This window comes from Flavobacterium saliperosum (assembly GCF_900100625.1).
GTDB classification, from domain to species: Bacteria; Bacteroidota; Bacteroidia; order Flavobacteriales; family Flavobacteriaceae; genus Flavobacterium; species Flavobacterium saliperosum.
On the sequence record NZ_FMTY01000001.1, the window covers coordinates 576,716 to 633,165 of the forward strand.

Annotated in this window: 62 protein-coding genes (2 of these 62 running past the window's edge); 29 read left to right on the plus strand and 33 right to left on the minus strand. The window is 40.4% G+C overall.

All coding sequences use genetic code 11. From position 1 onward, the window contains the following. The 3 genes from BLQ05_RS02720 to BLQ05_RS02730 form a co-directional block, all read left to right on the plus strand. Positions 1-114, plus strand: the final stretch of a protein-coding gene (locus BLQ05_RS02720) for a YoaK family protein (protein WP_023575594.1). Its footprint begins 627 nt before the window's first position; 114 of the gene's 741 nt are visible here — the last part of the coding sequence; its start codon lies beyond the left edge, outside the window; it ends in the stop codon at positions 112-114. 28 nt (positions 115-142) lie between these two features. Then, on the plus strand, positions 143-361 hold the full coding sequence (locus BLQ05_RS02725; protein WP_023575595.1) for a VF530 family protein: 219 nt from the start codon (positions 143-145) through the stop codon (positions 359-361). Between the two features lie 107 nt (positions 362-468). Then, positions 469-855, plus strand: a complete 387-nt coding sequence (locus BLQ05_RS02730) for a hypothetical protein (RefSeq protein WP_143000894.1) — start codon at positions 469-471, stop codon at positions 853-855. On the opposite strand, the gene aat is transcribed toward BLQ05_RS02730, so the two are convergent. The 3 genes from aat to BLQ05_RS02745 all read right to left on the minus strand — a co-directional run bounded on the left by aat (position 852) and on the right by BLQ05_RS02745 (position 3,014). Continuing rightward, positions 852-1,487 (minus strand): leucyl/phenylalanyl-tRNA--protein transferase, encoded by a 636-nt coding sequence (gene aat, locus BLQ05_RS02735; RefSeq protein WP_035654077.1) that lies wholly within the window; start codon positions 1,485-1,487, stop codon positions 852-854. The two genes, BLQ05_RS02730 and aat, sit on opposite strands and share 4 nt — an antisense overlap. 259 nt (positions 1,488-1,746) lie before the next feature. Further along, positions 1,747-2,127 carry a DUF3127 domain-containing protein gene (locus BLQ05_RS02740; protein WP_023575598.1) on the minus strand — a complete coding sequence of 127 codons (381 nt, stop codon included), beginning with the start codon at positions 2,125-2,127 and terminating at the stop codon, positions 1,747-1,749. A gap of 11 nt (positions 2,128-2,138) precedes the next feature. Further along, on the minus strand, positions 2,139-3,014 hold the full coding sequence (locus BLQ05_RS02745; RefSeq protein WP_023575599.1) for a flavin reductase family protein: 876 nt from the start codon (positions 3,012-3,014) through the stop codon (positions 2,139-2,141). Between the two features lie 161 nt (positions 3,015-3,175). On the opposite strand from BLQ05_RS02745, the gene BLQ05_RS02750 reads away from it, so the two are divergent. Beyond that, a complete protein-coding gene (locus BLQ05_RS02750; protein WP_023575600.1) occupies positions 3,176-4,330 on the plus strand; it encodes a sensor histidine kinase in 1,155 nt (384 codons plus the stop codon). A 146-nt stretch (positions 4,331-4,476) separates the two neighbouring features. Here BLQ05_RS02750 and BLQ05_RS02755 read toward each other — a convergent pair whose 3' ends face one another. Both BLQ05_RS02755 and greA read right to left on the minus strand, forming a co-directional pair. Then, on the minus strand, positions 4,477-4,866 hold the full coding sequence (locus tag BLQ05_RS02755; protein ID WP_023575601.1) for an HIT family protein: 390 nt from the start codon (positions 4,864-4,866) through the stop codon (positions 4,477-4,479). Positions 4,867-4,958: 92 nt separating this feature from the next. Continuing rightward, entirely contained in the window at positions 4,959-5,435 is a 477-nt protein-coding gene (gene greA / locus BLQ05_RS02760) for a transcription elongation factor GreA (protein WP_035653968.1), read from the minus strand. 163 nt (positions 5,436-5,598) lie between these two features. Between greA and BLQ05_RS02765 the strand changes: the two genes are divergently transcribed. Next, the gene (locus BLQ05_RS02765) at positions 5,599-6,027 is read left to right on the plus strand and encodes a hypothetical protein (RefSeq protein WP_023575603.1); all 429 of its coding nucleotides are present in this window, start codon (positions 5,599-5,601) and stop codon (positions 6,025-6,027) included. 62 nt (positions 6,028-6,089) lie between these two features. Here the strand turns inward: BLQ05_RS02765 and BLQ05_RS02770 are convergent, their stop codons facing one another. From BLQ05_RS02770 to BLQ05_RS02790, 5 genes are all read right to left on the minus strand, one after another. Then, entirely contained in the window at positions 6,090-8,252 is a 2,163-nt protein-coding gene (locus BLQ05_RS02770) for a TonB-dependent receptor (RefSeq protein ID WP_023575604.1), read from the minus strand. Positions 8,253-8,463: 211 nt separating this feature from the next. Next, positions 8,464-8,865, minus strand: coding sequence for an alternative ribosome rescue aminoacyl-tRNA hydrolase ArfB (arfB, locus tag BLQ05_RS02775; protein ID WP_023575605.1), 402 nt, complete (start codon positions 8,863-8,865; stop codon positions 8,464-8,466). 2 nt (positions 8,866-8,867) lie between these two features. Then, positions 8,868-10,430, minus strand: coding sequence for a DUF4301 family protein (locus BLQ05_RS02780; RefSeq protein ID WP_051365719.1), 1,563 nt, complete (start codon positions 10,428-10,430; stop codon positions 8,868-8,870). After that, positions 10,397-11,014, minus strand: coding sequence for a nicotinamide riboside transporter PnuC (gene pnuC, locus BLQ05_RS02785; RefSeq protein WP_023575606.1), 618 nt, complete (start codon positions 11,012-11,014; stop codon positions 10,397-10,399). The genes BLQ05_RS02780 and pnuC overlap by 34 nt, the downstream gene beginning before the upstream one ends. Positions 11,015-11,019: 5 nt before the next feature. Then, positions 11,020-11,730 (minus strand): phosphoglycerol geranylgeranyltransferase, encoded by a 711-nt coding sequence (locus BLQ05_RS02790; RefSeq protein WP_023575607.1) that lies wholly within the window; start codon positions 11,728-11,730, stop codon positions 11,020-11,022. Positions 11,731-11,829: 99 nt separating this feature from the next. On the opposite strand from BLQ05_RS02790, the gene BLQ05_RS02795 reads away from it, so the two are divergent. From BLQ05_RS02795 to BLQ05_RS02805, 3 genes are all read left to right on the plus strand, one after another. Continuing rightward, on the plus strand, positions 11,830-12,426 hold the full coding sequence (locus BLQ05_RS02795; protein ID WP_023575608.1) for a Crp/Fnr family transcriptional regulator: 597 nt from the start codon (positions 11,830-11,832) through the stop codon (positions 12,424-12,426). A 74-nt stretch (positions 12,427-12,500) separates the two neighbouring features. Beyond that, positions 12,501-12,788, plus strand: coding sequence for a hypothetical protein (locus BLQ05_RS02800; RefSeq protein ID WP_023575609.1), 288 nt, complete (start codon positions 12,501-12,503; stop codon positions 12,786-12,788). A 1-nt stretch (position 12,789) separates the two neighbouring features. Continuing rightward, complete coding sequence (locus BLQ05_RS02805) at positions 12,790-13,209, plus strand: group III truncated hemoglobin (protein ID WP_023575610.1); 420 nt, start codon at positions 12,790-12,792, stop codon at positions 13,207-13,209. On the opposite strand, the gene BLQ05_RS02810 is transcribed toward BLQ05_RS02805, so the two are convergent. Then, the gene (locus BLQ05_RS02810) at positions 13,179-13,832 is read right to left on the minus strand and encodes a 4'-phosphopantetheinyl transferase family protein (protein ID WP_023575612.1); all 654 of its coding nucleotides are present in this window, start codon (positions 13,830-13,832) and stop codon (positions 13,179-13,181) included. The genes BLQ05_RS02805 and BLQ05_RS02810 overlap by 31 nt on opposite strands. Before the next feature lie 137 nt (positions 13,833-13,969). Here BLQ05_RS02810 and ahcY point away from each other — a divergent pair, with 137 nt between their 5' ends. After that, positions 13,970-15,286 carry an adenosylhomocysteinase gene (gene ahcY, locus BLQ05_RS02815; protein ID WP_023575613.1) on the plus strand — a complete coding sequence of 439 codons (1,317 nt, stop codon included), beginning with the start codon at positions 13,970-13,972 and terminating at the stop codon, positions 15,284-15,286. 210 nt (positions 15,287-15,496) lie between these two features. Here the strand turns inward: ahcY and BLQ05_RS02820 are convergent, their stop codons facing one another. Further along, positions 15,497-16,033 (minus strand): hypothetical protein, encoded by a 537-nt coding sequence (locus BLQ05_RS02820; RefSeq protein WP_035653969.1) that lies wholly within the window; start codon positions 16,031-16,033, stop codon positions 15,497-15,499. Positions 16,034-16,197: 164 nt separating this feature from the next. Here BLQ05_RS02820 and BLQ05_RS02825 point away from each other — a divergent pair, with 164 nt between their 5' ends. From BLQ05_RS02825 to BLQ05_RS02835, 3 genes are read left to right on the plus strand one after another with little or no spacing between them, the layout of a single operon-like run. Next, on the plus strand, positions 16,198-17,019 hold the full coding sequence (locus BLQ05_RS02825) for a hypothetical protein (RefSeq protein WP_023575615.1): 822 nt from the start codon (positions 16,198-16,200) through the stop codon (positions 17,017-17,019). A 10-nt stretch (positions 17,020-17,029) separates the two neighbouring features. Continuing rightward, a complete protein-coding gene (locus BLQ05_RS02830) occupies positions 17,030-18,070 on the plus strand; it encodes a hypothetical protein (RefSeq protein ID WP_023575616.1) in 1,041 nt (346 codons plus the stop codon). Between the two features lie 3 nt (positions 18,071-18,073). Continuing rightward, positions 18,074-18,514, plus strand: coding sequence for a hypothetical protein (locus BLQ05_RS02835; RefSeq protein ID WP_023575617.1), 441 nt, complete (start codon positions 18,074-18,076; stop codon positions 18,512-18,514). A gap of 58 nt (positions 18,515-18,572) precedes the next feature. Here the strand turns inward: BLQ05_RS02835 and rpmA are convergent, their stop codons facing one another. Both rpmA and rplU read right to left on the minus strand, forming a co-directional pair. After that, positions 18,573-18,833 (minus strand): 50S ribosomal protein L27, encoded by a 261-nt coding sequence (gene rpmA / locus BLQ05_RS02840; RefSeq protein ID WP_023573269.1) that lies wholly within the window; start codon positions 18,831-18,833, stop codon positions 18,573-18,575. Between the two features lie 23 nt (positions 18,834-18,856). Next, complete coding sequence (rplU, locus tag BLQ05_RS02845; RefSeq protein WP_023575618.1) at positions 18,857-19,219, minus strand: 50S ribosomal protein L21; 363 nt, start codon at positions 19,217-19,219, stop codon at positions 18,857-18,859. 187 nt (positions 19,220-19,406) lie between these two features. On the opposite strand from rplU, the gene BLQ05_RS02850 reads away from it, so the two are divergent. Next, positions 19,407-20,732 carry a M16 family metallopeptidase gene (locus BLQ05_RS02850; protein WP_035653970.1) on the plus strand — a complete coding sequence of 442 codons (1,326 nt, stop codon included), beginning with the start codon at positions 19,407-19,409 and terminating at the stop codon, positions 20,730-20,732. Between the two features lie 108 nt (positions 20,733-20,840). After that, entirely contained in the window at positions 20,841-22,895 is a 2,055-nt protein-coding gene (locus BLQ05_RS02855) for a M16 family metallopeptidase (protein ID WP_023575620.1), read from the plus strand. A gap of 228 nt (positions 22,896-23,123) precedes the next feature. On the opposite strand, the gene BLQ05_RS02860 is transcribed toward BLQ05_RS02855, so the two are convergent. Continuing rightward, positions 23,124-23,990: a DMT family transporter gene (locus BLQ05_RS02860; protein WP_023575621.1), complete on the minus strand. Its 867-nt coding sequence runs from the start codon at positions 23,988-23,990 to the stop codon at positions 23,124-23,126. Between the two features lie 112 nt (positions 23,991-24,102). Here BLQ05_RS02860 and BLQ05_RS02865 point away from each other — a divergent pair, with 112 nt between their 5' ends. Continuing rightward, positions 24,103-24,480, plus strand: a complete 378-nt coding sequence (locus tag BLQ05_RS02865) for a cation transporter (RefSeq protein ID WP_023575622.1) — start codon at positions 24,103-24,105, stop codon at positions 24,478-24,480. A 46-nt stretch (positions 24,481-24,526) separates the two neighbouring features. On the opposite strand, the gene gldD is transcribed toward BLQ05_RS02865, so the two are convergent. The 3 genes from gldD to mutY all read right to left on the minus strand — a co-directional run bounded on the left by gldD (position 24,527) and on the right by mutY (position 26,693). Continuing rightward, the gene (gene gldD / locus BLQ05_RS02870; protein ID WP_023575623.1) at positions 24,527-25,102 is read right to left on the minus strand and encodes a gliding motility lipoprotein GldD; all 576 of its coding nucleotides are present in this window, start codon (positions 25,100-25,102) and stop codon (positions 24,527-24,529) included. 83 nt (positions 25,103-25,185) lie between these two features. Further along, entirely contained in the window at positions 25,186-25,611 is a 426-nt protein-coding gene (locus BLQ05_RS02875) for a single-stranded DNA-binding protein (protein ID WP_023575624.1), read from the minus strand. 38 nt (positions 25,612-25,649) lie between these two features. Beyond that, the gene (mutY, locus tag BLQ05_RS02880; RefSeq protein WP_035653972.1) at positions 25,650-26,693 is read right to left on the minus strand and encodes an A/G-specific adenine glycosylase; all 1,044 of its coding nucleotides are present in this window, start codon (positions 26,691-26,693) and stop codon (positions 25,650-25,652) included. A 110-nt stretch (positions 26,694-26,803) separates the two neighbouring features. Here mutY and BLQ05_RS02885 point away from each other — a divergent pair, with 110 nt between their 5' ends. Together BLQ05_RS02885 and BLQ05_RS02890 are read left to right on the plus strand one after the other, a co-directional pair. Next, on the plus strand, positions 26,804-27,118 hold the full coding sequence (locus tag BLQ05_RS02885; protein ID WP_473964696.1) for an HU family DNA-binding protein: 315 nt from the start codon (positions 26,804-26,806) through the stop codon (positions 27,116-27,118). Between the two features lie 436 nt (positions 27,119-27,554). Continuing rightward, positions 27,555-29,105, plus strand: coding sequence for an Rne/Rng family ribonuclease (locus BLQ05_RS02890; RefSeq protein ID WP_035654079.1), 1,551 nt, complete (start codon positions 27,555-27,557; stop codon positions 29,103-29,105). A 169-nt stretch (positions 29,106-29,274) separates the two neighbouring features. Here the strand turns inward: BLQ05_RS02890 and BLQ05_RS02895 are convergent, their stop codons facing one another. Then, positions 29,275-29,715: a nucleoside deaminase gene (locus tag BLQ05_RS02895; protein WP_023575627.1), complete on the minus strand. Its 441-nt coding sequence runs from the start codon at positions 29,713-29,715 to the stop codon at positions 29,275-29,277. A 38-nt stretch (positions 29,716-29,753) separates the two neighbouring features. Between BLQ05_RS02895 and BLQ05_RS02900 the strand changes: the two genes are divergently transcribed. The 3 genes from BLQ05_RS02900 (at position 29,754) to BLQ05_RS02910 (ending at position 33,431) form a co-directional block, all read left to right on the plus strand. Further along, on the plus strand, positions 29,754-31,523 hold the full coding sequence (locus BLQ05_RS02900; protein WP_023575628.1) for a 1-deoxy-D-xylulose-5-phosphate synthase: 1,770 nt from the start codon (positions 29,754-29,756) through the stop codon (positions 31,521-31,523). A gap of 41 nt (positions 31,524-31,564) precedes the next feature. Next, positions 31,565-32,518, plus strand: coding sequence for a DUF3078 domain-containing protein (locus BLQ05_RS02905; protein WP_023575629.1), 954 nt, complete (start codon positions 31,565-31,567; stop codon positions 32,516-32,518). 88 nt (positions 32,519-32,606) lie between these two features. Then, entirely contained in the window at positions 32,607-33,431 is an 825-nt protein-coding gene (locus BLQ05_RS02910; RefSeq protein WP_023575630.1) for a hypothetical protein, read from the plus strand. Between the two features lie 61 nt (positions 33,432-33,492). Here the strand turns inward: BLQ05_RS02910 and BLQ05_RS02915 are convergent, their stop codons facing one another. From BLQ05_RS02915 to BLQ05_RS02955, 9 genes are all read right to left on the minus strand, one after another. Then, positions 33,493-36,792 (minus strand): WD40/YVTN/BNR-like repeat-containing protein, encoded by a 3,300-nt coding sequence (locus BLQ05_RS02915; protein WP_023575631.1) that lies wholly within the window; start codon positions 36,790-36,792, stop codon positions 33,493-33,495. A gap of 85 nt (positions 36,793-36,877) precedes the next feature. After that, the gene (locus tag BLQ05_RS02920; RefSeq protein WP_035654082.1) at positions 36,878-38,221 is read right to left on the minus strand and encodes a deoxyguanosinetriphosphate triphosphohydrolase; all 1,344 of its coding nucleotides are present in this window, start codon (positions 38,219-38,221) and stop codon (positions 36,878-36,880) included. A gap of 146 nt (positions 38,222-38,367) precedes the next feature. Next, positions 38,368-38,811 carry a GNAT family N-acetyltransferase gene (locus BLQ05_RS02925; RefSeq protein ID WP_035653974.1) on the minus strand — a complete coding sequence of 148 codons (444 nt, stop codon included), beginning with the start codon at positions 38,809-38,811 and terminating at the stop codon, positions 38,368-38,370. Next, on the minus strand, positions 38,798-39,520 hold the full coding sequence (locus BLQ05_RS02930; protein ID WP_023575634.1) for an AAA family ATPase: 723 nt from the start codon (positions 39,518-39,520) through the stop codon (positions 38,798-38,800). Before BLQ05_RS02930 ends, BLQ05_RS02925 begins: the two co-directional genes overlap by 14 nt. A 15-nt stretch (positions 39,521-39,535) precedes the next feature. Further along, positions 39,536-39,763 (minus strand): hypothetical protein, encoded by a 228-nt coding sequence (locus tag BLQ05_RS02935; protein ID WP_023575635.1) that lies wholly within the window; start codon positions 39,761-39,763, stop codon positions 39,536-39,538. A gap of 89 nt (positions 39,764-39,852) precedes the next feature. Continuing rightward, positions 39,853-40,356 carry an RDD family protein gene (locus BLQ05_RS02940; protein ID WP_023575636.1) on the minus strand — a complete coding sequence of 168 codons (504 nt, stop codon included), beginning with the start codon at positions 40,354-40,356 and terminating at the stop codon, positions 39,853-39,855. An 80-nt stretch (positions 40,357-40,436) separates the two neighbouring features. Then, entirely contained in the window at positions 40,437-42,839 is a 2,403-nt protein-coding gene (locus BLQ05_RS02945; RefSeq protein WP_023575637.1) for a ribonucleoside-diphosphate reductase subunit alpha, read from the minus strand. Between the two features lie 86 nt (positions 42,840-42,925). Next, complete coding sequence (locus BLQ05_RS02950) at positions 42,926-43,903, minus strand: ribonucleotide-diphosphate reductase subunit beta (protein WP_023575638.1); 978 nt, start codon at positions 43,901-43,903, stop codon at positions 42,926-42,928. A gap of 268 nt (positions 43,904-44,171) precedes the next feature. Continuing rightward, positions 44,172-44,738: a DUF3109 family protein gene (locus tag BLQ05_RS02955; protein WP_023575640.1), complete on the minus strand. Its 567-nt coding sequence runs from the start codon at positions 44,736-44,738 to the stop codon at positions 44,172-44,174. 132 nt (positions 44,739-44,870) lie between these two features. Here BLQ05_RS02955 and BLQ05_RS02960 point away from each other — a divergent pair, with 132 nt between their 5' ends. From BLQ05_RS02960 to BLQ05_RS02970, 3 genes are all read left to right on the plus strand, one after another. Continuing rightward, a complete protein-coding gene (locus BLQ05_RS02960) occupies positions 44,871-45,446 on the plus strand; it encodes a MarC family protein (RefSeq protein ID WP_023575641.1) in 576 nt (191 codons plus the stop codon). A 135-nt stretch (positions 45,447-45,581) separates the two neighbouring features. Beyond that, positions 45,582-45,782: a hypothetical protein gene (locus BLQ05_RS02965; RefSeq protein ID WP_023575642.1), complete on the plus strand. Its 201-nt coding sequence runs from the start codon at positions 45,582-45,584 to the stop codon at positions 45,780-45,782. 94 nt (positions 45,783-45,876) lie between these two features. Further along, the gene (locus tag BLQ05_RS02970) at positions 45,877-46,485 is read left to right on the plus strand and encodes an FAD-dependent oxidoreductase (protein WP_023575643.1); all 609 of its coding nucleotides are present in this window, start codon (positions 45,877-45,879) and stop codon (positions 46,483-46,485) included. 44 nt (positions 46,486-46,529) lie between these two features. On the opposite strand, the gene BLQ05_RS02975 is transcribed toward BLQ05_RS02970, so the two are convergent. The 4 genes from BLQ05_RS02975 to BLQ05_RS02990 are packed head-to-tail and all read right to left on the minus strand — an operon-like array spanning position 46,530 to position 49,569. Next, positions 46,530-46,919: a ribosomal maturation YjgA family protein gene (locus tag BLQ05_RS02975; protein ID WP_023575644.1), complete on the minus strand. Its 390-nt coding sequence runs from the start codon at positions 46,917-46,919 to the stop codon at positions 46,530-46,532. A 41-nt stretch (positions 46,920-46,960) separates the two neighbouring features. After that, positions 46,961-48,535, minus strand: a complete 1,575-nt coding sequence (locus BLQ05_RS02980; protein WP_035653976.1) for a S41 family peptidase — start codon at positions 48,533-48,535, stop codon at positions 46,961-46,963. Positions 48,536-48,541: 6 nt separating this feature from the next. Next, entirely contained in the window at positions 48,542-48,970 is a 429-nt protein-coding gene (locus tag BLQ05_RS02985; RefSeq protein WP_023575646.1) for a deoxycytidylate deaminase, read from the minus strand. Positions 48,971-48,975: 5 nt separating this feature from the next. Further along, positions 48,976-49,569 (minus strand): HupE/UreJ family protein, encoded by a 594-nt coding sequence (locus tag BLQ05_RS02990; RefSeq protein ID WP_023575647.1) that lies wholly within the window; start codon positions 49,567-49,569, stop codon positions 48,976-48,978. Between the two features lie 138 nt (positions 49,570-49,707). On the opposite strand from BLQ05_RS02990, the gene BLQ05_RS02995 reads away from it, so the two are divergent. After that, the gene (locus BLQ05_RS02995; protein ID WP_023575648.1) at positions 49,708-50,139 is read left to right on the plus strand and encodes a tellurite resistance TerB family protein; all 432 of its coding nucleotides are present in this window, start codon (positions 49,708-49,710) and stop codon (positions 50,137-50,139) included. A 159-nt stretch (positions 50,140-50,298) separates the two neighbouring features. Here the strand turns inward: BLQ05_RS02995 and fbp are convergent, their stop codons facing one another. Next, entirely contained in the window at positions 50,299-51,306 is a 1,008-nt protein-coding gene (gene fbp, locus BLQ05_RS03000; protein WP_023575649.1) for a class 1 fructose-bisphosphatase, read from the minus strand. A gap of 131 nt (positions 51,307-51,437) precedes the next feature. Between fbp and BLQ05_RS03005 the strand changes: the two genes are divergently transcribed. The 5 genes from BLQ05_RS03005 to BLQ05_RS03025 all read left to right on the plus strand — a co-directional run. After that, complete coding sequence (locus BLQ05_RS03005) at positions 51,438-52,280, plus strand: M48 family metalloprotease (protein ID WP_023575650.1); 843 nt, start codon at positions 51,438-51,440, stop codon at positions 52,278-52,280. Positions 52,281-52,283: 3 nt separating this feature from the next. After that, entirely contained in the window at positions 52,284-52,757 is a 474-nt protein-coding gene (locus BLQ05_RS03010; protein ID WP_023575651.1) for a GNAT family N-acetyltransferase, read from the plus strand. Between the two features lie 77 nt (positions 52,758-52,834). Next, the gene (locus BLQ05_RS03015) at positions 52,835-54,088 is read left to right on the plus strand and encodes an aspartate kinase (protein WP_023575652.1); all 1,254 of its coding nucleotides are present in this window, start codon (positions 52,835-52,837) and stop codon (positions 54,086-54,088) included. 2 nt (positions 54,089-54,090) lie between these two features. Further along, positions 54,091-55,191, plus strand: coding sequence for a chromate efflux transporter (gene chrA, locus BLQ05_RS03020; RefSeq protein WP_023575653.1), 1,101 nt, complete (start codon positions 54,091-54,093; stop codon positions 55,189-55,191). Between the two features lie 59 nt (positions 55,192-55,250). Further along, positions 55,251-56,450 carry the 5' portion of a hypothetical protein gene (locus tag BLQ05_RS03025; RefSeq protein ID WP_023575654.1) on the plus strand. It continues 2,205 nt past the right edge of the window, so 1,200 of the gene's 3,405 nt are visible here — the first part of the coding sequence; its start codon is at positions 55,251-55,253; its stop codon lies beyond the right edge, outside the window.

Consider the following 56,450-nt stretch of genomic DNA (forward strand, 5'->3'; position numbering starts at 1 on the left):
ATCAAAGCACTGCTTGCTGCCGCGATTTTAATTACGATTGCTTTAACCATGGATAATCTGATATTTTATTATAATTTCACCCGACGAAAATTCAGAAGAAAAACAAACGCTTAAACATCCGAAACGGAATAAAAAAGAACGAATGAGCAAAGATCCCTTACACGGCATAACCTTGAAAACCATAGTGGAAGAGCTGGTAGATTTCTATGGCTTTGACACGTTGGCCGAACTGATTAACATCAAATGCTTTAAGGAAAATCCGTCGGTAAAATCGAGTCTGACATTTTTGAGAAAAACCGATTGGGCAAGAACCAAAGTGGAAGAATTGTATATTCGGACGTTGCCGAAAATGAAAAAATGATTCATATTATGAAACTGTTTTTAGCTGTTTTCTTTTTTCTATTATTTCCCCTTCTTTTGTTTAGCCAAAAAGAACCCGACAGAAGACTCTTGGTTTTAAAAAAAGGGATGGAAAACAAAACCGTTACTTTCGGAAAATGGGATGAAAAAGGAAATGACGAATTAGAATTAACCTACTTAGGAACCATAAAAAATAAGGACGCAACATACAAACTAATGACCTCTTTATGGATTTGGGGAGTATCCGGAAGAGCCACCAGCAGAATCTTAGTCTACGACAATAAGAACAGATTTCTGGGAGATTATTACCTTACCATGTCCTGTGAATTACCCAAAAAGATTAAAAACAACAAACTCTACTTCGAATTGAAATGCGAAGAATGTGCTAAGAAAAACACCACTGAAGTATCGTTTTATAAAGGCATTCCCAAACATATGGTTGTAAACTGTAACGGGGCAACATTACTGATAGGGAATTTTGAACCAGCTGATTAGCGCAATAATACAGACATAAAATCCTCCCGATCGATTTCGCCGCATCCCAAACTTTCCAGATGTTCGTTATACACCTGACAATCCAATAGCAAATACTTATTTTCCTTGAGATAATTCACCAAGGAAACAAACGCCACCTTACTGGCATTGGGCACTTTGGAAAACATGCTTTCCCCGCAAAACACATGCCCTAAATCAATGCCGTACAAACCGCCAACCAATACATCTTTTTGCCAAACCTCAACGGATTTAGCATGGCCGAGTTCGTGCAGTGTGCTGTAGGCTGCAATCATGTCGTCGGTAATCCAGGTGCCGTTTTGGCCTTCGCGTTTTATGGTTTGACAATTGGAAATCACTGCTCTGAAATCCTGATTAAAAGTCACTTTGAAAAGATTCCGGTTGAGGATGTTCCGCATGCTTTTGGAAGGTTTGAAATCCTCCGGAAACAGCACCATGCGCTCGTCGGGGGACCACCAGGTGATGGGTTCGCCGTCTTCGAACCAGGGAAAAATGCCGCTTCGGTAGGCCAATAAAAGCCGTTCCGTACTCAAATCGCCGCCCACGGCAATAATGCCCGACGGATGCGTTTCGGAAACGGGTGGAAACCAAAGTTCGTTGTCTAAAAAATGTATTTTCTGCGGCACAATTAAAATCTTTACAAATAATCGAAAAAAGTGACCCGAATAGCCCCGATAGGAGTGTAAATCCTGTTATTGGGAGATTGCCGCGCAAGCTCGCAATGACAGATTGTAACGGATAGCGGGAACAAGAATCGCTGAAAATGCCCAAGCCTTTCGCTTCAAATAAAAAAAGTCAGAAATTTAAAATTACTCAAATTTCTGACTTTTCATATTTTTTCTAAATTCCGATTTCTAAATTCTAAATTCCGACTTAGAACGGCAAATCGTCGTGCTCTTCTTCTTTGAAATTCGTTGCCGGTTCAAAAGCTTCGCTTGCTGGCATTGGTGGCATTTGTGGTGCACCTGCAGGAGCTTCTGCTTGCATTTTTTCAATTCTCCAACCTTGGATGGAATTGAAATATTTGGTTTCTCCTTGTGGATTCACCCATTCTCTTCCTCTTAAATTGATGGAAACTTTTACGGCATCACCTGGTCTGTAGCTGTCCAACAAATCGCATTTGTCCTGAGTGAACTCAATCATTATGTGTTGTGGGTACTGCTCTTCCGTAGTAACTACCAATTCTCTTTTCTTAAATGTAGCGCTTACTTGTTGCGCCGCATTAATCACTTTTACTTTTCCTGTAACTTCCATCTTCTGTTAAATTATTGTTTTGCTAAAAGCACTTTCCAGGCGGTCAGCACTTCGTTTTTATCTAAATATTCTTTTGCCATCTGGAATTTCTTCACCTCATCATCCGAACTCAAAACGGCTTTGACGGAGAAATTCTCTTTTACAAAGATAGCAATTTCTTCTTCGGTTGGTATGGCTTCGATGTTTCCTAATTTCCCTAAATCGTTACCGTCGAAAATCGGGCTTTCTTTTACGAAATCAGGAACCATATCTACACCGATTCCCAGCGTTGTTAAAGGCTTTTCCACTTCGAAAAGGCCCATGTTGGCACGGGAATACCAGTTACCGCCCATACGGGAAACCAAATCGATTTTGTGTTGGTCGATGGTTCCGTTGGCATCCAGAACTTCTTCATTGATGTGGATTTTCACCACTTCGCAGATGATTAAATTTCCGGCGCCGCCTTCGGTTCCCAAATGGATAATGTCGTTTACCTTGCATTCAAACTGTACCGGACTTTCGCCCACGCGATACGGTTTTACCACATCCGACGGTACCATGGTCAGACCCGATTTCACGAATTCGTTTACGCCATCGGCATATTCCGTACTCGACAACGAGGCTTGCTGCACAATGTCGTAATTCACCACGTTAATCACCACTTCGCGGGTATTCTCGGCATTGATTAGCGTGTGTTTAACCGTATTGTCCCTAACACGGCGTGCCGGGGAAAAAATCAGAATCGGCGGATTGGAACTGAAGACGTTAAAGAAACTGAACGGGGATAAATTCGGGTTCCCGTTTTCGTCCAACGTACTGGCAAAAGCAATCGGTCGCGGACCAACAGCGCCTTGCAGGTACGCCTGTAATTTCATTGGAGCCAACTCCTTCGGATCAACACTAATCATAGTCTGAAAAATTTTGACAAAGATACTTTTTTGAGTTGAAACTTTCTGTATTTTTTTCAATCACAAATGTAAGAAAATTATTCTTGTTAAAAATAAACTTGGGGTATCCCGATAAACTTAGTAACTTAGCTACATAGTAACTCAGCTACTCCGAAAAAAGTATGAATTTTTCTTCCGACAGACGCAATCTAATCCGATGGGTAATCATTCTGGCCTCCTTCAATCTTTTGGTTCTGATTCTGTGGAACACGTATACTTTTTTCCAAACCTTTAAAAGCGAAGAACGTTTGAAAATGGAGGTTTGGGCATCGGCCTTAAAAACGGTCAACAATGCCGATGAGAACACGGATCTCGAATTACCGTTGCAGATTTTAAGCAAAAACACAACGATTCCGATTGTACGGACTTCGGACAAGGACAGCATTATCGACATGATTAATGTGGAGGAAGCGATTACGCAGGACAAGGTCAAATCGATTTCGTTCCTGAACCGTCTCAAGTCGGAAAATACACCGATAACCATTGATTATGCCGGAAAAAAACATCTGTTGTATTATGGCAACTCGTCGCTCATCACGAAATTGAAGTACTACCCGATAGCGCTGGTGTTAATCGGATTGTTTTTCAGCGGGATGATTTTTAACTTTTACCGTGCCAGCAAAATGGCCACACAAAACCGCCTTTGGGCCGGTATGGCGAAAGAGACCGCCCATCAGATTGGCACACCGTTATCGTCTTTAATAGGTTGGCTGGAAATCATGAAAGCGGATAACGTCGATGAAACCACGGTGTCTGAAATTGAAAAAGACATCAATCGCCTGCAAACCATTACCGATCGTTTTTCAAAAATCGGTTCGGAACCCGTTTTGGAAAACCGGGATCTGATTCAGGAAACGGAACAGTCGTTCGATTATCTGAAATCGAGAACTTCCAAACAGGTGGATTTTTCCTTTATCGCCCCACAACATCCTATTTTCATTAAACTAAACCCCGTCTTACACAGCTGGACCATTGAAAATCTGGTTAAAAACGCCATTGATGCCATGAAAGGAAAAGGAAAACTGGCGGTGGTCATTGAAGAAACCGAACGTTTTGTGAAGATTAAAGTCAGCGATACCGGAAGCGGAATTCCGAAAGCCCAGTTTCAAAGCGTTTTTGAACCCGGATTCACCACCAAAAGACGCGGCTGGGGATTAGGCCTTTCGCTGACCAAAAGAATCGTGGAGGAATACCATAACGGCCGCATTAAAGTGGCCCATTCCGAAATCGGGAAAGGCACTACCATGCAGATAACTTTTAAGAAGGAATCCGCTTAACTTTTCCAAATTCCCTGCCAATAATCTTTATTCAGTAAGAATAAAAAAAAAACCGCAGATTCGCAGATTACTAGTTCATTAATCTGTGAATCTGCGGCAAAACAATGAAAAACTTGTTACAAGTTGCTAAAACAGTTTTTGTAATATCATAAATTTTGAGCTATCGCTTTGGCTAAGGCGTCAAATTCTTCTTGAGTCAAACTTGTTTTTCTTTCGAAACGCATGTCGTCCATATCCTGAAGCGGTATCAGATGCACATGCACGTGCGGCACTTCCAATCCAACCACCGCGACACCAATACGTTTACAGGCAACCGTTTTCTCCAAGGCTTTGGCTACTTTACGGGAGAATTTCATCAGATCCAAATAATGCGCTTCCTCCATATCGAAAATCTTGTTGATTTCCTGTTTGGGAACGCAAAGCGTGTGCCCTTTCGCATTCGGATTCACATCCAGAAACGCTATGAAATTATCGTCTTCCGCTACTTTGTAACACGGAATTTCGCCGTTGATGATTCTTGTGAAAATGGATGCCATGTTTTTAAAATTTAGAAGTCAGCATTTAGAATTTAGAAAACTGTCGATTGATCAAAATCAGAATTTAGAACCTAAATCCTTTCGATTTGAATTTAGTCACGAGAAATCTCTAAAACCTCGAATCTCAAGACACCGTTCGGCACATTGATTTCGGCGATTTCACCAACGGATTTTCCTAATAATCCTTTTCCGATGGGGGAAGTTACCGAGATTTTACCCGTTTTCAAATCGGCTTCACTTTCGGCTACCAAAGTGTATTTTAGCTCCATTCCGTTAGTCTGGTTTTTAATCTTAACCGTGGAAAGCACCAATACTTTGGAAACGTCCAATTGTGATTCGTCTATCAGTCTCGCGTTGGACACCACTTCTTCCATTTTGGAAATTTTCATTTCCAATAACCCTTGTGCTTCTTTTGCAGCGTCGTACTCTGCATTCTCAGACAAGTCGCCTTTATCTCTTGCCTCTGCAATGGCCTGAGAGGCTTTTGGTCTTTCTATGCTTTTCAGATGATCCAATTCATCTCTCAATTTTTTTAATCCTTCTGCGGTGTAATAAGATACTGTACTCATAACTTCATCGTTTATATAAATAGAAAAAATCCCATCAGGACGGGATTTCTTTCCACAAAGATATTGTTTTTATTTTATTTCAATTTTTATCGTTGCATTACTGCATTTGTCAAAGTTAATTAATTTAAATTTGTTTATCAATTCTTTTCTAATTTATTTAAAAATGAAACATTTCTTTTTTCTTACCATATCGACCTTGTTATTCTTAAGCTGCAATAAAGACGAACAAGTCAACAATAACAATCCTTACCTTCCCAATTATCCGGTTAACCTGCAGATTGACATGAATTTTCCGGCGTATAATGATTTGAACTTCGTTTCGAATCCGGTATACATCAATGTCGCAGGCGCCGGTGTACGAGGAATCATTGTGATGAAAGTGGGTGAAGGGCTTTACAATGCTTTTGATGCCGCGTGTCCCAATCAGGCATTAAGCAACTGCTCCACCATGACCATTAACGGCATTAATGCGGTATGCCCCTGTGATGAGAAACAATACAGCTTGTTTAACGGCTTAGCCTCCGGAGCACAATATCCGATGAAACAATACCGCACTTCACTAAACGGAAGCGTCATCTCCATTACGAATTAAAAAATCCTGACAAGAAAAATTCTCATCAGGATTCAATCAACCTATTTTAATAAACTAAACATTTAAAATTTGAGGGTCGCGCCCAGCATGGCATTTCTGCCAGCCTGAGGATAGTACCCGGCGCCTTCTATGGTAGTGATGTCTCCAGGGGCCGTCCAATCGTCATCATACGTATAGAAATAGCCGTTGGATACGTATTTATAGTCGAATATGTTATTCACCAAGCCACTTATAACAATGGATTTGAAAATGGATTTCGGTTTGATTTCCCAATTCACCGAAAAATCATTCACGCAATAGCCTTTGAGCTTCGACATGTTGGAATCGATATTTCCCATGTACTGCTCTCCTACAACTTTCGTTAACAATGCGAACTGAAGACTTTTAATCGGAGAAAAAATCACCATATTCCCAGCAATCAAATTTGGAGAATAGGCGATGTTGGTATCGCCCAGATTTTGCAATTCCCCATCTCTTTGGAACACAAAATCCTTGTTTTTATTCATACTCAGAGTAACATTCGGACGAAAAATCAATTTATCCAATACCGCAACCGCCGCGTCTATCTCTAATCCCAATCGGTAACTGTCGCCGCTGTTGGCTCGTATCGGAGCCCCCACATCATCCAATTGCCCCGTGAGAACCAACTGATCTTTATAGGCCATATAATAGGCGTTCACATTCAATTTGGTTTTCGCAGTACCATATCGCCATCCCAATTCAAAATCATTTAAGCTTTCGGGTTTCGGACTGCCGTTTTCATAATCGGTACGATTGGGTTCACGATTGGCTCTCGCATAAGAGAAATAGAAATTGTTTTTCTCGTTAATCGTAAAGGTGATTCCCGCTTTAGGGTTGAAGAAGTTGAAGGTGTCGTCCACCAGACCGGTTTCGGGTGCATCCGCTTTGTAGTTTACGCGTCGGAATTGCAAATCACCGTACAGGTTTATAAAATTCGTTATTTTATAATTCACTTTGGAGAATACATTCCAGTCGGTTTTAATTCCGCTGTCGTTATAATAGTTGTCACCCAATTCGCTTGTGGAGGCATAGCGCGCCCAAATCACTTTCCCAAAATGTGATCCTTCATATTTATTCCAGGCACCTCCAAGGATAACATCCAGAACCGTATTTCTGTAATTTCCGGAGAAAGTTGCCCCATAAAAATCATTATCCAACCACTTCTGACGAATCAAATCCGTGGAAGTCTGCCCTGCAACCGGCAGCAATCCGTATTCGGAAAAATCAGCGTCCTCTTTGTAATTTTCATAATACCCTTTTCCTTTGGTATAATGCACCGCCATATTGGTATTCCAATTGGAATTGATTTGCTCATTCCAGTGCAACTGCGCATGATCCTGCTGGTAATTATCAGTTTCATTATCATAAAAACGGGTATTTCCTGATTCATCGGTAAACATACCCGACGAATTGAATGTTCTGTCATTTACCAAGGTCAGCGAATCGATTCCGTTCCAGGACTGATAGGTTTTTTCCTTTCCGCCAAAGACCAACGCTTTGATTAAAGTGGTTTTCCCCACATACGTTCCCTGAAGGAAATACGATTTCAAATCGGATGATGCTCTGTCAACATAACCGTCGGAATTGATTTTAGACAAACGTCCTGCCAATTCGAATGTGTTATTCATCAAACCGGTACTGAATTTCACGGTGTGCTTGTGCGTATTGAAGCTTCCGATGGAATTGGAAACTTCCCCGTTGCTTTTTTCGGAATACGAATCGGTCAGCATGTTCAGACTCGCGCCAAAAGCTCCGGCGCCGTTGGTGGAAGTTCCTACTCCGCGCTGCAATTGCAGATTTTCAACCGATGAGACGAAATCCGGCATATTCACCCAATAGGTGCCGTGCGATTCCGAATCGTTGTAGGCGATGCCGTTAATGGTAACATTCACACGCGTCGCATCGCTACCCCGCACCCGGATTCCGGTATAACCCACGCCATTCCCGGCATCGGTAGTGGTTACAACAGACGGCAGATAATTCATTAAAACGGGAATATCCTGACCCAGATTGCGTTCAGAAAGTTCTTTCTTGCTCATATTGGTAAAACTTACCGGTTGTTTGGCATTGGCACGAACGGCAGAAACCAAAACATCATCCAACAGTTTTACCTTTACGGTGTCCTGAGTGGTTGTTTCCTGAGAAAAACCAAAAGAAGTTTGCAGCATGGCTCCTGCAAAAAGCATTTTGAATAAAATTTTCATTCGTAAAAACGATTACGAATAAAAGGGGCAATTATTCTGTTTAATAAAAAAATGATTTAATATGCCTAAAAAAGCGACACTTAACTCCCTTGGCAGCATTACCTGCCCAGGTTCATTGGGTATAATCTCAGCTCGTTAGTTAGAGCACCCCTTTGAGACGGCACAAAGATAGAATTATAAATTCCAATAATCCAAGTGCGAATTCAATTAATTAGAATTTAGGCTTTTGGCGGGACTGCTTAATATCCGACTGGCTGCGTTTCTCCTTGAGTCGCTTTTCAATTACAGAGCGTGGTATTTTGGTTGGTTTCCTTGACTTTGCTACTTTCAGTGCGCCTTCTATTATGAGCAAAAACCGTTTGATTACAATTTCTTTATTGCGAAGCTGACTTCGGCCTTCGTCGCAATTCAACAGTAACACCTGTTCTTTGGTAAGTTTGTTATCGAGTTTGGACAAAAGCAATTCCTTTTCCTCTTCAGAAAACGCGGATGACGTTTTCAAATCGAACTGTAGCACCACTTTCGAAGACACTTTATTCACGTTTTGACCTCCGGCACCACTGCTGCGCACCGCCTTAAACTGCAATTCCGACAGAAGTTTCTCTTTGTCCATAATTATTCGTGCTGGTGGGCCGGTTTGAGTAAATCATTTACGGTTTTCACCGGATTGAAGGTCACCAAAGGCACTTCGGCAAAAATGGCAATCCAGTTGGCCATGGCGCCGTTCCAGAGTCCCGGCAATTCATAGGCGCTGATGTCTTTTCCGTTTTTGGTCTTCTGAACGATAAAGCCCGCATTATGATTGACAAAATCGGGTAAATTGAACTTTTCTCCTTTAAAATTCTTCAATCCGCACACCAAATCCACCGGGTTAAAATGGGTGGATTCTGAAAATATTTTTTTCTGATGGTCGCTTTGCAAATCAATCTGCGATGATTCCACTATTTGAAGTGAAACCGCTCCGTTGTCTTCATGCACCCAAAACGGTCCGCCGCCGGGTTCGCCTTCATTCTTTACCATACCACAAACACGGATGGGGCGATTTAACAACTGGAACAATTCGGCTTTCTGATTGTCCAGCGAATATTTTGAAAAATCTTTGGGAAGTACGATATTCAGTTTGTGCCTCACGAAAGAGATTAGCGCTTCCAAATTAACGTCAGATGCGTTTTCCAGCATTTCGAGATGGGCAAAAATTTCGCTTTGCAGTTGCAGCAACAGCCCACCCAACACTTTTTTATAGAATACGATTTCTTCAAAATGATTAAAGGCTACATTATCGATGTTTTTAATGAAAACAATATCCGTTTCGAGCTGGTTTAAATTTTCAATCAAAGCGCCATGTCCGCCGGGACGGAAAAACAAAGATCCGTCATCCAGACGAAAAGGATTATTATCCATGTCCACCGCTAAAGTATCGGTAGAAGCCTGCTGGAAGGAATAGTTCACCTGAACATCCGAACCGATGGCACTGATAATTTGCTCAAAGTCATCAAGATGCTCTTCCGAAACGGTAAAATGAATTTGTGGTTTTCCGGCTACTTCCGAATAGACCTGTGCTTCTCGAAGATGTTTGTCTATAGGTGTGGTAATTTCCTTGTCTTTTTTATGAAAAGGCAGTACGCCTTTGGGTTTATTAGCAAAATCAAACCCTTCAAGGGAAAGCAGGGTATTGATGAAATAATAGTACTTTTCATCCTGATTGAAATCCTCATAGTTGGCGTACTGCAACCTGACTTCTTCCAACACCATGTCATAAAACGGGAACTTTTCGATTCCCACCAGAAAAACCGATAACTTATTCGCTTTCTGACGGTTGATGTAGGCATTAATGGTTTCCTCTCCCAATTGAAAATCGTTGATAAACTCAATCAGGAACTTAAACATTCTGCTGGCTGCTCCCGAGGCGGGAACAAACTTTTCTATCGAATACTTTTTTCTTTCGGCTTCAAAATAAGCCACGAAATGCCGCACTTCTTCCTCTGAAAAAGTAAGAATCCCATCGCCTACCGTTGCAGTCTTTTCCAAAGAAATTTTAGCAATCCCCTTTTCAAACATCTCGAGTTCACGGCTGATTTTCTCAACAGTGATTCCGTAATTCCGTATGTATTCAAAATCAGCCTCGGTAAAACTGTATTTCTTTTTCAAACTATCTTTTGCTGTAATATCCTTCTCCATTCCAAATATGCCAAAATGGCTAAAACTGTAAAAATTAAATACTGTAACGACAACATTCCCAATCCCCTGTAGGCATAAATTGGTGTTACAATAATATCACCAATAATCCAAAGCGTCCAGTTCTCTATCTTTTTATGGGCCATATACCACATTCCTGTAAAGAAAATTCCGGAAGCCACAATATCCACATAATTTTCCTTTTTGATTTCGTAATCAAAGACCCTATAGATAGCGAAAACTACAATAATTGTGGTAAAAAACAATGCAATCCCTATTATTTTTTCCTTAAAATTGGTTCTGCTTATGGATAGGTTTTTCTGATTCTCTCTTTTTCTGGACCAGTTCCACCAGCCGTAAATACTCATGACGGAAAAATACAGATTAATCATCATATCACCAAGATACCCTGCTATGCAAAGCAAATACGTCGAAATAACCGTAGCTACAAGCCCTGTAGGATAGACCAGAATATTTTCTTTCCGTGCATAAATCACACTGGCGATTCCGCAGACAAAAACAAGGAATTCCAAAACAATCCGGGCAACCGAAGCGTCTTTATAGGCATCGATGAAAAACTCTACCATAGCAATTACAGGTTAAAAAAATCAGGATTGTTTTCAAAAGCCGTTCCGATAACCACCAAATCCGCACCGAAATCATAAGCCGCATCAATTGCCTTTTTTGAACGGATGCCGCCCCCGACAATTAACGGAATTTCAATATTTTGCGATACTTTTCGGATCATCTCCAAAGGAACCGCGTTTTTTGCCCCGCTTCCGGCTTCGAGATACATCAATTTATTTCCGATGAATTCCCCGGCTTGAGCTGTCTGTACCACGTAATCGGAATTCTCCCTATCCAAAGGATCGGTTTTACTCACCCGCTCCACTGCGGTTTGCGTGCCACTTTCAATCAGAATATAGCCCGTAGAAATGACTTCCAGCTTGGTTTTCTTTAAAATTGGTACCGCATTGACCTGGTGTTCGATAAGATAATCCGGATTTCTTCCCGAGAGTAACGTCAGGAATAATATCGCATCCGCTTCGTTGGAAATCTGCGAGGGATTTCCGGGAAACAAAACAACCGGCAAAACTGTTTTTTGTTTTAAACGAACGATCAGTTCATCGATAATCGTAGCCTCTACAATGCTTCCGCCCACAAAAATATGTGTAGCCGGAGAGCGATTGATTTTATCCGTCAAAACCGCAACTTCATCCAACGCGATCTTATCGGGATCGAGCAGAATGGCCAGTAATTTTTGGCCTTTTCGTTTGGCCGATAAAATCTCGTTGTATAGCATTGGTCCTGTTCTTGATTAATGAATTGGTAAATGTAGCTTATTTTTAAAATCCGTAAAATTATAATGCTATTTTTGTAAGGAATCTTTAGCATATCCTTCATGATACCCGAAGAATTATTAGAATCCCATCAGGCATTCCGGAAAAAATATGCGAAAGGCGCTATTATTTTCCGCGAAGGCGAATTGCCCAACCATTACTTTCAGATTATTCACGGAGAAGTGAAAATGTGCAATTTTAATGATGATGGCAGGGAATTCATTCAGGGGATTTTCAGCACCAAACAAAGTTTCGGAGAACCGCCGCTATTTTTGAACCGATTGTATCCGGCCAATGCGATTGCCGTTTCGGATTGTGAACTGTTCATCCTGTCGAAACCCTTATTCCTGAATCTGATAAACGAAAACGCCTCGGTTTCCATGGCCATTATTGAAAATCTGGCACAACGGCTTCATTACAAATCGGTCATGGCTGCCGAAATCTCCTCTCAGGAACCCGAACACCGGTTACTGAAACTGATTGATTATTCCATCCGATTCTTCAAAACCGAAAAAGAAAAAGAAGGCTACCGCATCGATTTAACCCGGCAACAGATGGCGGATTTGACCGGACTTCGTGTTGAAACCGTCATCCGTTCCATCAAAGCACTGGAAAAGAAAAACGAGATTAAAATCATAAACCGGAAAGTGTACCGCTAATTTTTACTTTATGATTTGAGTCATAAACCGATACCCGATGTAGCGCATAATTTTGTGTAATAAAATCACACATTATGTCACTATATCAAAAAACACTTGAGGATTTTCAAAGAGGGTATTTAGGATTTGCCACACTGTCTATTATCGGACAAAGCTGTTTGGGTGGCGCTGCTGCTATGTACATTTTACAAAACGGGACTTCTTTTTTCCAAATGACGCAACTCGCAATCGTGGTATTGGCCAGCAGCATCGTAAACGGTGCCATTTTAGCGCAACAAAAACCTAAATTGGTTTTCAATCTGATTATTGCCAGTGTAGCCTTGAGCGCCCTGATGATTATTTTGAACACGCTGATTCTTTAATATGAAAACCGATATTAAAAACAGGAACGACCTCTCGAAACTGGTGCACTCGTTTTATGATAAAATCAGAGTCAACGATGAAATCGGTCCTTTTTTTAACGAAACGATTCGCGATTGGGACGAACATTTGGAAAAACTGACGGATTTCTGGGAAAGCAATTTGTTCGCCGTTCGGAAATATTATGGCAATCCACCTCAGGCACATGTGGAAGTCGATCAGAAATTTCACCATACTGTAAATCCAGATATTTTTGGCTTGTGGCTGAACTTATGGTTTGAAACACTCGAGGAATTGTTTGAAGGCGAACATGTGGAAACCTTAAAATTTCGTGCCCGAAAAATGGGAACGGTATTTATGATGGCCATTTACGAAAACCGAAAACAAAACCCTTACGATTCTACGGCGCAAACCAACGTGTAAATTTGCTTCGGATTTTCGCTGTCGTCGGACTCAATTTCTTCAAAAAGAATATCATAGTGCTGAATCACATCCTTAAAATGTAGTTCGGCACTGCATTTTTTATCGGACAGCTGAAACGGACTTTCGAAGATATGATCCGGAAAACTGATGCCCACTTCGTTTTTCAGTTTAAAAACCGCTTCTTTGATTCCCCAGACCACGGTTGCTTTTCGCATTTGTTCTGCCTCCGTTAAATTTTCCAGATGCGAAACATCCATAAAACGGGGTGCAATTCGCAGCACTTTGTCTTTCACCATTTCCAGATCGATTCCGATATTGCAATTACTCAAAACAATAGCGGAAAAATCAAACGAATGGGAAATGGAAATATGCGTTCCGTCCTTCAAATGGGGTTTCCCAAATTCATCATAATACAAATCAAAATCGGTATAACCCGCCACCTGAAACAGCATCCGTACCGCCAGAAACCCTTTTTGATGGCTTTCCGATTTCATACCTTCCAATCGCGCTAACGAGGTGTCTTTCAGCGAAACATTTCGAAAAAGTTCGTTGAAATCTTCGGTTATTTTCCAGAGAAAAACCTTCGCAGTCGGACTGATATCGATGATTTTAAAAAGTGGCATAGAGTATTTTACTGTTTTTCAAAAGATTAGAAGTTTAAACAAATCACAAAATAAGTCAAATGCTTTAGGAAATAAAAAGGAAATGCTTAAATTTGCAGTCCGTTTTAGTAAAAAATAAAAACAAATATACAGAATAGATGAGTACAACGACAATCCCATTTGTTGCCTACAAAGTAAAAGACATCAATCTTGCCGCTTGGGGAAGAAAAGAAATTGAATTGGCGGAAGCTGAAATGCCGGGATTAATGGCGCTTCGTGCTGAATATGGCGCAAGTCAGCCTCTAAAAGGCGCGCGCATTGCAGGATGTTTACACATGACCATCCAAACTGCGGTTTTAATTGAAACATTAATTGCATTAGGAGCTGAAGTTACCTGGTCATCTTGTAACATTTTCTCTACTCAGGATCAGGCTGCTGCTGCGATTGCTGCTGCGGGAATTCAGGTGTATGCCTGGAAAGGTCTTGATGAAGAGTCTTTTGACTGGTGTATCGAACAAACCTTATTCTTTGGCGAAGACAGAAAACCATTGAACATGATTTTGGATGATGGTGGGGATTTAACGAACATGGTATTTGACCGTTACCCGGAATTGATCCCAGGTATCAAAGGTTTATCAGAAGAAACTACAACCGGAGTGCACCGTTTGTACGAAAGAATGAAAAACGGAACGTTGTTTATGCCGGCTATCAATGTTAACGATTCGGTTACCAAATCGAAATTCGACAACAAATACGGTTGTAAAGAATCGGCTGTGGATGCTATCCGTCGTGCTACTGACGTGATGTTAGCTGGTAAGAGAGTGGTGGTTTGCGGATACGGTGACGTTGGAAAAGGAACTGCGGCTTCTTTCCGTGGTGCCGGTTCTATCGTAACGGTTACTGAAATCGATCCGATCTGTGCTTTACAGGCAGCCATGGACGGTTTTGAAGTTAAAAAATTAGACACCGTTGTTGGTAATGCGGATATCGTTATCACCACTACCGGAAATAAAGATATCGTTGTGGGAAGACATTTCGAAGCGATGAAAGACAAAACCATCGTTTGTAACATCGGACACTTCGATAACGAGATTGACATGGCTTGGTTGAACAAAAACCACGGTGCTTCAAAAATCGAAATCAAACCTCAGGTGGACAAATATACTATCGCAGGAAAAGACATTCTTATCTTAGCGGAAGGCCGTTTGGTTAACTTAGGTTGTGCTACGGGTCACCCATCATTCGTAATGAGTAACTCATTCACGAACCAGACTTTGGCTCAAATCGAGTTATGGACAAACAGCACTGCTTACAAAAACGAAGTGTACATGTTACCGAAACATTTGGATGAAAAAGTAGCTGCTTTACACTTGGCTAAATTGGGTGTGGAATTGGAAACCTTAAATGCTGAGCAAGCTGCTTACATTGGTGTGGAAGTTCAAGGACCATTCAAACCGGAATATTACAGATATTAATTTGCTGACAGCCCACAGCTTTTAGCGAAGAGCTTATAAAAACCCTTGCAGTGATGTGAGGGTTTTTTGTTTTACTATAGCTGTGACAAAAAAAATATTTTATAAAAAAAGTCACAACTTCTGTTGCAAAATTATTTTTTTTGAAAAAACCGCAACAACAATTGTGACTAAATTTTTTTAAAAAAAATTTAGTCACAAAAAGCATCAGCACTATTTACAAACCACAATCTTATCGTGAACAATTATGTCGTTAATTGAAATTTCAATGCGTGGATTGTCTATGCCAGCGTGCACCCAACCACCTGAAGAAGATAAACATTCAGTATTTCCAACATCAAAAGAACTACAGGCTTTTGATAATAAATAATAAAAATCATATTTTTCCCCGCTTTTTACTCTTATAATTTTATAATTTTTTTCTCCAAGTGCGTCACGACTATCTTTTTGCGCAAGTTTCAGGTACTTGCTATTCAATTCAATAAATTTCTGAGACCTCGATATTTTTTCACTTCCCAAATATTTTTTTTGCCCATCAAATATTCGGATTACCACATTATCCGCTTCGTCTTCTTTAAATTTATCCTTATAAAATTTTGTTGTTAAACCACCTGTTTCTTTATTAAACTCAAAAACACCTTTATCATACTGATACAACACAACAATGTTATTTGAAGAGAAACTTACCACAACCAAATAAAAGAACCATAGACCAAGGAATGCTGTAACTTTTTTAAATATCTGTTTCATACCTATATAATTTTTAAATTTATTAAGTTTTAAAAACCGTTGATTTCCAAAACTAATTATTCTTTTTTTAAATTTTCTACATTTATTTCTGATTTTCAACTTTTTAAAAACCAAATTTTATTTTAAAAAAATTTCTTATATATTTAAATTTTTAGCCACACTATATGAAAAGTCAAGATGTTTTTTCCAAAATAATATGTTTAGATTTTAAAGATGCTTCTCTTAAAGATTTTAATGATTTTTTAAAAGAGCATACTGATTTTCAAAAAGTAACTATTGAATATCTTGAACAATTAATAGTAAAAAATTCCACATCAAATGATGTGCTTGAAAAGACAGCGCGAGTCTATCTTTATGGAAGCTTTATTTTAGCAACAACCAATCAGCACAATGACATTTTATTAAACCCCTCTTATACTTTATTGGATGAACTTGACAACATACCTGTTTTAAACGAAAACCATTGCAAAGAATTAATTGATAAAATAATGACACAAATCATTAGGCAGAGCAAAATTGATTTGACAGAAATAGACACTATTTCATTATATGGTTTTGCCAGAACCAATTTAAATTTCCCAACCTATAAGATTCCATGTGTTTTTGAAAATGTTGTGGGGTTTAATGTGGGCAATCATAATTTAAAACTTTTTGACATGTTGAGTGCAAGATTATACAAACCTTTACACAACTTAATTAGAAAAAAATACCAACAAAATAACATTATTAATGATTTAGTAGTTGAAAACCTGTATTATATCGGAGAAACATTATTTGCCATAAAAGCAACATACCTACATAGCAATGAGAGTTTTTACAGGTATTCGGATAATTATTTAAATCTTTTGCAAACAATAAGCCCTATTTCGTTAGATGTATCAAACGAAAACTTAAATATGGATGAAATTTTGGATAAAATAAGTGTTTCAGGAATGGATAGCTTAACAGAAACAGAATTGGATTTTTTGAATAACAACAACTTTTAAATTATATATTATGATATATATTCCCGAAAGCAAAATAGACTCGACATATAAAATTAATATTGAAAAATCAAACAGCGCTTTTTCAATATTAATTTCACAAAGAAAAGGTCAATTACCCACAGATTCTCCAGTTGAAATTCATCCATATTTATCTGAACTTGATTTGGATAATTATGATAAATACATCATTGGGACATTCCCTCCTATTAGTTATTGCTATCGTAAATATAATTTGGAATTACTTACTCAACCAAATAATACAAAAATTAATGAGCCAAATTTAGCATGGTTTCACGGGAACTTAGGGAGTATGTGGGATTTATTTTTAAGTCAGGAAGAATTAATATATATATATAATCAAGATATTGATGAATTAAACAGAATTGAGTACCTAAAAAATATTCTTCAAACTCTCAAATTGAATTATTCTGACATCATTTATTCCACAAAAAGAAAATTAGACAACAATAAATACACAGCAGAAGACTCAAAATTAACAAACATAATTTTGAATAATGAGCTTTATAAACATATTGTTTCAAATAAAAATGTCAACAGGTTATTATTTAATACATCGAGTGTCTTTGGAGTAGAAGGCTTAAAAATACATCAGAATAAAAACAAATACGGTGATATTGGAAAAATCAGCTTAACCTCTAAAATAACATCTTTTGATTTGTTTTTTAGAGGTTTACAGGATTTAAATATAGGAATTTCATTTAGCCTTGACGGAAAAAAATGGTGCAAAGTTGAAAAAAATAATGCAAAAGAGCTTAACAAAATTTTCAAAACAAAATTGATTTTTAAAGTAAAACTAATACTCAAACAGAACTTCAATGAATTAGGAAATAAAGAAGATATTGAAAAAGAACTGTTTATTATTACACCCTTTAGTCCTGCCGCAGTTAATAGAGGTATGTTATTGCAAAATCCCATTGTTGCTAATTGGTTGGGTAATTCTAACCCATTCAATCTATTGCAAAAAATTTACACATCTTTCATAAGATTCGAGAAAGAAGATTTAGATTTTCTATATAGTTTAAATATTTAATTTATGATAAAAGTTAGAAAGCCCAAAATCCCAGCTGATTTACATTTAAAATACATTGGAAGACGAGTTAGTTATTTGTATGGCGAATCAAATCCTTCTTTTAAGAGTATCGGCATTGAAACGGATGCCAATCTTGGAGAAGAAAAAGATGTAATTGCTTTTAAAGTAGCTTTGTTTGACGGCAGTGAGCGATATATTTCTTTCTTATCCCGATGGGTTTATTCGAATGAAACGGGAAGTTTTAAAAGAGATGAAAATGCATTCATAACACATTATGAATTTATTGTTTCTGATAATTTGGTATTTGCAAGAGGAAATCTTTACTATAACATTGAAGATATTGAAGAAGCTTACGAATACATGCTCTTCTTAAGAAGCACTTCATTCATCTATCCTCAATTAGAAAAATACCAAATTGATTTTGAGGATTACACTACTAAATAAACAACAAAAAACCCCACTTCTTTCGAAATGGGGTTTTATATTGTTTAAGAGTATTTTCTTATGCTTCGAATGGAACTACAGAAACAAATGACTTGTTGTCACCTTTTTTCTGGAATTTCACTACTCCATCAACTTTTGCATGTAAAGTATGATCTTTACCCATGTAAACGTTTTCACCTGGATTGTGCTTAGAACCTCTTTGTCTTACGATAATGTTTCCAGCAATTGCAGCTTGACCACCATAAATCTTAACACCTAAACGTTTCGATTCTGATTCTCTACCATTCTTGGAACTACCGACACCTTTCTTGTGAGCCATGACGTACTAGTTTTTAATGTTAATTATTCTTCTGTAGCTTCCGCTTTTTTAGTCGCTTTTTTCTTTGGAGCTCCACCGCCAACGATACCTTCGATAACGATTTGAGTCAAAGATTGTCTGTGACCGTTTTTCTTTTTGTAACCTTTTCTACGTTTCTTTTTGAAAACGATTACTTTATCACCTTTTAAGTGTTGTAACACTTTGGCTTCTACTGAAGCACCTTCTACAGCTGGGGCGCCTAAAGTTACGTTTCCGTTGTCATCTAATAAAAGAACTTTGTCAAAAGAAACTTTTGCACCTTCTTCTACTGCTAAACGGTGAACATAAACCTTTAAGTCTTTGCTTACTTTGAATTGTTGCCCTGCTATCTCTACGATTGCGTACATAACAATAATGTTTAATTAATTTTTAAGTGTGCAAATATACAACTATTTCTTTACCTCGCAACTCTGTCGCTAAATTTTAGACTTAAAAAACTTAAAATCAGTCCAATCCATAAAATTTTATTCTAATTGTAACAAAATCACGAAATTGCACACTCATTATTGTAATATAAAATAACTATTAACTCTTATGAAAAAATCTTTAATGGCTTTGAGTACGCTTTTAATGCTTGGAGGTGTTGCTTCAGCTCAAAAAGTAGCATTTGAAGAATACAAACTAGACAACGGTCTGCATGTAATCTTACACCAGGACAAATCCGCGCCGGTAGTAATTACTTCGGTAATGTATCACGTAGGATCAAAAGATGAAAACCCGGAAAGAACCGGATTCGCTCACTTTTTCGAACACCTTTTATTCGAAGGCACAAAAAATATCGCACGTGGCGAATGGTTTAAGCTGGTAACGGCTAACGGTGGAAACAATAACGCCAATACATCGGAAGACAGAACCTACTACTACGAAGTTTTCCCTTCCAACAATTTGCAATTGGCTTTATGGATGGAATCGGAACGATTAATGCATCCGGTTATCAATAAAATCGGTGTGGACACGCAAAATGAAGTGGTTAAAGAAGAAAAAAGACTTCGTGTAGACAACCAGCCTTACGGAAACCTAATCACGGCTGTGAAACAAAACATGTACAAAGTACACCCTTACCGTTGGGCGCCAATCGGTTCCATGGAGCATTTGGACGCTGCAACTTTGGAAGAATTCCAGGCTTTCAACAAGAAATTCTACATCCCTAACAACGCTGTTTTGGTAGTTGCGGGAGATTTTGACCCGGCGCAGGCTAAAGAATGGATTAAGGGTTATTTCAGCCCGATTCCAAAAGGCACTCCGGTTGTAAAACAAAAATTTGAAGAAGCACCAATTACACAAACTATTAAAGCAACGTATCAGGATCCGAACATTCAGATTCCGATGATGGTGGCAACCTACAGAACGCCGTCAATGAAAACCCGTGATGCCAGAGTTTTAGACATGATTTCTTCTGTCTTATCCGATGGAAAAAGCTCAAGATTGTACAAAAAAATGGTGGACGACAAGAAAATGGCATTGCAGATCGGAGCCTTCAACTACAGTCAGGAAGATTACGGAATGTACATTTTGTATGGTTTACCAATGGGACAAAACACTACAGAAAGCTTAGTTAAAGAAGTGGACGAGGAAATCGTGAAACTACAAACCGAATTAATCTCTGAAAAGGATTTCCAAAAACTGCAAAACAAATTCGAAAACCAATACGTAAACAGTAATGCCAGCGTAGAAGGTATTGCGGAAAACCTGGCTTCTTTCTATTTGTTATACGGCGATGTGAACCTAATCAACACTGAAATTGACATTTACCGTTCCATCACCAGAGAAGAAATCAGAGAAGTTGCAAAAAAATACCTAAACCCGAACCAACGTTTGATTTTAGATTATGTACCTGCAAAAGACAAAGCACAAAACTAAGTTGACAATTACTATGAAATCGCCACTAACAACAAGTTTGTTGCAAACAAACACCAGCAAACAAAAGGCGATACCATATATGACCACAGACAAATAATTTTTACATATATGAAAAAATACATTTATATAGCAGCGAGTTTGTTTTTAACAATAACCATGCAAGCACAAGACAGAACACAACCAAAACCGGGACCAGCACCAACCATTAACGTTGGAAAACCAAGTTCTTTCGTTTTGAAAAACGGTTTGAAAGTTTTGGTGGTGGAAAACCATAAACTTCCGAGAGTTTCCTTCAACCTTACTATCGACAATGCTCCTTATGCGGAAGGCGATAAAAAAGGTGTTGCCGATTTAACAAGCGCTTTAATCGGCAAAGGAACGAAAAACATTTCCAAAGACGCCTTCAACGAAGAAATCGATTTCTTAGGCGCAAACATCAATTTCAGCGCAAGTGGTGCTTCCGCCAGCGGATTATCCAAATACGCAGGAAGAATCATGGAATTAATGGCTGATGGTGCCTTAAACCCGGTATTCACTCAAGTGGAATTAGACAAGGAAAGAGAAAAATTACTGGAAGGTCTTAAATCAGAAGAGAAAAGCGTAACAGCTGTTGCCGGTCGCGTTGAAGACGTTTTGGCCTTCGGTAAAAACCATCCTTCCGGAGAATATTTAAGCGAAGCTACAATCAAAAACGTAACATTAAATGATGTTATTTTAAACTACAACACCTATTTCGTTCCGGGCAACGCTTATTTGGTTATTGTGGGCGACGTGAAACTGAAAGACGTTCAGAAAATGGTGGAAAAACAATTCGGACCATGGAAAAAAGCGGTAGCTCCGGCATTAACATATACCGATCCTAAAAACGTTCAGTATTCGCAAATTAACTTCATCGACATGCCAAACGCGGTTCAGTCAGAAATCGCATTGGTAAACACGGTGAATTTAAAAATGACCGATAAAGAATATTTCGCCGGAATCCTTGCTAACCAAATTCTTGGTGGTGGTGGAGAAGGGCGTTTGTTCCTAAACTTACGTGAAAAACACGGATGGACTTACGGAGCATACTCTTCATTAGGTTCAGGGAAATACGTAGAGAAATTCCGTTCCGGAGCTTCTGTCAGAAATGCGGTTACGGATAGTGCCGTTGTGGAATTCATGAACGAACTGAGAAGAATCAGAACCGAATTGGTTTCTGCGGAAGATCTTAAAAACGCAAAAGCAAAATACATCGGAAACTTCGTGATGCAAATCCAGAAACCGGCCACCATTGCCCGTTACGCATTAAACACGGAAACTCAAGGTTTGCCGGCTGATTTCTACGAAAACTACATCAGAAACATCAATGCGGTTACCGCAGAAGACATCAAAGCGGCAGCTAACAAATATTTCTTAGCGGAAAACACAAGAGTGGTTATCGTTGGAAAAGCGTCTGAGGTTTTACCAAACCTTGAAAAAATGAGCGCGAAACAAAAATTACCAATCATGTATTTCGACAAATTCGGTAATCCTGTAGAAAAACCAAAAGTAAGTATTCCGATTCCGGCTGGCGTTACCGCTAAAACGGTTTTCAGTAACTACATTAACGCTATTGGTGGTGAAAAAGCGGTAAAAGCGGTTAAATCGGTTATAACTGTTTCTTCCGGAACCGTACAGGGAACTCCGGTTGAATTGACAACCAAAACCACTGCCGACAACAAAATGGCGGTTGAAATGAAAGCGATGGGAATGTCGATGATGAAACAGGTAGTTGGCGATAAAACAGGATACCGTGTAACTCAGGGTCAAAGAAAAGAACTGACTGCAGAAGAACTGAAAGAGCAAAAAGCGAGTGCCGTTCCGTTTGAAGAATTAACATTAGTAAACAATGCCAGCGCTAAACTTGAGGCTATTGAAACTATGAATGGAAACGACGTATATGTAATCAAAGAAGGTAAAAGCACTTACTATTACGATGTTAAAACCAATTTAAAAGTTGCAGAAGCCAAAGAAATGGAGCAGGGAGGTCAGAAAATGACACAAACCACTTACTATAGCGACTACAAGGAAGTGAAAGGAATCAAATTCCCTCATACAACCGACATGAATGTAGGTATTGAAATCAAATTAATGACTACGGAAGTGAAAATCAACGAAGGTATTGTTGCCGAAGATTTTAAATAAGAATACGGTTAGTTATAATTTTAAAAAGGTTGTCTGTAACGGACAACCTTTTTTATTGGAGCACAACTTAATAAGTACTTTAAAATTTTCAATTCAGTAGAAAACTGAGTGTATGATAATTTAAAAAAAAATCAGCCGCAGATTCGCAGATTGACAAATGCGTTAGAAATCTACGGTTATGTGGTTATGCATTCAAAAGCCAAGGACTGAGAATTAGCAACTCCCAAATTATTTTCTCGCCGAAAGATAAACCCCAATCAGAATTACAACCGCACCAAGTACCTGCACAAACGAAAGTACTTCACCATCAAGCAATCCCCAAAAAATAGCCACTACCGGAAACAGATACGCCGAAGACGAAGCAAAAACCGGAGACGTAATCTGAATCAGTTTAAAGAAAAGAATGTTCGCGATTCCCGTACCTACAATTCCCAAAATGGCAATAAACAGTACCGAATGCTGCACTTCCGGCTGCTGTACCACATTGAAAAATCCGGTAGAAATCAAAATAATTAGGGCCGGCACCAACATCACAAGAAAATTCCCCGTGGTAATGCTTATCGGATTCAGATCGGATAAATATTTTTTAATGAAGTTCACGTTGGCCGCATAACACAAAGTGGCCACGACAACGAACAAGGCATAGAAATAATTCTGCTCCGGATGATGCGCCGCACCACTCAGAATTAGAATTAGACTCCCGGTCAGGCCGATAACAATACCAATGAACTGGTTGCGCTGAAACGCCAATCCGAAAAAAGAAATACCCAGAATCAGCGTATTCAAAGGCGTCAGCGAATTTAAAACTGCACTCACCGAACTGTCGATTTCACTTTGCGCAAAAGCAAAAAGAAACACCGGCACAAAAGTTCCTGTTAAAGCCGTAAGCGCAATGTATTTCCATTTCCCTAACGGAATGGCCGCAAGACTTTTAAATCCGAAAATAAGCAGAAAAACAGCCGCAAAAAGCATGCGCAACGACCCTAGCTGAACCGGAGACAAGCCCACCAGTCCGCGTTTTATCAAAATAAACGAACTTCCCCAGATTAGCGAAAGCAGCACCAGTAAAATCCATTTGAGATGTTTTGATTCCATGAAACTAATTTTGAAATGTCAAAATTCTGTTATTTAAATGACAATCGACTCTTTTTTTGGGTAATTTTGTCGGCGATACTTTATCCGATTCAGAATCAAAAACTTAAATACTATGAAATTTTCAAAAGCAGCATTGACATTGGCACTTGCAGCCATCACTTTCACAAGTTGTAAAAAAGAAGAAAAAACAGCAGAAAACACAACAAACACTGCAGAAGCGGCAGCTCCTAAAAAAGAAATCGCGGCAGAAAATCTGGAAACGGCAAGTTTTGAAATCGAAGGAATGACCTGCGCCATGGGATGTGCCGCTACCATCGAGAAAAAATTAGCCGAAACGGAAGGTGTTAAAGAGGCCAAAGTCGATTTCGAAACCAAAACCGCAACGGTAGCTTTTGACAAAACCGTTAACAATCAGGAGACGCTTACCAAAATTGTGGAAGCCGTTGCCGATGGCAAATCCTATACGGTAGCCAACTACAAAAAAGCATAACAAAAAAGGAACTCGATCGAGTTCCTTTTTTTATTTATTTGATTTCTCATTTCCACTTAACACTTTCCATAATCTTTCGCATATCGTTCTTGATATACGCTGCCGCGGGAAGGATGGAATCGTAATTCGGTTTCGCATAAAAATATACCGAACCAACTAAGAAATGTCGCGTACTGTCGGTGACATAAAACTGTGCGTTGGTGGCCGCATTACCCCCTACCTGATAAAACATTCCGTAGGCTTTGTGTTGCGGATTTACAAAAGGCTGTTCGGCTATATCATCCGCCTTTACAACATGCTCATAGGTTAATTTTTGTGCATCGCGAAGCAATTGATCGATATTGTTATTCACCGGCTTGTAATTCAGATAAATGGTTGCCTTCATCTTCGGATATTGGATTTCCATGGAACAATCCTGTTTCATTGTCACTTTTGAACTTTCGTTGATATCAAAAGAAAAAGAACAATTTCCGGAAGTATTGGAAAACGCACTGTATTTAGCAACCGGATAGTCCAATCGCAAATGACTTTTGGGTTTTGGCACCGCTTCCTCCTTACAGCTCATTGCGGCAAGGGAAACGAAAACACCCAACAAAAAAACGATAGCTTTACTTCTTATCATAATACAAAAACCTTACGCTGAATTTTGGCGTAAAGATACAATGTGAAACGCAGTTTTCGAAAGTTTATTTGAAGTCCGAAAAATTAAAACGGCAAATCTTCGCTACCCGAAGGCGCAATCGGAGGTTCATTCGTTTGCGAAGTGTAACCCCCTTGTTTTTGTTCAGTATCTTTTTTGGTGGTCAAAAACGTGAATTCGGTCACCTGAATTTCGGTAGTGTACTTAGTAGTTCCGTCTTCAGCCTGCCACTGACGCGATTTGATGCGGCCTTCAACATAAATCTTATCGCCTTTGGTCAAATACTTTTCGCAGATTTCGGCGGCTTTGTTGCGGACTACCAGATTGTGCCATTCGGTAGAAGTGATTTTCTCCCCGGTGGTCTTGTTGATGTAAATTTCGTTTGTCGCTAACGGAAATCGTCCGATGCAATTTCCTCCTTCAAAATAGTGCATTTTCACATCGTCACCCAAATGTCCTATTAAAATCACCTTATTTAATGTCCCGTTCATGGCTTGTATCTTTTAATTATACTCAAATATAGCAATTTCTATACATCTGCCCAATGTTCCTCCATAAAATTGTGGATTACGATGGGAAACGGGTATTTTTTCAATTCCTCAACCCCTAACGCCTCCTGAACGATTGCATCCGCCTCGACTTGCCAAAACCGGATATGCAAATGCTGATGCGAAAGCTTGTGAATGATTTCATTATGATGCAACGGTCGGATGTTTTTCGGCGTAAAACCAAAAGAATGTAAGGCTATCAACCGAACCGCTTCCTCAAAATCAACCTCCTGAAGCGTTTCCAGTAACGGAAATTCGTATAAATTATGCCAAATGCCTTTAGCGGTTCTTTTCTGAATCACCGAATTACCTGCACGGTCCTTTATAATAAGATAGTTGAAATACCGATGAACCACTTTGGTTTTCTTCCGCTTTACGGGAAGTGTATCGACTTTTTTGTTCTTTAAAGCCAGACAACTTCCGTTGAAAATACAATTACCGCAATCCGGATTCTTCGGCACACATTGCAACGCACCAAATTCCATCATCGCCTGATTGAATTCGGACGCTTTGCCTTTCGGCAATAATGAGGCGGCCAATTCAAAGAATTCTTTTTTCGCTGCCGCAGATGAAATATCGGTTTCCACATCAAAATAACGTGACAAAACGCGATACACGTTTCCGTCCACAACAGGAACCGCTTCGCCGTAAGCAATCGAAGCAATAGCGGCGGCCGTATATTCCCCCACTCCTTTAAGTTGTAACAAACCTTTATAGGTGCCCGGAAATTTTCCGTTTAAATCGAAAGCGATAACTTTTGCCGTTGCATGCAGGTTGCGCGCCCGGGAATAATATCCCAATCCCTGCCAAAGTTTCAGCACCTGCTCTTCATCGGCAGCAGCCAAATCAAAAACGGTAGGAAAGGCTTCTGTAAATCGCAAAAAATAAGGCAATCCCTGCGCCACACGCGTTTGCTGCAACATGATTTCGGAGAGCCAAATGGGGTACGGATTGGAAGTTTTTCGCCAGGGCAAATCACGTTTTTCGCGTAAATACCATTGAATTAACGAGTTAGTAAAATTCATCATAAAAAATTGGTAAACAAAAATAAAACTTTATGTAATTAAATTTTAATCGATTAAGGTTGAAAAATTGTTTTTTTAATTCCTATATTTGCACACTCAAAAAATTACACATCAATATAAAACGAAAGAAAATGACGAAAGCAGACATCGTAGCGAAAATTTCTGAGAAATTGGGTCTTGAAAAAGGAGACGTTCAGGCGACAGTTGAGTCTTTTATGGACGAAGTAAAAAACTCTTTAGAAACTGGAGACAATGTATATTTAAGAGGTTTCGGAAGCTTCATTATCAAAACGAGAGCTGAAAAAACCGGAAGAAACATCTCCAAAAACACTACAATCAAAATCCCTGCTCACAATATTCCAGCTTTCAAGCCGGCGAAAATTTTTGTTGATGGAGTGAAAACGAATACGGAAGCAAAAAATTAACTAATTTATTAATCACTAAACACTACAAGTTATGCCAAGTGGTAAAAAAAGAAAAAGACATAAGGTAGCTACTCACAAACGTAAAAAGAGAGCGAGAGCTAACCGTCATAAGAAGAAAAAGTAGTTTAAAACTACTTTTTTCTTTTTACAATTAAAAAGTTCATTGACAACGGGAATTTAGAAATCAGAAATCAGAAATCAGAATTTGGAAACTTTCAAAAGAAACTATAGTTGTAGTTTTAATCAATAAGACCCTTTATTCTAACTTCAAATTTCTAACTTCTAAAATAACCCACCGGGTACAATACCTGTAAAATTATTGTTTAATCCATCTGTACGGATTGAATGTAGAATTCAGAATTCGGAACTTAGAATTTTTCTAACTTCTGATTTCAAACTTCTACTTTTATAAAGTATGGATAAAAATGTACACATTTTGAACAAAGAATTAATTATTCGAACCAGTTCAGATGCCGTAGATTTTGCCTTATTAAAAGATGGAAAACTAATTGAATTGCACAAAGAAGAAGGTGGCGAGGAAAAGAACGGATTTCAGGTAGGTGATATTTTTATCGCCAAAATCAGAAAACCGGTTCCGGGACTAAACGCCGCGTTTGTTAACGTAGGTTTCGAGAAAGATGCATTTTTGCACTATCACGATTTAGGACCCAACCTCTCTTCAATGATCAAATTCATTAAACTTGTAAGCGCAGGTAAACTAAAAGATTTCTCCCTAAAAAACTTTCCTTTTGAACCGGAAATAAACAAGGATGGTGCCATCAGCGACGTGCTGAGTGCCAACCAGTCTATTCTCGTTCAGGTAGTCAAAGAACCGATATCAACCAAAGGTCCGAGAATAAGCTCAGAGCTTTCCCTGGCCGGAAGATACGTGGTTTTAGTTCCTTTCTCCGACAGGGTTTCGGTTTCACAAAAAATCGAATCCAAAGAAGAAAAAGACCGATTAAAACGACTGGTGCAGTCTATCAAACCAAAAGGATTTGGTGTTATTGTTCGCACAGTAGCAGAAGGCAAAAAAGTGGCCGAACTGGACAAAGACTTGCAAAACTTGCTCGACAAATGGACGGCAACCTGCAAAAGAATACCAACCGCTCATCATCCGTCACGCATTTTAGGAGAAGTAAACAAAGCTTCTTCCATATTACGCGACGTATTTAACGACACCTTCACGGGAATTTATGTCGATGATGAGGATTTGTATTATCAAACTAAGGACTATTTGCAAGAAATAGCGCCTTCTAAAGTCTCGATCGTCAAGCACTATCAGTCGAGAGACTTGCCTCTTTTTGAGAAGTATAACATAGAACGACAAATAAAAACGTCTTTCGGAAAAACGGTTTCCATGAGTAAAGGGGCTTACCTTATCATAGAACACACGGAGGCTTTACACGTTATCGACGTTAACAGCGGTAACCGATCCAATAAAGCCACCAATCAGGAAGACACCGCACTGGAAGTGAACATGATTGCCGCCGCAGAAATTGCACGACAACTCAGACTTCGCGACATGGGCGGCATTATTGTAATCGATTTTATTGATATGCAGAATCCGGACAATCGTAAAACACTCTACGATTTTCTGAAAGAGGAAATGAGTGACGACAAGGCGAAACATAAGATCTTGCCCCCTAGCAAATTTGGATTGATTCAAATTACTAGACAAAGAGTCAGACCCGAAGTGAATATCAAAACAAGAGAAGAAGATCCCAACAACGAAAGTGGGGAAATTGAAGCTCCGATATTAATAATTGATAAAATAGCGGCTGATCTTGAACGAATTATCAAAGACCATAAAAAGGTTGTCCTAAATGTACACCCTTTCGTGGCAGCATACCTTACTAAAGGTTTTCCATCCGTACGTTCAAAATGGTTTTTTGAACATACCAAATGGGTAAAAATCATACCGCGTGACGCTTACACGTTCCTCGAATACCATTTCTTTGACAAACAGGGAAATGAGGTTCGATAAAAAACCAAAACCGCCCGTTGTGAAACGAGGCGGTTTTTTTATGTGTCATTGTGAAAAAATCGAAGTAGTCTGGAGCTGTTTCCCGCTATCCGCTCTATCTTTTTTGCAGTACAATGGTTTATGAACAAGCCTTGCCAAGCAAAAAAGGATGCCGCTGCTATCGGGGCTATTAGCGTCGCTTTTTAAAAAATGCCTTCATTAAATTACCGCATTCCTCTTCCAGTACACCACCAACCACCACCGTTTTCGGATGCAATTGTGTGCCCATTTTTACAAAACCGCGTTGGTCGTCCCGCGCACCAAACACAATTTTCGTGATTTGCGACCAATACAACGCGCCGGCACACATCTGACAAGGTTCGAGTGTGACATACAACGTACAGTCCTTCAGGTATTTTCCACCCAAAAAATTCGCCGAGGAAGTAATCGCCTGCATTTCCGCATGGGCAGTGACATCGTTCAGCAATTCGGTTAAATTATGTGTGCGTGCTATCACACGATTGTCAACCACAACAATGGCGCCAACCGGAATTTCCCCTTTTTCAAAAGCGACTTCCGCTTCCTGCAGGGCTTTTTTCATGAAATACTCGTCAGTGAAAATATTTTCCATAGAAACAAAAATACAATTTCATATTGTACATTTGTACTATGTCCGAAAAACTCTTGCAAAACATCCAAAACCCAACCGATTTACGGAAACTCACTCCGGAACAACTGCCTGTTTTGGCAAAAGAACTCCGCGATTTCATCATTGATATTGTTTCCCGAAAAGAAGGGCATTTGGGCGCCAGTTTGGGCGTAATCGAGCTGACCATCGCTTTGCATTACGTATTCAACACCCCGGATGACCAACTGGTATGGGACGTGGGGCATCAGGCGTATGGACACAAAATCCTAACCGGACGAAGAGATGTTTTTCACACCAACCGACAGCTAAACGGCATTTCCGGTTTTCCCAAGCGCAGTGAAAGCGTTTACGATACGTTTGGCGTCGGGCATTCATCTACCGCCATCTCAGCCGCATTGGGCATGGCTTTGGCTTCGAATCTTAAAGGAGAAACCGAAAAACAACACATTGCCGTTATCGGAGACGCATCCATCGCTTCGGGTATGGCATTTGAAGGTTTGAATCATGCCGGAGTTACCGATGCCAATCTGTTGGTTATCCTTAACGACAACGCTATAGGCATCGACCCAAGTGTGGGTGCCTTAAAAGACTATCTGACAGCAGTAAAAGCAGGCAAAAACCCGAAAGACAACAACATGATGAAGTCGTTGAATTTCGAGTATTCCGGACCCATTGACGGACACGATTTTGACGCACTACTGAAAGAATTACACCGATTAAAACATAAGAAAGGACCAAAATTCCTTCACATCATTACCACCAAAGGCAAAGGCATGCAATTAGCCGAAGAAGATCAGGTGAAATACCATGCTCCCGGAAAATTTGATGCTGCCACCGGAGAAATCCATCCCAAATCGGAAGAGCATTTACCGCCGAAATTTCAGGATGTTTTCGGTCATACCTTAGTGGAATTGGCACAACAAAACGAAAAAATTATCGGAATCACACCGGCCATGCCCACCGGTTCTTCGATGAAATTCATGATGGACGCCTTTCCGGAAAGAGCCATCGATGTGGGTATTGCCGAACAACATGCCGTAACTTTAGCAGCCGGAATGGCTACACAAGGCATGGTGGTTTTCTGCAACATCTATTCTACCTTCATGCAGCGGGCCTATGACCAATTGATTCATGACGTCGCTTTGCAGAATTTACCGGTAATTTTCTGCCTGGACCGAGCGGGATTGGTAGGTGAAGACGGTGCCACTCATCATGGCGCATATGATTTGGCCTATCTGAATTGTGTCCCTAATATGATACTTTGTGCCCCAAAAGACGAACTGGAATTGCGCAACATCATGTACACAGCCCAACTTGGACTGGAGCATCCGATTGCGATTCGGTATCCCCGCGGAAGAGGAATCATCCAAAACTGGAAACAGCCCTTTGAGAAAATCGAAATCGGAAAAGCCAAACAACTTCAGAAGGGATCTGAAATCGCGATACTGTCAACAGGTTTCATCGGAAACAATGTAACAGCAGCATTAAGTCTGACTCACAATTCCGACTTATTTTCGCATTATCATTTTCCGTTTGTAAAACCTTTGGACACCGATACGCTGAAAGAAATCTGCGAAAACCACCAACACCTTATCACCATTGAGGATGGGACTGTCGTGGGCGGCTTCGGAAGCCTGGTTGCTTCTTTCTGTACCGAAAACAGCTGTTCCGTTTCTGTAAAAAAACTCGGAATTCCCGATGCTTTTATCGAACAGGGAACCGTTTTGGAACTACAACAAATTTGCGGTATCGACGTTAATAGTTTGAAAACCATTTTCTCAAGTCATTGAAAATGTTCATTTTTGCACCAAATTTAACCTAACGACTTATCATGAATTGCTTAAAAACCTACTTTTTAGGACTAATTTGTATTATTTCCTTTCAGCAAAGTTTTGCACAGGACATCATCAGGACTTCAGCACCGGACACCATCAAACGATGGAAGGGTAAAAACATTGTTGGACTCGACTTAACGCAGGTTTCTTTCGTAAACTGGAGTGCGGGTGGTGAAAATTCGATTTCAGGGATTTTAAAAGGTGCTTTTGTGCGCAAGTACACCAAGAATCGTTTCGTTTGGCATAACGAGCTTATTGCGCGTTACGGACTGAACAAACAAGACGGAAGAGAGTCGAGAAAAACCGATGATGCGATTCAACTGAATTCGACTGCCGGATTTAAAACCGATTCCATTTCCAATTGGTATTACTCGGCCAAATTTAATTTCAACACACAGTTCACCAACGGATATGCTTATCCTAATACGGAATTGGCCATTTCCAAACCATTTGCGCCAGCCTACATCTTTTTGGGTGTTGGTGCCGAATACATTAACAAGGACGATGGTTTTAAAGCCTATTTTTCACCGTTAACCCAAAAAACAACCTTGGTTTTCGACGAACGTTTGGCAGACCAAGGTGCCTTTGGGGTAACCAAAGCCAATTATGATGCCGATGGAAACCTGATCAGCCACGGAAGACATTCGAGAACCGAACTTGGAATCTTACTTACCAATCAGTACAAAAAGGAAATCTTTAAGAACATCAATCTCGATCACCGTCTAACACTATACAGCGATTACATCAATAATTTCGGCAATATCGATGTCGACTGGCAGTTACAGTTTGATATGGTTGTGAATCAATACGTGAGAGCAAGTGTCGCCACACACCTGATTTACGATGACGATATCAAATCCAAAGAAGATCTTGACGGTGTTCAGGTAACCCGTGGTCCAAAAGTACAGCTGAAACAAATTCTGGGAGTTGGTTTAAGTTATGTATTTTAATAGAAAAAATCTTACATTTACATTTTTAATTTAAATTCGAAAACTATAGACACAGAATAACAACGAAACCGCAACAACTACACAACAAATGAAACTTATTATTGACCAACTTAAAGAGTGCATCAGGTCGCATCCGGATGTTCTCAACAGTTCCATTGGCAACACGCCAAGCTGGAAAAGAACGCAATGCATTGTACTCGCACAAATCATTTCGGATGCCCTTCTAAAATCGGAAGTGCTGAAAGGTTCCAAAACAAACCATAAGGCCGCATCCATTTCGTCTATGACACTGCAAAGAATATTCAGTGATTCCTATACCGAAAAGGTAAACCCTGACCTACGGTTTTTAAAAACGCTGGACAAGTTGGCCATTTTCTTAGGATACACCTCACTGAACAATTTTCTTTCCCATCAGAGCGAAAAGGAAAAAGAAACAGAAGTACTGGAGAGCAAAAAGCAAACGGAAGCTTTTGAAAAATTGATATTCGGGTATTGCCAGGAAAGCTTCAAATGCCTTCAGAATCTTCCGGCCATCAATTGTGGGGAACTATCCAATTATGTATTTGATGACGGTCCTTTAAAGAAGCGGATAAAAAAGGCGCTTACCAAATATTCCAACTACAACATCCTGATCAGCAACATAGAAAACAAGGCCACTTTTACCATTAGCGATTTTAATATGGTTACAGTAGAAGAGGATTTGGTCGTACTGTCGGTAACGGAATCCTGGCACTTTGAATGGAAAAGCGCTAACGACAACGAAGTTAACCGCTATAACAAAGAAAACCGTCAAAGTTATTTCCTGAAAGAGCGCGACGGAAAATGGAAAATATGGGACAACCACAACCCCGATTACAATGAATTAATTCTGGAAGTTAAAAAAGCGTATTCAACACAAGATCTTTCCGTTTAGAGTCGGTTAAATAAAAAAAAGGGAACCAAATGGTTCCCTTTTTTTATTATTAATCGATAGCTTATTCAAGAATAACTTTTTGGTTATAGTCAAGGTTTTCACCGTTAACTTTAACTACGTATACCCCTTTTTGCAAACCGCTCATGTTAATGGCGCTTTGTGCATTGAAGTCATTGACATCCTGATTGTATACTTGTCTTCCGTTTAAATCAAAAACCTGAACAGATAATTTACCGGAATAATTGTTAATTGCAATGTTCAACTGTCCGTTTGTTGGGTTAGGGTACATTTTGATCCCTTTAGATGCAGCGAAATCCTCATTGGATAAAGTTGTCCCTGTGAACAATCCGGAGAAAATCCCTCTACCGTATGTTGCCGCGAAAACCGTATTGTCATTTCTTAAATCCAAATCGGTAACTTTCACGTTGCTCATACCGTTGTAAGACTGATACCATGTTGGTGTAGCCGAATCAAAGTTGTTGGAAAACCAAACTCCCAATTCGGTACCAATAATCACCTCTGTAGCAAAACCGCTTCCATCAACTTTCAATGGATTTCTCATAATCGCCTTCACTGGTAAATCAGGTAAGTTTCCTTCTTTATTTGACCATGTTGCTCCACCGTCTTTAGAATACCACACACTAACCACATTATAGTTGTGCATAGTAACAAAAATCTCATTATTATTCGCGCCATACTCCACATCAGAAACACTTCCCACAAATGAAGGGCCCGTAATATCTGTCCATGTTGGTGTTGCGTTTGCATTAGTCAGTCGTAATAACTTACCTAATCTGTTTCCTACTAACAATGTTGTAGAAGTTGTCGTATAAGGCGAAACTGCGAAAGCTGTTGGAGGGCTTGTTAAAAGAGCATTGGTCAAATTCAGACGTGCAACCGTACCTGCTTTAATGTTACTGTATCTTCTTATCTGATAAGTCGTTCCAACGGAATAATCAGAATACAACATATCCATATTAGAATCCAACACCATCGGAGCAATAAAAGCACCATTAGCCGCTGAACTCGCATCATTATCCAAAACCCTTGTTGCTCCGGTTGGGAAAGGGCGGTAAACTACCGTATTATTGTATACGTAATTACTGATGTAATATTTATCGGCATCTTGAGAAAACATGGTAAACGCCCCGTCTCCGCCTTGTGATTCCACAGAACTGTTTATCCCTGCAGTAGCGTTAGCGAAATATTGCGTTCCGTTATCCTGAGCACCGGCAGCGAAAAATTCTCCTGAACTTGTTGGCGCTACACCCAAACTGTAAAATTGCGTGATATTCAAACCATTATTACGTGCGTTAATTCCACTCGTTGTAGTCGCAGCAGACAAACTAGCTGCATAATAAACACCACCGTCATTACCGAAAATGGCACTGTTAGTAGCGTTCGGTCTGAAAGCCATTGCATGCTGATCCGAATGCACTACCTGCATCCAATCTGAAATCTGCGCCCATGAGTTACCGCCGGTTGTAGATCTGTGAAGATTCAATCCCCCCACATACACATTCTGATCGTTGGCCGGATCCGACTCAATAAATAAATTATAAAATGCCTGCTGTCCTGTAAATCCAAAAGTTGCCGATCTCGAATCGTTATCCGGAGGCAAAGGAAGGGTTGTTGGCGCTGTAGCGAATCCATCAAGCGTTCTGAACAAAGCCACTTCGATAGTCGGGGTAGCCGTCGCCTGATTAAGTTCACTCAATACATAAATTTTATTTGCATTCGTTGCGGAAGCTTCGATTTGAACGCGTCCTCCACCACCATTTCCGGTAACGGTAAATTTGTCCACGAAAGTCACACCGTCAGCTGATGAAAAGACTTTTCCGCCACCATCTCCAAAAACCACACTACTTGTCGTAGCAACCCAAACTTTACCGTCTGCAGCGATTTCAATGTCATTCGGACAGTGCTTGTTACCGTTTGCTGTTAATGGAAGGGAAACCTCTGTCCAGTTCGCTCCGCCGTTTACAGATTTAAACAATCCGAATCCGGGACCGCCAAGGTATGTTGGGGAATTCGCAGCTGAATAATAAGTGTCACCTGCGGCTACATAAATTTCTGAAATTCCGCCGTTATTTCTTACTTTAATGTCGTTAATATGCTGTTGTCCCGGCACCAGATTACCCGTGAAAGGACCTGTACTCGGATTCAATGTTCCGTTCACCGTTCCGGCCAATACGGCAGCTTGTAAAATATCACCATCCGCTTTTGAAATCATGATGGAAGGAATAACAATCCCCGGGTCAGTACCTCCCATAGGGATTGGTGTACCGTCAATGTTATTCATCATAATTACACCAATTGCTCCGGCCGCCTGTGCATTGTTTACTTTATCAACAAACGGACATGTTCCTCTTCGGATTAAGGCAATTTTTCCATTTACAGACGCTCCGTTAACCAAAGCGTTACAACCCAACGTTGAAGTTGCGCCAGTACCGTCATCTACCAAAACAATGTTTGCGGTAATCGGAGCTGCAATAGCCGGTCCGAATGCGGTCGTTGGATAACATGCGTAGTTACCTGCAACGCCTGCAGGGCTGTTAATTGTTAAATTAGCCGCAGCCTCAAAAGTAGTAGGCCCGGTAATTCCACCGAAAATCTTAGTCCAAGTAGCTCCGCCGTTCGTAGATTTCCAAACACCATCGCCATTAACATCTCCACCTACATACGATTCTCCCGTTCCTACATAAAAAACATTAGTGTTGTTGGGGTCGTAAGTAATTGCAGATACCGCTAAATTTTCAGGAATGTTTACTCTTGTCCATACTGTAGCCGCATTGGTGATATCAGTGTTTTTCCATAAACCACCACTTACTCCACCGGCAAAAACGGTCTTATAAGTTGCGTCATTCGGATCGAACATAAGCGCTCTCACACGTCCGCCAACATTGTTCGGCCCTCTTTCCACCCAATTGTTATCACTGGCATCCCCAGGGGTTCTGCCGGCAGCAAGAGCTTGTTGTCTTTCCAAGGCCAATTGTTTTCTGATAGAAGCCAGATTTTCAGGCGTTGGTCGTCCCAAGGCAGGGTTCATGGTCAATTCCCACTCCATCTCATAATATTTATTAGGAGGAATTCCCATGGCTTTTCTTTCTTTTTTAGAAAGTTGCATGGTTTTTTTAAACGGAGTATTCGCTAAAAATTTAGCGTGCTGTTTTCTTAAAGCCTTCGTCTTCTTGTCCGGCTTAGTACGGGTGGATGCAATTTTTTTTGCTCCGGAAGTTGCAATAACTTCTGTTTTTTTACCCGAACCATTAGTATTGCCTTCTTGTATCGGACTCGTTTGTGAGTATCCGTTCACAAAAAAAGCTGAAATACTTAATGATAATAGTATTAGTTTTTTCATAAATCTATAGTTACGATTTTAGTTAAGTTACACAAAATTAAACTTTTAATTGTATTTTCAAAAAAAAAGTTAAAATTGTAAACAATCATTGTTTATCTCCTTGAATTGTTTTGAAAAGTTGTAGCGCTTTTCCATCAGTAAGCATGGATACAAAATGACAGATGTGCATCAACCGTTCGTACAGACTCATCTTCTCGGTTACGAATTTCTCCGGAAGCAATTTCAGAATCAATTCGTCGTAATTGCTTGATTTTCCCTCAAATTTATTGTTATAAGCCGACGAAAACTTATCCAGCAGCATATTAATAACCTGATAACCAACCACTTCTTTCTCAATAACTTCCTTACTCTGATAAATGTTTTTCACACTGATTCTGATTACATCATCCATCTGGGCTTTGAACTCGCTTTTATCGGTTAAGGCATAGGGAAATTTCCCTTCCAGAATCCGTTTTTCATTTTCGATGAATACTTTTACCGCATCGTTAATCAAGCTTCCGATAGCCAAAGCGCGCAAATAACTGATACGGTCCTCTTTGGTAACCAATGCGTTGTATTTATCGGAATCGATATTCTTCTTCACCAACTTAATCAGGTATTCCAGAGCGAACTCCTCCTGAATCAGTCCGAGATTAATGCCGTCTTCGAAATCGATAATCGTATAACAAATATCATCGGCCGCCTCCACCAAATAAGCCAATGGATGCCTTTCGAAACCAATGTCATCGCCTGATTTGTTAGAAATCAGACCCAACTCGGCAGCCACTTCTTTAAAAAACGCTTTGTCCTGCTGGAAGAAACCGTATTTTTTGTCGGCAATATTGGAGGTGGGTTTTTTGGGCAGACTTTCTTTCGGATACTTCATAAAAGCACCCAGAGTCGCATAGGTCAAACGCAGACTGCCTTCCACACCCGGACGCGAACCGGTTACAACTGAAAAGCCGTTGGCATTCCCTTCAAAATCAATCAGATCCTGCCATTCCTTGTCGGTTAACTGTCCTTTAAACTGTTGTCCGTTTCCGGTTTTGAAGTATTCGCCAATCGCTTTTTCGCCCGAATGCCCGAACGGCGGATTTCCGATGTCGTGTGCCAAAGCCGCAGCAGCGACAATCGCACCGAAGTCATTCATATGATACCCGTGAATTTCTTTTAAATGGGGATATTTTTCCAGCAATTGCTTTCCTACCAAACGTCCCAGCGAACGTCCCACCACGGAAACCTCCAGACTGTGCGTCAGTCGGGTATGTACGAAATCGGTTTTGGAAAGCGGAATCACCTGTGTTTTGTCCTGTAAACTTCTAAAAGCGGAAGAAAATATGATTCGATCGTAGTCGACTTCAAAACCCAAGCGGGTGTCGTCCTGTTCTTTTCGCAAACGTTTGCTTGTATCGCCCTGGCGTCGTAACGACAAAAGCTGTTCCCATTGCATCATAACCTAAAATTGAGAATTTAGATTACGAATGTACAAATTGAAACCCACACCAAAAAAAAATAACTTTTTATTCCGATGAAAGGTAAAAGCGGGTTCCTGAAATCTTCGGCAAACAATAACTTTCGAAAGAAAATTAAAATCTGTTATATATATTTTTTCATGCAGACGCTGCTTTCCACCCCGATGTATTGTCCGTAATTCGGAATTTGTTGGTAACCGAACTTTGTATACAACGCAATGGCGTTTTCCAACTTGACAGAAGTTTCCAGTATGCAGCTTGTAAAACACAATTCTTTAGCCCACGTTTCGAGTTCCTGTAAAACCGCATTGGCTATTCCTTTGTTACGGTGTTCCGGATGCACGAACATCCGTTTGATTTCACCGGTTTCGGAATCGTATTCTTTGAGTGCGCCACAGCCTACCGGAACATTATCTTCATAACAAACCATCACATTTTGAAGATAGATTTGATTGTACTGTGCGAAAAAGTCTTTCTCATCCCCATCAATGTCAATCAGATAGGTGTCAAACAATTGGGTCAGGTATTTGAAATCGGGATTGTCGGAAGTGGTTCTAACGAGTTGCATTATTATCGGATTGTTTGTGAATTTCGGCCTGAATGATGTTATTCTTAACCGATTTGAACACGTGATTCTTGGCTTCGGCGAAGGAAACATCGTAAATACGCTGCATGGTTTGAAATTGCGCAGGATATTTCGAAAGCAATTTGTCGTAATAAGTATCCAAAACTTCTCTGGAAGGCGAAGTGAATTCCAGTTTGAGTTCGAAGCGACGTACCAAAGCTTCGTCAATCATTTGGATTTGATTGGTTGCCGCGATCAAAACGGACTTCTTCGGAAAGTTGTCAATCAGTTGCAGAATCGCATTCACCACACGTTTCATTTCACTGCTGTCTTTGTTGTCGTAATCACGGATTTGCCCTAACGAATCGAACTCGTCAAAAAACAATACCGCACTTTCATAGTTGACTTCCTTGAACAAGCCTTCGATATTTTTAGCCGTTTCCCCCAATTTCGAAGAAACGATATTCGCCAGATTGACAATGATAATTTTCTTGTCCAATTGTTTGGCGATGGCTTTTGCGGTCATGGTTTTTCCGCATCCGGTTTTACCGTACAGCAGCATTTTGTTCACCACCGGCAAGTCGTATTTTTCCAGCACTTCTCGAAACTGGTATTCTTTCAGAAACTGACTGATCTGTTCGGAAACGGCTTCGTTGAAAACCACATCTTCCAGACTGACATTACTTCGATCGGTGAAATACAGATTGCTCAAGGAAAGTATTTTTAATTACTCTTTTTGATTGGATAAAAAGAAATTACGGGATTTCTTCGGATACTGATCGTAACTTTTATCGCTTGGGTTTTCGATTACCGATTTGATATTGATCTCATCGCCTACTTTAAAATTAGCTTCGGTGTATTGGTAATCCAGTAAATATTCCCCGCAGAAATAATTCCCGTTGGCATCTTTCTCAATGATTCCGGTATACACGCCTTTTTTCTTATCTTTTGTCATAATCGTACTTTTAGAAATGCAAAGATACGAAGACATTGCCGATTTGACCTAAAATAAAAACAGCCGTCACGATGACGGCTGTTTTTACTTTACTCTTCTTGTTTTCCAATCTCGTCGAAAGAATAAAACAAATCCTTTTTTTGATCAAATACATCTTTCTTTACCACATAAGTATCCGAAATGGAATCGTGCCAGCCTCTACCGGAATTCCCTAAAAAAGAAAAATGATTAAAAGGTATGATGCGACAAAATGTTCTTTTTACAATTGTTCCCGCCGAAGGCTTTGAACCGTCTGCCATAACCACAACCGTTTTAGTAATGTATTTGGCAATCGATCTTGCAAACAAAATTTCGAAGAAAGAATAATAGAGGATTAACATTACAACTCCAAGTAGATATTCGGTTATTTTATCAATATTGGCAAGCCAATCCAACATTCCCTCATACCCTGCAAACATAGCAAAAGCTGCGAGTACAAATCCAAAACCGAATGTCAGTCCGTACTGCACCAATAAATCAATAAAATAATTTGCCAAACGTTGGCCCTGGGAAGCCAGCATGTCGTTGGTTACTTTGAATTGTCCGTTTTCCATGGTTTGTTTTTTTTGCTAATATAAGAAAAGCCATCAAAATTGACGGCTCTTTCTTCTATATTCTAGGTCCAATTTTCCGATTAAGATCCACACATTTCGCAATCCTCAGGTCCGGCGTTTTTGGAACGTTCCAACATGGCTTTGAATTCGTCTTCCGTCATCGCGGCGTTTTCATTGGCCACTTCTGCTGCAACTGCTATCGGTTCTGCTTTCTTATCGTTATTTAAGGTGAACTTAATCGCATCAACGGCCGATTTCGTTCTTAAATAATACATCCCCGTTTTCAATCCGGATTGCCAAGCGTAGAAATGCATCGAGGTTAATTTGGAGAATGTTGCCCCTTCCATGAAAAGGTTCAACGATTGCGACTGATCGATAAAATAGCCACGCTGACGCGACATGTCGATAATATCTTTCATACTCATTTCCCACACCGTTCGGTACAATTCTTTGATGTCCTGCGGAATGCCGTTGATATCCTGAATCGAACCGTTGGCTCTCATGATTTCCTGCTTCAACGTTTCATTCCATAATCCCAAGCTTACCAAATCCTGCAACAAGTGTTTGTTTACCACGATGAACTCGCCGGACAACACACGTCTTGTGTAAATGTTGGACGTGTACGGTTCAAACGCTTCGTTGTTTCCAAGAATTTGTGACGTTGACGCAGTTGGCATCGGCGCCATTAATAACGAGTTACGAACCCCATGCTCCATCACTTCTTTACGAAGCGAAGCCCAATCCCATCGACCACTTAAATCGCCGTCATTTAACCCCCAAAGGTTGTATTGGAATTCCCCCTGAGAAATTGGCGAGCCTTTGAATGTTGAATATGGGCCTTCTTCTTTAGCCATTTCCATCGAAGTGGTTACGGCTGCGAAATAAATCGTTTCGAAGATTTCCTGATTCAGTTTTTTGGCTTCGTCTGACGTAAACGGCATTCGCAATAAGATGAACGCATCCGCCAAACCTTGCACACCCAATCCGACCGGACGGTGACGCATGTTCGAGTTTTCCGCTTCCACTACCGGATAGTAGTTTCTGTCGATTACTTTATTTAAGTTTCGGGTAACGCGTTTGGTTACGTCGAATAATAATTTGTGGTTGAATTCCCCATTTTCGATAAACATCGGTAACGAAATCGAGGCTAAATTACACACCGCGATTTCATCCGCAGAGGTATATTCCAAAATCTCCGTGCATAAATTCGAAGAACGAATCGTACCTAAATTTTTCTGATTGGATTTACGGTTGGCCGCATCTTTGTACAACATGTAAGGCGTTCCGGTTTCGATTTGCGACTCCAGAATTTTCTCCCAAAGCTCACGCGCCTTGATCGTTTTTCTTCCTTTCCCGGCGGCTTCGTAAGCAATGTACATCGCATCGAACTCATCACCATACACATCGTATAATCCCGGACATTCGTTCGGACACATCAATGTCCAATGCGCATCGTCCTGCACACGTTTCATGAACAAATCGTTCATCCACATCGCGAAGAACAAATCACGCGCACGCATTTCTTCTTTTCCGTGGTTTTTCTTCAAATCCAAGAAGTCGAAAATATCGGCATGCCACGGTTCGATGTAAATCGCAAAACTGCCTTTACGTTTTCCTCCACCTTGGTCTACGTAACGCGCCGTGTCGTTGAAAACACGTAACATCGGTACGATTCCGTTCGACGTTCCGTTGGTGCCGCGGATGTAAGAACCTGTTGCTCTTACATTATGAATAGACAAACCGATGCCTCCCGCCGATTGCGAGATTTTAGCCGTTTGTTTTAAGGTATCATAAATTCCGTCGATACTGTCATCCTGCATGGTTAACAGAAAACAAGACGACATTTGTGGTTTTGGCGTACCCGCGTTGAACAATGTTGGCGTAGCGTGGGTGAAGAATTTCTTCGACATCAATTCGTACGTTTCGATTGCCGCAGGAATATCGTTTAGGTGAATCCCAACGGAAACACGCATTAACATGTGCTGCGGACGCTCTACAATCTGTCCGTTGATACGCAACAAATAGGAACGCTCCAGGGTTTTGAATCCGAAATAATCGTAATTGAAATCACGGTTATAGATAATTGTGGAATCCAAAATTTCCGCATTCGCCATAATCGCCTCATACACCTCATCCGACAACAAAGGGGATTCCTGACCAGTTCTCGGATTCACGTAATGGTACATATCGGACATCGTTTCAGAGAACGATTTCTTGGTGTTTTTATGCAAGTTGGAAACGGCGATACGCGCTGCCAATTGGGCGTAATCCGGATGCGTTATGGTCATGGAAGCCGCCGTTTCAGCCGCTAAATTATCCAATTCCGAAGTGGTAACTCCGTCATACAAACCTTCAATAACGCGCATGGCTACCTTTACCGGATCAACCAAATCGTTTAATCCGTAGCATAGAATTCTCACTCGGTCCGTAATCTTGTCAAACATTACCGGTTCTCTTCTTCCGTCTCTTTTTACTACATTCATCTTGTTATTGTTTTGAAGGTTTTATATATGATGGGCAAAGCCCTGAATTTTCATTTTGCAATTAACCCTTTTGGGTCCGCTCTCAATTAAAAATCGGCATCGAAGCTGATTTTTTGCGATTCTCCGTCGCTGTTCAGAATTCCTGCTTTTTGGTATTCCGACACACGTTTTTCGAAGAAATTCGTTTTTCCCTGTAATGAAATCATGTCCATGAAATCGAACGGATTGGACGAGTTGTACACTCTTTCGCATCCTAATTCGACTAACAATCTATCCGCCACGAACTCTAGATATTGCGTCATTAAACCGGCGTTCATCCCGATTAAACTCACCGGAAGGGATTCGGTTACAAACTCTCTTTCGATATTTAAAGCATCTACGATAATATCTTTGATTCTGGACTTCGGTACTTTGTTTACCAGATGGTGGTTGTGCAAGTGTACCGCGAAATCACAGTGTACCCCTTCATCGCGGGAAATCAACTCGTTCGAGAAGGTTAATCCCGGCATGAGACCACGTTTTTTCAACCAGTAAATCGAACAGAACGCTCCGGAGAAAAAGATTCCTTCTACCGCTGCGAAAGCGATTAGTCTTTCGGCAAACGAATCGGATTCAATCCATTTCAGTGCCCAGTCCGCTTTTTTCTTAATGGCAGGAAACACTTCAATCGCGTGAAACAACTGGTCTTTTTCGTTTTCATCTTTCACATACGTGTCAATCAGCAACGAATAGGTTTCGCTGTGAATGTTTTCCATCATGATCTGGAAACCGTAAAAGAATTTCGCTTCGGCGTACTGCACTTCATTCACGAAGTTCTCCGCTAAATTTTCATTTACGATACCGTCTGAAGCGGCGAAAAACGCTAATATATGTTTGATGAAATATTTTTCTTCGTCATTCAGTTTGTTGTTCCAATCGGATAAATCCTGATGCAGGTCGATTTCTTCCGCTGTCCAGAAACTCGCCTCCATTTTTTTATACCATTCCCAAATATCATTGTGTTTGATAGGAAAAATTACAAAACGATCTTTGTTTTCTTGCAATATAGGCTCGACTACAGACATAGTATCTTGACTTTTATACGATTAAAAAATTGGTTATTTAACTTGATTGGGGTTTACAAAGATTGTCATTTGTATTGTAAAAAGAAAGTCAAACTTATTCACAATTGCGCCGAGTTTTTAACAATGGAGAATTTTCTTTCGATTGAAAAATCATATTGCAAAAATCTGATTTACAATAAATTACAAAAGAGGAATTTTCCGAACATTCGTCGCGAACGGCAGTAAAACCATTGGTTGAAAGCCAATTGAAAGGGTAAAAAAAGAGGGGCTACTTTTTGTGTTCTTCGGCGACTTTTTCCAATTCGGCAAACCATTCCGCGCCAAATTTCCGAACTAAAGCTTCTTTAACAAATTTATAAACCGGAACTTCCAATTCCTTTCCCAAGGAACAGGCATCATCACAAATATGCCATTTATGATAGTTCACTGCGGAGAAATCAGAAAATTCCTTTACCCTGATAGGGTATAAGTGACATGAAACCGGTTTTTTCCAGTCGACCAAACCTTGATTACAAGCCTGTTCGATGCCGCAAAGTGCGGTTTTACCGTCGAAAATCACATACGCACAATCGGCACCGTCGATCAGTGTCGTTTCAAATTCGCCGTCTTCACCTATTACAGAAGTTCCCTGCGCTTCGATGGCGGCAATACCCTCCGGACGTAAAAAAGGTTTTACTTTCGGATAAATTTCAGCTAAGATTTTCGTTTCTTCTTCCGTTAAGGGTGCGCCCGCATCGCCATCTACACAACAAGCCCCTTTGCAGGCAGCCAAATTGCATACAAATTCTTTTTCTAAAATCTCCTCCGACACGATGGTTTTCCCTAACTGAAACATAATTATAACTGGTATTTTGCGCAAAGTTACAAAGTTTAAAACCATAATCTCCGAAATGTCAAAAATTAACGATTTATTAGTTATTTTAGCTTTACAAAGAAATACTTTTGCACCTTTAAAAAACAACACGTTATGGGATTTGACTGGAAAGAAATTTTAACTATCGGGATGGTACTTTTTGCGGTGATTGATATCGTGGGAACCATTCCAATTATTGTGGATTTGAGAACCAAAGTCGGACACATCCAATCCGAAAAAGCGTCTGTAGTAGCTGGGGTTATTATGATTACGTTCCTTTTCGTAGGGGAAGAAATACTGAAATTGATGGGTGTTGACGTAAAATCGTTTGCTGTGGCCGGTTCTTTCGTTTTGTTTTTCCTGGCACTCGAAATGATTTTGGGCATTACCTTATATAAAGATGAAGAACCGAGTACGGCTTCCATTGTCCCGTTAGCCTTCCCCCTGATTGCCGGTGCAGGTACAATGACTACCCTATTATCACTTCGTGCCCAATACCAAACCATTAACATTGTGATTGCCATTCTTATCAATATTGTTATCGTATATATCGTTTTGAAATCCTCTTCAAAAATCGAAAAAGCGTTAGGCAAAAACGGCCTGGGCGTAATTCGAAAAGTATTTGGCGTGATCTTGTTGGCCATTGCTGTTAAATTATTTGCCGGTAATGTTAAAGGTTTGTTTGTTTAATCTGATTTTTATTAATTTCACACCTTGTTTGATAAATTGAAATTGAAATGACACGAGCTATTTGTAGTTTTCCTTGCCAATGAAGATGTTTTAAGCGAGCTGCATCGAATACCTGTAACAAATAAAATAAATAAGATGAAAGTTTTTACCTATATTTTAATTGCCCTGGCCCTGGGTCTGGTTATTTTCAACATTACCTTACTTGATTTCGAAAACCTTTTCGAAGGAAACAGTTTGGTGGCCCTTATCGGAATCGCAGCATCCCTTTGCGCCGTATGCATCCTGTTGATTTTCCGTATGTCGAAAATGATTGACGAAAAAACCAAGGGTAATTAGTACTCAGTTGGAAGAAATCAGACAACAGACAGTATCATTACAATTCCAAAATGGTTTTTAAATTAAGAGATCGTAAATCCCAAAAAACTGACCCATGTTTGATGTTCTGATTATTGGCGGTGGTGTTTCAGGCGTTTCCTGTGCCCTAATTTTAGGATCCGCCCATAAGAAAGCTTTTGCTGCCGATAAAAAAATCGGAATTATTACCCATCAGAAAGCCTCCTCACTTCAGGATGCCATTTTTCACAATGCTTATGGCGTTTCCAACGGAAAATTGGGATCCGAAATCCTTACCGAAAGTACGGAACATTTAGCAGAAGCTTACCCACACGTCCATCAGATTGAAGATGAAAAAGTCATGAAGGTCGAAGGCGAAGCCGGAAATTTCACGGTTACCACCAACAAGAATTCCTATACCGCTAAAACCATCGTCATCGGAATCGGTTCTTCCAATTTATTCGCGATTGACGGATTGACACAATACATCGAACCCCACAGGAAATCGTTGGCGGAGAAAAACCGCATTCAGCTTAAAAACACCGATCATAAAGTTGCGGAAGGCATTTATGTTTGCGGCACACTTGCCGGACACAGAAGTCAGTTTTCCATAGCAGCCGGAAGTGGCGCTGCCGTAGCCACCGACATTTTGGTATTGTGGAATGATGGTGTGGAAACCCACAGCCACGACAGTATCCGAAAGTAGTTTACTTATCAAACAATTATAAAGCACTTGCCCTGAAATTTCCGTTAGGCAACACTTCTTATGTCTTTTTTAAATCCTTGTTGCTCTACTACAATTACGATAGCAACTCCCACAATGTAAGTCAGCAAATCCATCCAGGAGAAAGTTGTACCAACAACCGTTTTGGCGATTCTTGAATTTTCCAGATGGAGTTTTTCGACTATATTTAAAAACTGGAGCAACTCTATGCTGAAAGCGAAAAGCAATACGAATACCGCAACAGGCAAAACCGGCAATTTGAGAAACGATTTTAAAAAACAATAGATTAAAACCACTACCAAAACATCGCCGAGATAGGGTCTGACAAACGCATCATTGACATAAAGGGCAATCAAAACCTCAGTAAAAAAAATCAAAATTGTGAAAACAAAGTAGTTTTTATTGAATGTCAGCATAAGGTCGATTTAGGATGGACTAACAAAGTTCTAACGAAATCTTATTTCTTTTCCAACACCGCTTTTATCATGGCGTCTTCCTTCAATACAATCTGGAAGTACTTGTTCTCATCAAACAGTTGACGTGAAAACTCGGCAGCAATATATCTTTTAACCACTGGTTTTTGCGTATCGAGATTGAAAATCAGTCCGCTTTTGGAAATGTAGCTTTTGAAGTTGTTGAAATACACATCCGTCGCATTCAGTTTTGCAACCATTTGCGGGAACGTCAGGTTCTGAAACGCTTTTCGGTCTTTGTCCAATTGTTCGAAAACAAAATAACTCATTAATCCGGACTGCATCAGCATTCCCAAAGCCTCATCGCCGTGACTGCCCTCAATCGGCACGAAAACATCCGGAATAATTCCACCACCACCGTATACGATGCGTCCTTTTTTGGTTTTGAATTTCAGGCTATCGGCCACTTTAATACTGTCGGCCGCAAAAAGTTCTCCGCTTACGAAACGTTTTTCGAAATCACTGTAATAATCATCGGCTCCATTGGTATACGGCTTCTGAATCGAACGTCCGGAAGGCGTATAATAACGTGCCACGGTCAATCGTACCGCAGATCCGTCTCCCAACGGCATTTCCTTCTGAACCAATCCTTTTCCGAAAGAACGACGCCCCACAATAGTCCCTCTGTCGTTATCCTGAAGCGCTCCGGCCAGAATCTCACTTGCCGACGCCGAGTTTTCATTAATCAGGACATATACTTTACCCGTTTCGAAATTGCCGGATTCACTGGCAAGAGTTTCCTCAATATTTCCCTTCTTGTTTTTGGTTTTAACGATGAGCTCGTCGTCTTTAAGGAATTCGTCTGCGATGTCTGCCGCCATTTCCATATAACCTCCGCCATTGTCCCTCACATCGACGATCAGTTCGGATGCGCCTTGTTTTTTCAGTGTAAGCAATCCTTCATGAAACTCCTTATAGGTGGTTTCGGCAAAACGGTTGATTTTGATGTAACCGGTTTTCTTATCGAGCATGATGGCAATGTCCACACTTTTAATAGGAACCACGCCACGGGTAACATTAACTTTGAATTTTTTATTTTCCGATTTGCGATAGATGGTCAGACTTACTTTCGAGCCGTCTTCGCCTTTCAATTTGGAAAACAGGCTGTCCGTTGGCAATTTTCTACCGAAAAGTTTCGAATTATCAGCAAATAAAATACGATCCCCCGCTTTTAATCCCGCTTCTTCCGATGGTCCGTTTTCAATCGGTTTGATAATCGCAACCGAATCATTATACATGTAGAAATTAACACCGATACCCACAAAATCGCCTTTCATGCTTTGTGCCACCTGCTCCATTTCATTTTTGGCAATATACACCGAATGCGGATCGAGTTTCTCCAAAATTCCGTTTACGGTCAGATCGACTATGGAATCGGTATTGACATCATCCACGTACTCGCTTTCGATTAATTCGATAAGTTTATTCAGCTTGCTTCGGTTGGCGTTTGCCGTAAATCCGCTACCGGGTCCCGAAAAATTCAGATAACCGCCTATGAGAACGCCCACCGCCAAAGCCGTGGCCAAAATAATCGGCAAGTATAATTTTTTAATTCTCATTGTATCTTATTCCAATTCGGTAATAATATCTACCTCAACGCCTGCTTTCCTCAAAAATTCCAACCCAGAATCGTCTTTATATCCTTCATGATACACCACGCGTTTCACACCCGACTGATGAATCAGCTTGCTGCATTCCTTACAAGGCGAAAGCGTAATATACAACGTCGCGCCTTCACACGATTGCGTGGAACGGGCCACTTTTGAAATCGCATTGGCTTCGGCATGAAGCACATACCATTTTGTCAAACCTTCGTGATCTTCACAGCAATTTTCAAAACCGGATGGCGTTCCGTTATAGCCATCGGAAATGATCATTCGGTCTTTCACAATAATCGCGCCTACTTTTTTACGCTGACAATAGGACAACTGTCCCCATTCTTTCGCAATCCGCAAATAGGCTTTGTCGTATTTTTCTTTTTTCTTTTCTTTCATTTTTATTATCTGTTCCAAATCTCGCTGCTAATTATCATCGGCAACACCACTCCTATCACAAATGCCGACAACACCAGCGACCAATCCCGTTTTGAAAACCTAAAGAACGTTTGCACGATATAGGACAGTATCAAAACAACCAATACAATTATAATCTGCGCCACTTCTATCCCTACGGCGAATTCCAGCAAGGGAATCAATTTATCCGAAGCGCTTCCCGGTAAAATGGTTTTAAAATAATTGGAAAACCCTAGTCCGTGGATGATTCCGAAAAACACCGTAACCAATGCCACAAAGGTAATGCTTTCCTGTTTCCCTGATTTTCCTGCAGTAAACAAATGAAAAAAGGCGGTAACTAAAATCGTAATCGGAATTAAGAATTCCACCAGACCCGGTTTGATATACACTACACCGTAAACGGAAAGGATCAGTGCCAAAGTATGCCCGATTGTAAATAACGAAACCAAAATAAACACCCTTTTCCAGTCTTTAAAGGCATAAGGCGTAACCAAGGCAATCAGAAACAACACATGATCGTAAGCATTTATATCCAGCACATGATGCAGGCCAATATTGAAATACGTTAGAAATTCCGACATTTTAAACAGTTTTAAGATTGGGTATTCAAACTTACAATTTATTTTTATAATTGTTTTCGTCCGTTAAGAAAAGCTTACGAATTTAATCCGGAAGAAACAGAAAATTCGTAAATTTGAGTTACACTAAAACATACAACTATGTCAATTTCAGATTTATTTGATAGCGAATTTAAAAGTCGCAATAAAGGGCATTTTTCGGCCATAGTGAGAGTTGCGATTGCCGACGGCGATTTGAGTAGTGAGGAAAAAACATTTCTCGACAAACTCGCCGTTAAATTAGAGATTTCCAAAGACGAATATGAGGAAATTCTTGAAAATCCAATGAAATATCCTATTAACGCACCATCGCTTTATATTCACCGATTGGAACGGTTGTATGATTTATCCCGAATGGTCTATGCAGACAATGTTTTGGGACCCAAACAAAAACAAATTCTTGAAAAATTCGTCCTCGCGTTGGGTTTTACCCCAGGCAATGCCAATCTGATTGTGGAAAAAGCACTGTCGCTTTTAATGCTCCATGTGGATCTGGATACGTTTATCTATGAAATGCAACACATGAATAAATAGTTTTTTTAGGTTCTGGGGTGCTAAGGCATTAAGGTTCTGAGTTTCTTAACAACTAAGATTATACGTAAATAGAAAGGAGTAAAAAGTCGATTGATTTTTTACTCCTTTATTTTGTTAGAACTTAGCGACTCAGGTACTTAGTAACTCGCAGCTTAGTAACTACTTATATTTCGCCATGAATTCTTCCGCTTTTGCCACCATGTTCTCGCTTCCGCAGAAGAACGGAACGCGTTGGTGCAATTCGGTTGGCTGGATTTCCATGATTCTTCCGTAGCCGTCAGACGCTTTTCCGCCGGCCTGTTCCGCGATAAAGGCCATCGGATTGCATTCGTACAACAAACGCAATTTCCCGTTGGGCGCTTTGGAACTCGTCGGGTAAATATAAACACCGCCTTTAATCATGTTTCGGTGGAAATCGGACACCAAACTACCGATGTAACGCGAAGTATACGGTCGGTCGCCTTCTTCCATCTGACAATATTTGATATAGTCTTTCACGCCTTGCGGGAAATGAATATAGTTTCCTTCGTTTACCGAATAGATTTTACCGTCTTTGGAATATTTCATGTTCGGATGCGACAGGTAAAATGTCCCGATGGCGGGATTCAACGTAAATCCGTTTACCCCATGACCGGTAGTGTATACCAACATGGTTGATGTTCCGTAAATCACATAACCTGCTGCCACCTGTTGGTCGCCCGGTTGTAAAAAATCTTCCAGTGTCACCGGCGTTCCCATTGGCGTTACTCTTCGGTAAACCGAAAAAATAGTACCTACGGAAACATTCACATCAATATTCGAAGAACCGTCCAATGGATCCATCAAAACCACATATTTATTGTTGTCATCTCCGGCTTTTCCGTGAATGGCTATGAAATCATCATTTTCCTCGGAAGCAATGCCGCATACAATCTCGCGGTTAATCAGTGTCTGAATAAAAACCTCATTCGCATACACATCCAATTTCTGTTGGTCTTCACCCTGAATATTTTGCTCTCCGGCTGCACCCACGATATCCACCAATCCGGCTTTGTTCACTTTATAGTTCACCACCTTGGCTGCCAAACGAATGGCATTGATAATTCGTGATAATTCTCCCGAAGAATACTTAAACTCTTCCTGTTTTTCGATGATAAATTCACCTAAAGTTTTGTTGCGATCTTTCATTATTAGTGTGTCGTTTTTGCAGTTGCAAATATTAATCATATTTTTGACTTATAAAGCATCGTTGTCAAATAATATTGAGTTAAAAAGAATATAAAAATAACGATAAATCTGTTTATCTCTAATTTACCCCCATGAAAAAAAGAACATCATTTCTTGTACTGATTACAGCCGTTTTGGGATTACAAACCGCAAAGGCTCAAATAAATTTAAGCGAAAAGGCTTTAGGCGCCGTTCAAAAAGGCGTAACCGGTTTTACGTTCAGTGATTCGGATGCCGCTGCTTTATCCAAAGATGCCATCGCGAAAATGGACAAGGAAAATCCGGTAGCCGATGACAAAGACCCTTACGCCATCCGATTGAAAAAAGTTTTCGGAAAACACGCGACGGAAAACGGATTGGCCCTAAACTTCAAAGTGTACAAACTGAAAGAAGTGAATGCCTTTGCTTCAGCCGACGGAAGTGTGCGCGTTTATGCCGGACTGATGGACATCATGGATGACAACGAATTGTTAGCGGTAATCGGACATGAAATCGGACACGTGGCCAATCACGATTCGAGAGACGCCGTTAAGGCCGCCTATAAAAAAGAAGCTTTGATTGACGTTGCCGCATCGCAATCGAATAAAGTTGCCGCCGTTACCGACAGCCAGCTGGGTAAAATCGGAAACGCACTGATTGACAGCAAACACAGTCGCAAACAGGAATCGGAAGCTGACACCTATTCTTACGATTTCATGAAACGCCACGGCTACAATGTGAATGCGGTGGAATCGGCTTTTAACATATTGGCCAAATTGAGCGAAGGAAAAGAAGCCTCATTCATTGAAAGAATGTTAAGCTCCCACCCCGACTCCAAAGAAAGAGCTGCCGAAGCCAAAGCCAGAGCTGAAAAAGACGGTTTGTACAAGCCGTATGTAAAGCAAACTGCCAAAAAAACAGTAGCCAAAAAAACAACCAAGAAAAAGAAAAAATAAACCATGGTTATCCGAAGAGGAACTAAAGACGACATGCCGGCAGTACTTGATTTGATTCGGGAACTGGCAATTTTTGAAAAAGAACCCGATGCGGTGGTAGTTACCGTTTCCGATTTGGTGCGCGATGGTTTTGGCGACCATCCGCTTTTCCACACTTTTATAGCGGAAGTTGAGGGTCAAATCGTTGGAATGGCTTTGTATTATTATCGTTATTCAACATGGAAAGGCAAAACCATTCATCTTGAAGACTTAATCGTAAAAGAGAAAATGCGCGGTACCGGATTGGGATTGGCCTTATACACCGAAATCATGAAACAGGGCAAAGCCGATGGGGTCCGACGCATCGAATGGAACGTATTGGACTGGAACCAAAACGCCATTGATTTCTACGAAAAATCAGGTGCTAAAATTCTGGACGACTGGAGAGTGGTACAAATGACCGAAGACGGAATTATCACTTTTCTAAACGACAACTAACTATATTCAACAACAAAATCTGAGAATTTTAAATTTTGAGATTGATCCTTAAATCAAGGATTGGAATTTTAAACAACATGAGAATTTTTAAATTTGGAGGCGCCTCCGTAAAAGATGCCGATGGAATCAAAAACGTGTACAGCGTTTTACAACAAGTGGGTTACGAAGATGTTTTACTGGTAGTTTCGGCTATGGGGAAAACCACAAACGCTTTGGAGGTCGTGATTAAAAACTATTTCGAAAAATCCAACGAATTGAATGCTTCGGTTCAGGAAGTCAAAAAATACCATAATCAGATTTTACTGGACTTGTTCGACGATGAAAAAAGCGCCGTTTTTAGTGCCGTTAACAAGCATTTCGCCGATTTGGAATACTTCTTAAATTCCAACAAATCGCCAAACTACAACTTCGTGTACGACCAGATTGTGAGTTTCGGGGAAATCATTTCCACGACTATTCTGAGTCATTATTTCAATCATGTCGGACTGAAAAACAACTGGTTAGATGTTAGAAACCTGATCAAAACCGACAACACCTATCGTGATGCGATTGTGGATTGGGAAACCACACAGAAAACCATTTCCAAAAACGTAAAAAAGAAAGTATTAAATATCACTCAGGGATTTTTGGGTGCCGATGAAAACAACTTCACCACCACGTTAGGACGTGAAGGTTCCGATTACAGCGCGGCCATTTTCGCGTATTGTCTGAATGCGGAAAGCGTAACCATCTGGAAAGACGTTCCCGGGGTTTTAAATGCCGATCCACGTTATTTCGAAAACACCACGTTATTGAATCAGATTTCCTACCGTGAAGCGATTGAATTGGCCTTTTACGGCGCTTCGGTAATTCATCCGAAAACGCTACAACCGTTGCAAAGCAAGGAGATTCCGTTGTATGTGAAGTCGTTCATAAATCCGCTTTTACCGGGAACCAGTATTTCGAAAGGTGCGCATCTGGAACCGCAAACGTCATGTTTCATAGTAAAGAAAAACCAATTACTGCTTTCGCTTTCTTCGATTGACTTTTCGTTCATCATGGAAGAAAATATCAGTGAAATTTTCGCGTTGTTCCACAAATACAAAGTTAAAGTGAGTCTGATTCAGAATACGGCCATCAGTTTCTCTGTTTGTATCGAAGATAAATTCGGTAATTTCAACGAACTTAGAAACATCCTGGCTAAGAAATTCAAAATCTCCTATAACGAAAACGTGTCGTTATACACCATTCGTCATTTTACCGACAAAGCCATCAAAATGGTGGAAAAAGACAAAACGGTTTTGGTGAAACAAATGAGCCGTGAAACGATGCAGTTGGTAACCAAAGAATAAAGATGCCACCAGGTTCGCTGAAAGACATCGGAAAATTGTTTTTGAAACTGGGGCTGATTGCTTTCGGCGGACCGGCAGCACACATTGCCATGATGCGCGATGAAGTCGTTCGAAAACGCCATTGGATGACCGATGCCCATTTCCTCGACCTGGTCGGCGCCACGAATTTGATTCCCGGACCGAACAGCACCGAACTTGCCATCCACCTCGGTAAAGAAAAAGGCGGCTGGAAAGGACTACTGCTGGCCGGATTGTGCTTCATTCTTCCGGCGGTTTTCATCACGCTCTTTTTTGCCTGGCTGTACAAAGAATACGGTACTTTACCCGAAATCCAACCGTTTATTTACGGTATCAAACCCGCGATTATTGCCATCATTCTTTCGGCGGTGTATCCGTTGGCGAAATCTTCCCTAAAATCCAATTTTTTAATCGGCATCGGACTACTTGCTTTAACCGCTTCTTTTTTAGGCGCAAATGAAGTCATCGTTCTTTTCGGATGTGGGTTATTGGCTTTAGGAATCCGATACCTCAGAAACTCCAAAAACGAAATCAAAAGCATTGCTTCGATTGGCTTTTTGGCGGTTGCCAACAGCAAACTCTTTTTCATCTTCCTGAAAATTGGCGCCATTTTGTATGGAAGCGGGTATGTCCTATTCGCCTTTCTGGATTCGGAACTGGTGCAAACCGGTATTTTACCGCGACAAACCTTAATCGATGCCATTGCAGTGGGACAATTTACACCGGGACCGGTTTTTTCTTCCGTAACCTTTATCGGCTATCAGATTAATGGCGGCATTGGGGCGTTGGTTGCGACTATCGGAATATTTTTACCTTCATTTGTTTTTGTGGCAATGCTGAATCCTCTCGTAAAAAAAATGCGGGATTCGGTTCTTTTTTCTTCCTTTCTGGATGCGGTGAATGTGGCTTCTGTGGCTTTGATTATCGTAGTTTGTTTTACGATGGGAAAAGATGCGGTAACGGAATGGAAAACCGTTTTAATTGCCATTTTAAGTCTGATTATCACTTTTGGCTTCCGGAAAATCAACAGCGTTTGGGTGGTTTTGGGCGGTTCGCTTTTAGGCTATCTGCTTACGCTGATTTGATCTGAAAAGAATTTCTCAATTAATTACACTACTTTTGGTATTTCCGAGTTATAGTAGTTATGTTGAAACAGGCGTGTTTACTCCTTTTTTTCTTTTGTCTTTCTGTCGCCACAGCACAGGAAACGAAAACGCCATATCAATCCAAAAAAATTACGGTTTCCGAAAATCCGGTTGCGATTGACAGCATTAGTATCAACAAGGAATTTTTCAAACTTCTGGACCAATCCGGAAACGAAATCGACACCACTTTCTACCAAGTCGATTTCCAGAAAGGCACCTTGGTTTTCAAGAATAATTTTCAATCAAACGACACCCTAACCGTTCGTTATCTCAAATTTCCCGAATACCTTACCAAAAAATACAGCATTTACGATAAAAGTCGCGTTGTAAGCAACGAAGCCGGACAAAATTTATACCGGATTTCCCGCGAACCCATTTCCGTTTTCAAACCTTTTGACGGACTGAGTACTTCGGGAAGCATTACCCGTGGCGTAACTGTGGGTAACAATCAGAATACGGTGGTGAATTCGAATCTGGATTTACAAATTACCGGAAAAATATCGGAAAAAGTGAGTCTGCGCGCTTCCTTACAGGACAGCAACATTCCGTTACAGGAAGGCGGTTATTCGCAAAAACTGGATGAATTCGATCAGATTTTCGTGGAATTGTATTCAGACAAATGGGCGATTCGTGCCGGAGATTTGTTTCTGGAAAACCGGCAGTCCCGCTTTCTGAACTTCAATAAAAAAGTACAGGGTTTGTCGACGCATTTCACCTTTGGCAAACCGGAAAGTAAAACCGATGTCTTTGCAGCGGGCGCCATCGTTCGCGGACAATATGCCCGAAGCACGTTTACCGGACAGGAAGGCAATCAGGGCCCCTACAAACTGAAGGGTCCGAATGGCGAATTGTATGTTTTGGTCATTTCCGGTTCGGAACGGGTGTTTGTCAACGGAATTCTGCTGGAACGCGGGGAAAACAACGATTATGTGATTGATTACAATGCCGGGGAACTTCGGTTTACATCTTTGTTTCCGATAACCTCCGAAATGCGAATCAATGTCGAATACCAATATTCCGACCGAAGTTATACCCGATTCGTGACGTATGGCGGTGTCACCCACGAGCGTTCAACATGGAGCATTGGCGGATTCGTCTATTCCGAAAACGACGTCAAAAACCAACCGTTACAGCAAAACCTTTCTGCGGAACAGGCACAGATTTTAGTCCAGGCGGGAGATAATCCGGATTTGATGACC

What these genes read in the sequence shown, in the direction of transcription:
- BLQ05_RS02725 (WP_023575595.1), top strand. Translation starts at nt 143, where the DNA reads ATGAGCAAAGATCCCTTACACGGCATAACCTTGAAAACCATAGTGGAA.
- BLQ05_RS02730 (WP_143000894.1), top strand. Translation starts at nt 469, where the DNA reads ATGGAAAACAAAACCGTTACTTTCGGAAAATGGGATGAAAAAGGAAAT.
- BLQ05_RS02740 (WP_023575598.1), bottom strand. Translation starts at nt 2,127, where the DNA reads ATGGAAGTTACAGGAAAAGTAAAAGTGATTAATGCGGCGCAACAAGTA.
- BLQ05_RS02745 (WP_023575599.1), bottom strand. Translation starts at nt 3,014, where the DNA reads ATGATTAGTGTTGATCCGAAGGAGTTGGCTCCAATGAAATTACAGGCG.
- BLQ05_RS02750 (WP_023575600.1), top strand. Translation starts at nt 3,176, where the DNA reads ATGAATTTTTCTTCCGACAGACGCAATCTAATCCGATGGGTAATCATT.
- BLQ05_RS02755 (WP_023575601.1), bottom strand. Translation starts at nt 4,866, where the DNA reads ATGGCATCCATTTTCACAAGAATCATCAACGGCGAAATTCCGTGTTAC.
- greA (WP_035653968.1), bottom strand. Translation starts at nt 5,435, where the DNA reads ATGAGTACAGTATCTTATTACACCGCAGAAGGATTAAAAAAATTGAGA.
- BLQ05_RS02765 (WP_023575603.1), top strand. Translation starts at nt 5,599, where the DNA reads ATGAAACATTTCTTTTTTCTTACCATATCGACCTTGTTATTCTTAAGC.
- BLQ05_RS02770 (WP_023575604.1), bottom strand. Translation starts at nt 8,252, where the DNA reads ATGAAAATTTTATTCAAAATGCTTTTTGCAGGAGCCATGCTGCAAACT.
- arfB (WP_023575605.1), bottom strand. Translation starts at nt 8,865, where the DNA reads ATGGACAAAGAGAAACTTCTGTCGGAATTGCAGTTTAAGGCGGTGCGC.
- BLQ05_RS02780 (WP_051365719.1), bottom strand. Translation starts at nt 10,430, where the DNA reads ATGGAGAAGGATATTACAGCAAAAGATAGTTTGAAAAAGAAATACAGT.
- pnuC (WP_023575606.1), bottom strand. Translation starts at nt 11,014, where the DNA reads ATGGTAGAGTTTTTCATCGATGCCTATAAAGACGCTTCGGTTGCCCGG.
- BLQ05_RS02790 (WP_023575607.1), bottom strand. Translation starts at nt 11,730, where the DNA reads ATGCTATACAACGAGATTTTATCGGCCAAACGAAAAGGCCAAAAATTA.
- BLQ05_RS02795 (WP_023575608.1), top strand. Translation starts at nt 11,830, where the DNA reads ATGATACCCGAAGAATTATTAGAATCCCATCAGGCATTCCGGAAAAAA.
- BLQ05_RS02800 (WP_023575609.1), top strand. Translation starts at nt 12,501, where the DNA reads ATGTCACTATATCAAAAAACACTTGAGGATTTTCAAAGAGGGTATTTA.
- BLQ05_RS02805 (WP_023575610.1), top strand. Translation starts at nt 12,790, where the DNA reads ATGAAAACCGATATTAAAAACAGGAACGACCTCTCGAAACTGGTGCAC.
- BLQ05_RS02810 (WP_023575612.1), bottom strand. Translation starts at nt 13,832, where the DNA reads ATGCCACTTTTTAAAATCATCGATATCAGTCCGACTGCGAAGGTTTTT.
- ahcY (WP_023575613.1), top strand. Translation starts at nt 13,970, where the DNA reads ATGAGTACAACGACAATCCCATTTGTTGCCTACAAAGTAAAAGACATC.
- BLQ05_RS02820 (WP_035653969.1), bottom strand. Translation starts at nt 16,033, where the DNA reads ATGAAACAGATATTTAAAAAAGTTACAGCATTCCTTGGTCTATGGTTC.
- BLQ05_RS02825 (WP_023575615.1), top strand. Translation starts at nt 16,198, where the DNA reads ATGAAAAGTCAAGATGTTTTTTCCAAAATAATATGTTTAGATTTTAAA.
- BLQ05_RS02830 (WP_023575616.1), top strand. Translation starts at nt 17,030, where the DNA reads ATGATATATATTCCCGAAAGCAAAATAGACTCGACATATAAAATTAAT.
- BLQ05_RS02835 (WP_023575617.1), top strand. Translation starts at nt 18,074, where the DNA reads ATGATAAAAGTTAGAAAGCCCAAAATCCCAGCTGATTTACATTTAAAA.
- rpmA (WP_023573269.1), bottom strand. Translation starts at nt 18,833, where the DNA reads ATGGCTCACAAGAAAGGTGTCGGTAGTTCCAAGAATGGTAGAGAATCA.
- rplU (WP_023575618.1), bottom strand. Translation starts at nt 19,219, where the DNA reads ATGTACGCAATCGTAGAGATAGCAGGGCAACAATTCAAAGTAAGCAAA.
- BLQ05_RS02850 (WP_035653970.1), top strand. Translation starts at nt 19,407, where the DNA reads ATGAAAAAATCTTTAATGGCTTTGAGTACGCTTTTAATGCTTGGAGGT.
- BLQ05_RS02855 (WP_023575620.1), top strand. Translation starts at nt 20,841, where the DNA reads ATGAAAAAATACATTTATATAGCAGCGAGTTTGTTTTTAACAATAACC.
- BLQ05_RS02860 (WP_023575621.1), bottom strand. Translation starts at nt 23,990, where the DNA reads ATGGAATCAAAACATCTCAAATGGATTTTACTGGTGCTGCTTTCGCTA.
- BLQ05_RS02865 (WP_023575622.1), top strand. Translation starts at nt 24,103, where the DNA reads ATGAAATTTTCAAAAGCAGCATTGACATTGGCACTTGCAGCCATCACT.
- gldD (WP_023575623.1), bottom strand. Translation starts at nt 25,102, where the DNA reads ATGATAAGAAGTAAAGCTATCGTTTTTTTGTTGGGTGTTTTCGTTTCC.
- BLQ05_RS02875 (WP_023575624.1), bottom strand. Translation starts at nt 25,611, where the DNA reads ATGAACGGGACATTAAATAAGGTGATTTTAATAGGACATTTGGGTGAC.
- mutY (WP_035653972.1), bottom strand. Translation starts at nt 26,693, where the DNA reads ATGAATTTTACTAACTCGTTAATTCAATGGTATTTACGCGAAAAACGT.
- BLQ05_RS02895 (WP_023575627.1), bottom strand. Translation starts at nt 29,715, where the DNA reads ATGGAAAATATTTTCACTGACGAGTATTTCATGAAAAAAGCCCTGCAG.
- BLQ05_RS02900 (WP_023575628.1), top strand. Translation starts at nt 29,754, where the DNA reads ATGTCCGAAAAACTCTTGCAAAACATCCAAAACCCAACCGATTTACGG.
- BLQ05_RS02905 (WP_023575629.1), top strand. Translation starts at nt 31,565, where the DNA reads ATGAATTGCTTAAAAACCTACTTTTTAGGACTAATTTGTATTATTTCC.
- BLQ05_RS02910 (WP_023575630.1), top strand. Translation starts at nt 32,607, where the DNA reads ATGAAACTTATTATTGACCAACTTAAAGAGTGCATCAGGTCGCATCCG.
- BLQ05_RS02915 (WP_023575631.1), bottom strand. Translation starts at nt 36,792, where the DNA reads ATGAAAAAACTAATACTATTATCATTAAGTATTTCAGCTTTTTTTGTG.
- BLQ05_RS02920 (WP_035654082.1), bottom strand. Translation starts at nt 38,221, where the DNA reads ATGCAATGGGAACAGCTTTTGTCGTTACGACGCCAGGGCGATACAAGC.
- BLQ05_RS02925 (WP_035653974.1), bottom strand. Translation starts at nt 38,811, where the DNA reads ATGCAACTCGTTAGAACCACTTCCGACAATCCCGATTTCAAATACCTG.
- BLQ05_RS02935 (WP_023575635.1), bottom strand. Translation starts at nt 39,763, where the DNA reads ATGACAAAAGATAAGAAAAAAGGCGTGTATACCGGAATCATTGAGAAA.
- BLQ05_RS02940 (WP_023575636.1), bottom strand. Translation starts at nt 40,356, where the DNA reads ATGGAAAACGGACAATTCAAAGTAACCAACGACATGCTGGCTTCCCAG.
- BLQ05_RS02945 (WP_023575637.1), bottom strand. Translation starts at nt 42,839, where the DNA reads ATGAATGTAGTAAAAAGAGACGGAAGAAGAGAACCGGTAATGTTTGAC.
- BLQ05_RS02950 (WP_023575638.1), bottom strand. Translation starts at nt 43,903, where the DNA reads ATGTCTGTAGTCGAGCCTATATTGCAAGAAAACAAAGATCGTTTTGTA.
- BLQ05_RS02955 (WP_023575640.1), bottom strand. Translation starts at nt 44,738, where the DNA reads ATGTTTCAGTTAGGGAAAACCATCGTGTCGGAGGAGATTTTAGAAAAA.
- BLQ05_RS02960 (WP_023575641.1), top strand. Translation starts at nt 44,871, where the DNA reads ATGGGATTTGACTGGAAAGAAATTTTAACTATCGGGATGGTACTTTTT.
- BLQ05_RS02965 (WP_023575642.1), top strand. Translation starts at nt 45,582, where the DNA reads ATGAAAGTTTTTACCTATATTTTAATTGCCCTGGCCCTGGGTCTGGTT.
- BLQ05_RS02970 (WP_023575643.1), top strand. Translation starts at nt 45,877, where the DNA reads ATGTTTGATGTTCTGATTATTGGCGGTGGTGTTTCAGGCGTTTCCTGT.
- BLQ05_RS02975 (WP_023575644.1), bottom strand. Translation starts at nt 46,919, where the DNA reads ATGCTGACATTCAATAAAAACTACTTTGTTTTCACAATTTTGATTTTT.
- BLQ05_RS02980 (WP_035653976.1), bottom strand. Translation starts at nt 48,535, where the DNA reads ATGAGAATTAAAAAATTATACTTGCCGATTATTTTGGCCACGGCTTTG.
- BLQ05_RS02985 (WP_023575646.1), bottom strand. Translation starts at nt 48,970, where the DNA reads ATGAAAGAAAAGAAAAAAGAAAAATACGACAAAGCCTATTTGCGGATT.
- BLQ05_RS02990 (WP_023575647.1), bottom strand. Translation starts at nt 49,569, where the DNA reads ATGTCGGAATTTCTAACGTATTTCAATATTGGCCTGCATCATGTGCTG.
- BLQ05_RS02995 (WP_023575648.1), top strand. Translation starts at nt 49,708, where the DNA reads ATGTCAATTTCAGATTTATTTGATAGCGAATTTAAAAGTCGCAATAAA.
- fbp (WP_023575649.1), bottom strand. Translation starts at nt 51,306, where the DNA reads ATGAAAGATCGCAACAAAACTTTAGGTGAATTTATCATCGAAAAACAG.
- BLQ05_RS03005 (WP_023575650.1), top strand. Translation starts at nt 51,438, where the DNA reads ATGAAAAAAAGAACATCATTTCTTGTACTGATTACAGCCGTTTTGGGA.
- BLQ05_RS03010 (WP_023575651.1), top strand. Translation starts at nt 52,284, where the DNA reads ATGGTTATCCGAAGAGGAACTAAAGACGACATGCCGGCAGTACTTGAT.
- BLQ05_RS03015 (WP_023575652.1), top strand. Translation starts at nt 52,835, where the DNA reads ATGAGAATTTTTAAATTTGGAGGCGCCTCCGTAAAAGATGCCGATGGA.
- chrA (WP_023575653.1), top strand. Translation starts at nt 54,091, where the DNA reads ATGCCACCAGGTTCGCTGAAAGACATCGGAAAATTGTTTTTGAAACTG.